33 protein-coding genes and 2 pseudogenes are annotated in these 41,733 nt (G+C 59.2%); 12 read left to right on the top strand and 23 right to left on the bottom strand.

What is annotated here, in order from left to right:
* Together dhaL and ACRXB1_RS02425 are read left to right on the top strand one after the other, a co-directional pair.
* Positions 1 to 656, top strand: a 656-nt coding sequence (dhaL, locus tag ACRXB1_RS02430; protein ID WP_449490981.1) for a dihydroxyacetone kinase subunit DhaL, incomplete at its 5' end; no start/stop codon positions are given.
* An 88-nt stretch (positions 657 to 744) separates the two neighbouring features.
* Entirely contained in the window at positions 745 to 1,506 is a 762-nt protein-coding gene (locus tag ACRXB1_RS02425; RefSeq protein WP_449490980.1) for an SDR family NAD(P)-dependent oxidoreductase, read from the top strand.
* A 292-nt stretch (positions 1,507 to 1,798) separates the two neighbouring features.
* On the opposite strand, the gene ACRXB1_RS02420 is transcribed toward ACRXB1_RS02425, so the two are convergent.
* The 9 genes from ACRXB1_RS02420 to manD form a co-directional block, all read right to left on the bottom strand.
* The gene (locus ACRXB1_RS02420; protein ID WP_449490979.1) at positions 1,799 to 3,094 is read right to left on the bottom strand and encodes a DUF3800 domain-containing protein; all 1,296 of its coding nucleotides are present in this window, start codon (positions 3,092 to 3,094) and stop codon (positions 1,799 to 1,801) included.
* A 23-nt stretch (positions 3,095 to 3,117) separates the two neighbouring features.
* Positions 3,118 to 3,972 (bottom strand): DUF6615 family protein, encoded by an 855-nt coding sequence (locus ACRXB1_RS02415; protein ID WP_449490978.1) that lies wholly within the window; start codon positions 3,970 to 3,972, stop codon positions 3,118 to 3,120.
* A 144-nt stretch (positions 3,973 to 4,116) separates the two neighbouring features.
* Positions 4,117 to 4,308 carry a hypothetical protein gene (locus tag ACRXB1_RS02410; protein ID WP_449490977.1) on the bottom strand — a complete coding sequence of 64 codons (192 nt, stop codon included), beginning with the start codon at positions 4,306 to 4,308 and terminating at the stop codon, positions 4,117 to 4,119.
* 257 nt (positions 4,309 to 4,565) lie between these two features.
* The gene (locus tag ACRXB1_RS02405) at positions 4,566 to 5,279 is read right to left on the bottom strand and encodes a hypothetical protein (protein ID WP_449490976.1); all 714 of its coding nucleotides are present in this window, start codon (positions 5,277 to 5,279) and stop codon (positions 4,566 to 4,568) included.
* Between the two features lie 778 nt (positions 5,280 to 6,057).
* Positions 6,058 to 8,295 carry an NADP-dependent isocitrate dehydrogenase gene (locus ACRXB1_RS02400; RefSeq protein WP_062002142.1) on the bottom strand — a complete coding sequence of 746 codons (2,238 nt, stop codon included), beginning with the start codon at positions 8,293 to 8,295 and terminating at the stop codon, positions 6,058 to 6,060.
* Between the two features lie 221 nt (positions 8,296 to 8,516).
* On the bottom strand, positions 8,517 to 9,329 hold the full coding sequence (locus ACRXB1_RS02395) for a GntR family transcriptional regulator (protein ID WP_449490975.1): 813 nt from the start codon (positions 9,327 to 9,329) through the stop codon (positions 8,517 to 8,519).
* A gap of 177 nt (positions 9,330 to 9,506) precedes the next feature.
* A complete protein-coding gene (locus ACRXB1_RS02390; RefSeq protein WP_449490974.1) occupies positions 9,507 to 10,805 on the bottom strand; it encodes an MFS transporter in 1,299 nt (432 codons plus the stop codon).
* 59 nt (positions 10,806 to 10,864) lie between these two features.
* On the bottom strand, positions 10,865 to 11,902 hold the full coding sequence (locus ACRXB1_RS02385) for an L-idonate 5-dehydrogenase (protein ID WP_449490973.1): 1,038 nt from the start codon (positions 11,900 to 11,902) through the stop codon (positions 10,865 to 10,867).
* 56 nt (positions 11,903 to 11,958) lie between these two features.
* Complete coding sequence (gene manD / locus ACRXB1_RS02380) at positions 11,959 to 13,167, bottom strand: D-mannonate dehydratase ManD (RefSeq protein WP_075358296.1); 1,209 nt, start codon at positions 13,165 to 13,167, stop codon at positions 11,959 to 11,961.
* Between the two features lie 94 nt (positions 13,168 to 13,261).
* Here manD and ACRXB1_RS02375 point away from each other — a divergent pair, with 94 nt between their 5' ends.
* Positions 13,262 to 14,749 (top strand): mannitol dehydrogenase family protein, encoded by a 1,488-nt coding sequence (locus ACRXB1_RS02375; protein ID WP_449490972.1) that lies wholly within the window; start codon positions 13,262 to 13,264, stop codon positions 14,747 to 14,749.
* 36 nt (positions 14,750 to 14,785) lie between these two features.
* Here the strand turns inward: ACRXB1_RS02375 and ACRXB1_RS02370 are convergent, their stop codons facing one another.
* From ACRXB1_RS02370 to ACRXB1_RS02350, 5 genes are all read right to left on the bottom strand, one after another.
* Positions 14,786 to 15,139, bottom strand: coding sequence for a copper resistance CopC family protein (locus ACRXB1_RS02370; protein ID WP_449490971.1), 354 nt, complete (start codon positions 15,137 to 15,139; stop codon positions 14,786 to 14,788).
* 14 nt (positions 15,140 to 15,153) lie between these two features.
* The gene (locus ACRXB1_RS02365; protein WP_449490970.1) at positions 15,154 to 16,050 is read right to left on the bottom strand and encodes a hypothetical protein; all 897 of its coding nucleotides are present in this window, start codon (positions 16,048 to 16,050) and stop codon (positions 15,154 to 15,156) included.
* A 92-nt stretch (positions 16,051 to 16,142) separates the two neighbouring features.
* Positions 16,143 to 16,529: a DUF2946 domain-containing protein gene (locus ACRXB1_RS02360; protein ID WP_075358293.1), complete on the bottom strand. Its 387-nt coding sequence runs from the start codon at positions 16,527 to 16,529 to the stop codon at positions 16,143 to 16,145.
* A gap of 55 nt (positions 16,530 to 16,584) precedes the next feature.
* A complete protein-coding gene (locus tag ACRXB1_RS02355) occupies positions 16,585 to 16,908 on the bottom strand; it encodes a putative hemolysin (protein WP_449490969.1) in 324 nt (107 codons plus the stop codon).
* Positions 16,909 to 17,032: 124 nt separating this feature from the next.
* Positions 17,033 to 20,857: a chemotaxis protein CheB gene (locus tag ACRXB1_RS02350; protein WP_449490968.1), complete on the bottom strand. Its 3,825-nt coding sequence runs from the start codon at positions 20,855 to 20,857 to the stop codon at positions 17,033 to 17,035.
* A 586-nt stretch (positions 20,858 to 21,443) separates the two neighbouring features.
* Between ACRXB1_RS02350 and ACRXB1_RS02345 the strand changes: the two genes are divergently transcribed.
* From ACRXB1_RS02345 to ACRXB1_RS02320, 6 genes are all read left to right on the top strand, one after another.
* Entirely contained in the window at positions 21,444 to 22,808 is a 1,365-nt protein-coding gene (locus ACRXB1_RS02345; RefSeq protein WP_075358290.1) for an LLM class flavin-dependent oxidoreductase, read from the top strand.
* A gap of 153 nt (positions 22,809 to 22,961) precedes the next feature.
* Entirely contained in the window at positions 22,962 to 23,879 is a 918-nt protein-coding gene (locus ACRXB1_RS02340) for a TauD/TfdA dioxygenase family protein (RefSeq protein WP_449490967.1), read from the top strand.
* 63 nt (positions 23,880 to 23,942) lie between these two features.
* Positions 23,943 to 25,010, top strand: coding sequence for an ABC transporter substrate-binding protein (locus ACRXB1_RS02335; protein WP_449490966.1), 1,068 nt, complete (start codon positions 23,943 to 23,945; stop codon positions 25,008 to 25,010).
* Positions 25,011 to 25,050: 40 nt separating this feature from the next.
* Complete coding sequence (locus ACRXB1_RS02330) at positions 25,051 to 25,887, top strand: ABC transporter permease (RefSeq protein WP_449490965.1); 837 nt, start codon at positions 25,051 to 25,053, stop codon at positions 25,885 to 25,887.
* A 12-nt stretch (positions 25,888 to 25,899) separates the two neighbouring features.
* On the top strand, positions 25,900 to 26,715 hold the full coding sequence (locus tag ACRXB1_RS02325) for an ABC transporter permease (RefSeq protein ID WP_449490964.1): 816 nt from the start codon (positions 25,900 to 25,902) through the stop codon (positions 26,713 to 26,715).
* A gap of 37 nt (positions 26,716 to 26,752) precedes the next feature.
* Complete coding sequence (locus tag ACRXB1_RS02320) at positions 26,753 to 27,535, top strand: ABC transporter ATP-binding protein (RefSeq protein ID WP_449490963.1); 783 nt, start codon at positions 26,753 to 26,755, stop codon at positions 27,533 to 27,535.
* Between the two features lie 57 nt (positions 27,536 to 27,592).
* On the opposite strand, the gene ACRXB1_RS02315 is transcribed toward ACRXB1_RS02320, so the two are convergent.
* The 3 genes and pseudogenes from ACRXB1_RS02315 to ACRXB1_RS02305 form a co-directional block, all read right to left on the bottom strand.
* Entirely contained in the window at positions 27,593 to 28,540 is a 948-nt protein-coding gene (locus tag ACRXB1_RS02315; RefSeq protein WP_449490962.1) for a TauD/TfdA dioxygenase family protein, read from the bottom strand.
* Positions 28,541 to 28,576: 36 nt separating this feature from the next.
* Positions 28,577 to 29,794 (bottom strand): annotated as a pseudogene (locus tag ACRXB1_RS02310) (acyl-CoA dehydrogenase family protein).
* An 89-nt stretch (positions 29,795 to 29,883) separates the two neighbouring features.
* Positions 29,884 to 30,174: pseudogene (locus tag ACRXB1_RS02305) on the bottom strand (hypothetical protein); the annotation flags it as partial.
* Between the two features lie 127 nt (positions 30,175 to 30,301).
* Between ACRXB1_RS02305 and ACRXB1_RS02300 the strand changes: the two are divergent.
* Entirely contained in the window at positions 30,302 to 31,111 is an 810-nt protein-coding gene (locus ACRXB1_RS02300) for an SDR family oxidoreductase (protein ID WP_449490961.1), read from the top strand.
* A gap of 30 nt (positions 31,112 to 31,141) precedes the next feature.
* Here the strand turns inward: ACRXB1_RS02300 and ACRXB1_RS02295 are convergent, their stop codons facing one another.
* Positions 31,142 to 31,534 (bottom strand): carboxymuconolactone decarboxylase family protein, encoded by a 393-nt coding sequence (locus ACRXB1_RS02295; protein WP_075358441.1) that lies wholly within the window; start codon positions 31,532 to 31,534, stop codon positions 31,142 to 31,144.
* Between the two features lie 208 nt (positions 31,535 to 31,742).
* Between ACRXB1_RS02295 and ACRXB1_RS02290 the strand changes: the two genes are divergently transcribed.
* Together ACRXB1_RS02290 and ACRXB1_RS02285 are read left to right on the top strand one after the other, a co-directional pair.
* Positions 31,743 to 32,918: a Gfo/Idh/MocA family protein gene (locus tag ACRXB1_RS02290; RefSeq protein ID WP_075358282.1), complete on the top strand. Its 1,176-nt coding sequence runs from the start codon at positions 31,743 to 31,745 to the stop codon at positions 32,916 to 32,918.
* A gap of 10 nt (positions 32,919 to 32,928) precedes the next feature.
* Positions 32,929 to 33,375, top strand: a complete 447-nt coding sequence (locus tag ACRXB1_RS02285; RefSeq protein ID WP_174364760.1) for a DMT family transporter — start codon at positions 32,929 to 32,931, stop codon at positions 33,373 to 33,375.
* A gap of 6 nt (positions 33,376 to 33,381) precedes the next feature.
* Here ACRXB1_RS02285 and ACRXB1_RS02280 read toward each other — a convergent pair whose 3' ends face one another.
* The 5 genes from ACRXB1_RS02280 to ACRXB1_RS02260 all read right to left on the bottom strand — a co-directional run.
* Positions 33,382 to 34,314, bottom strand: a complete 933-nt coding sequence (locus tag ACRXB1_RS02280) for a GNAT family N-acetyltransferase (RefSeq protein ID WP_449490982.1) — start codon at positions 34,312 to 34,314, stop codon at positions 33,382 to 33,384.
* A 91-nt stretch (positions 34,315 to 34,405) separates the two neighbouring features.
* Positions 34,406 to 35,248 (bottom strand): N(5)-hydroxyornithine transformylase PvdF, encoded by an 843-nt coding sequence (locus ACRXB1_RS02275; RefSeq protein ID WP_449490960.1) that lies wholly within the window; start codon positions 35,246 to 35,248, stop codon positions 34,406 to 34,408.
* A 91-nt stretch (positions 35,249 to 35,339) separates the two neighbouring features.
* A complete protein-coding gene (locus ACRXB1_RS02270) occupies positions 35,340 to 37,565 on the bottom strand; it encodes a TonB-dependent siderophore receptor (protein WP_449490959.1) in 2,226 nt (741 codons plus the stop codon).
* Positions 37,566 to 37,615: 50 nt separating this feature from the next.
* Entirely contained in the window at positions 37,616 to 38,989 is a 1,374-nt protein-coding gene (locus tag ACRXB1_RS02265) for a lysine N(6)-hydroxylase/L-ornithine N(5)-oxygenase family protein (RefSeq protein ID WP_449490958.1), read from the bottom strand.
* Positions 38,990 to 39,054: 65 nt separating this feature from the next.
* The coding region (locus ACRXB1_RS02260) for a condensation domain-containing protein (RefSeq protein WP_449490957.1) at positions 39,055 to 41,733 on the bottom strand (2,679 nt) is incomplete at its 5' end.

Here is a 41,733-nt window from a genome sequence, read left to right as displayed (position 1 = left end):
TCGGCGCGGCGAGTGGTGCGCGGCTTGCGCGAGAGTCGGCATTGAGGCGGGTCATCGAAGCCGTATGCGCTCGCCTGCTCGAAGCGGAGCCGGAGTTGACCGAGATGGACCAGCGCGTAGGCGACGGCGACCTTGGCATCAGCATGTCGCGTGCGGCGCACAGCATCCTTCAGGAAATCGATATTTATCCCGCCGAGAGCGCGCCCGCCGATGTGCTGCGGACCATGTCGGCGACGATACGACGCGTTGTCGGTGGAACATCCGGGCCGCTGTATGCCGTGATGCTGTTGCGCGCGGCTGCGGCGCTGGATGAGGCGCACGGGCCCGATGCGAAAGTCTGGTCGAAGGCGTTCACTGCCGCCGTTGCGGGCGTGATGGAACTGGGCGGTGCGCAACCAGGCAACCGGACGATGGTCGATGCGTTGCATCCCGCCGCCGTTGCGCTGAACGCAGCGCTCGATAAAGGCCTGAGTGCCGGCGATGCGTTGAACGCCGCCGTCGATGCCGCCACTCAAGGCGCCGCAGCTACCGCACAGATGCATCCGCGACTTGGACGATCGAGTTACGTTGGCGATCGCGCGTTAGGTTTCGCCGATCCGGGCGCGCATGCGGTTGCGCTTTGGCTTGGCGCTATCGAGTCGACTTTGCGGGGTTGATCGGTTTTAACTGGCTTAGATTCCTGGCTTGATTTATTTAATAACGGAGACAAAGAAAATGGATTTGAATTTGCGCGGGAAAGTGGCTGTGTTGACGGGCGCCAGCGTGGGTATCGGGCTCGCCGTGGCCGAGGCGTTCGCAGCGGAAGGAACGAATTTGTTGTTGGCCGCGCGCAATGAGGAACGGTTGACGCAAGCGGCTGAAGGCATCGCCAAGAAGTTCGGCGTCAAGGCTGTAGGGGTGTCTTGCGATGTGGCGACTGCTGCGGGCGTGGATAAGCTGGTCGCTGCGGTCAAGGACAATTTTGGTGGCGCGGATATTCTTTTCAATAACGCGGGCACGGGTAGCAACGAGACCATCATGGACGCGCCCGACGAAAAGTGGCTCGCTTATTGGGACCTGCATGTGATGGCGGCGGTGCGGCTGGCAAGAGGCCTGGTGCCGATGATGAAAGCGCGCGGCGGTGGCGCGATATTGAACAATGCGTCGATTTGCGCGAGCCAACCGCTTGGGTATGAGCCGATTTATAACGTGACGAAAGCGGCGTTGATGATGCTTTCAAAGAATATGGCGAATGAGTTTATTAAAGACAATATTCGCGTGAATACGATTAATCCCGGGCTTGTGCTGACGCCGGATTGGGTGAAGACGGCGAAGCAGTTGACGCAGGATTCTGGCGGGGATTGGGAGGGGCATCTGCAGCAAGTTGCGGATGAGCATGCGCCTATTCGAAGGTTCGCGTCAGCGGAGGAGCTGGCGGGGTTTGTTGTGTTTCTTTGTTCGGAGAAGGCGAGTTATAGCGTGGGGTCGACTTATTTTGTCGATGGGGGGATGTTGAGGGGGGTTTGAGGGTAAAAGTGGCTAAGACGTCCGAGGATCTTTAATCCCGGACGAGTCTGGATGGTTTTAGATTTTCGGATAGACCCAGTAGATTTCGGTCGGTTCGCAGGAATAAGAATTTCCCGAATATTTTAACGGACGCTTTTCGGCCATGACCGCCATTCATCGCCTGCGGACGAATATATGGCGCGCACGTCGGCTCTCGACGATAACGATCGACCGAACTCGACCCACAAGAGACCTTCGGCTTTCCCCGAAGCGGACATTAAAAACGGATGCTTTTATCTTGAATGAGTTAAGGTCAGTATCCAACTACACCAAATAGCTGCTGCGCCATGTTATGAGGACCTACCATGTTGATCCCTGTTCCTCTGTCTCTATGGCTGTGACGCAATAGTAGGTCAACCGCTTTGTCAAGAACCCTCGTATCGTCTTCTTCTTGCAGGTGTGCTTGATACCAGCGCATAGATAGGCCCGCTACTAAGTCGGATAGCTGAATTCGTGTGCTCTCTGGTGACGCTCTAAAGAACAAATCAGCCATTTTCTGGAAGTTGTAGTCCGAATATGGCAACCTAAACTTTGTGGGGTCTATCTTGGCACTTTCGGCTTGAAATTTAGCCTCACCAATGATTTCATCAAAGTGGGCTTGCTCATCATGAAAGATGCGGCATCCTTCCAACTTTCCCGATAAATAAAGATTCATTCGCGCATAGATGTTGGTGAAGGATGAGAAGTTTGGAAGCAACCAAACCTCTTGGTTACGCTTGCCTATGTCTGGAAGAGGCAAGAACCGTCGATGGGCTTTGTCCCCTTCTTGCTCAATCATGATACGGAAGTCGGCTTTACTTTCTTTAGCCTGCGAGGCAATAGCTTGAGCAACTTCGTGTGAATGTTGGCTTACACAGCTCTTGAGAAGATCGAAGTAGGCTCCAATCTTTTCATTTGATGGGTTGTTCATGCACTGGACGAACTCATAAATCACATCGTTGGGAACTCGGTAATAGATGTAGTCCGCAAAGATGTTTTTCATCCAAACCGTACTTTGTGATTCCTCGGTGTTGAAATATGGCGGCCAGATGAAGCCGTTAGTGATGCTCACGGCGAGCTGGTACTTCTTGTCCACAACTTCAACGAAGAACGGGAAATCGTTCTTCACCAGCAGATCAACAGCGTCAAGAGCAAAGTCGGGCTTGCGCTTCAGGATCTTGCTGAGTTTGAGTTCGGTGGCCTGAACCTTGTGCTTCTTCCTCAAAGCAGCAAGCTCTTCAGTAAGGCTGCTCTCGTTGGCAATCCCTACTGCAGCCAAACTGAAGACGGCTTGTCCGCCGAAGTCAAGATCTGCACTGGTTCGTGCGAGATCTCCGGTGTTGCCACTCTCGTCTATGTAAAAATCCATACTCTTCCCGTTATCGCGATCAATTACGAATAGATGCTCGGTGCACGAGCCACGGTCGGCATTCAGAATCGCAAGCACGGCGTCATCGGAAAGACCTGTATCGTTCGTCGCAGCGATTCGGTCTAACAGTTCGGGGTAACGTTGCATCCGTTCGGCGCTCGCGCGTTTGATGCGTTTCGCAATTTCCGCGACTCCGTCCAACCTTCGATAGTGAAGCCCGCCCACTATGACTTAGTATCAAGCCGATCAGCATCGCGAAGCTGGTCACGTCGCAGATCATATGCCGCAACTATTCGATAAGGACGCGGATTGTCACTGATCTGCCTATCCCCCCAATTGATCGCACCAATGTCCGGTGGTTCGCCTCGCAACAGCGATTGAATATGTGCAGGTATTTCCTGAGCGGGACGAGTAGCTTGCTCTAACAACCGCCGCTGGCTCAACTGGGGAAAGTAGTGCCGAAGATACTCGCCAACTCCTTGAACCGTCGACGGACCCGCGGAGTCTGTACGGTGGGCGAGTGGACAACAAAACAGACAGTGAAACGGGTTACACAAACCCAAAAGATTATTTTTTGACACGCGACTCCCCAACCGTCCTCTAGCGACATGGCTCACGGTGATAGCGTCGGTCATGAAGACGCCTCCCATCCTTGAACGTCGGCTGCAGAGCACTGCCGTTTCCGAATCGGCGGAGGCATAGAACGCGTAAAAAGGGAGTTGACGGGTAGCTTGCGCGTATGTCAATAGACGATTTAACTGACCGCATGTGTCATCGGGGTACGCTAATGCACTTCTGTATGCATTGAAAGCTTTCTTAAGTATTTTTGCCTGAAATAACAGCGGAACCCCAACAGTGTTATCGACAAACCAGACTTGCAACTGAAAATCGGCACCGGTTATTTTGCTTTCCTCATGGCGATCAAACAAATCGACATTTATGTAATGAAATCGCTTGTCTAGCTCGCGCCACTTCCATGCAAGGAAATCCGTCACCGATTCCTCTTTTACCTCCGACACATTCTTGATAAATCCCTGGACTTCTACAGACAACTGACGATTTGCTACGCACAGATCCATAAAATCCCCGATGCAATGGTTTTATTGTTAGCCCCTATCTTAGCGGAAAATGGCCATCGATTCGCCTATCTCATCTATCTAACGTTTCACTCTTCCAGAATCCATTCTACTAATGCCACGTGCAAATGCAGATACTTTCCTGTCTCACAGGATGTCCGCGCTGATCTGCTTCAAGTGCACAGGATTGTCTTCGACGTCGCGAGCCGTCATCGCAATAGACGCGTGGACCATGCGCGTTGATACAGCCTTAATATCTAAGCCTTTCAACATCGCTTTTCCTCTCGACCAAATTCCTTCGTACACCTCGGTAAGGCTTTGCTCTTTGCTGACTTCCATGCAATTCCTCTGTTGGGTGGAATATCTTTTCGGGGCGGATCAGCAAGAATTGTCCTCGATCTAGGAGGCGGAGTGGAACGTTTCAAAATGGCCGACCACGGTCCAATGCCAATTGCATAGACTGCTTGCCGAGGCCGGCTTGCGTCGGGCCGTGGTCGACCCATAGCCGACGGTCGATGGTTCTGATAGCGGACATCGACGGAGTTGCTAACTGGGACAGTAGCCGATTTCAAATCTGTTAACGTGTTTCGGTGTGTTTAGACGCCGCCGTAAATCTTGAAATACTCTTGCGCGTGGGTCATGTTTAGGTCGGTGTAGAGGTTGTAAATCTCAAACCACTGCAAACCGCGAATCGGCCCAGTCTCCGCCTTCGTCGAAAGAAAAAAGTCGATTGCCTGCGGATGGGATGGCTTGTTCAGATAAGACCAAATTACCGTTAGCGTGAAGTTCTCAAAGTTCACCTCCTTCAGGTTCGACGGGTGTTCTTCGTCTTTCGGAAACGAAGTTCCGCGCCGACTGCACACAGCCATGAATCTCAGTTGCCCTTGACTTGGTTCGTAAGCTCCCAATGTCTCAAGTCGGTCAGCACATTTTACAGGCAATTGGTATCTGTCGCGGGATAGGTCGCCACAAACACGAAACAGAACAGGAACGAACAAATCATCTTGCTTGATGCCGGTCGTCACTTGGCACAAGTCTTCTGTCCTATCCGGGAATGTTTGGGTTCGCTTGATGACATTGACTGCTGTGCTTTTCTTGCTGGCATGAACGGAAATGTGCTTTTCGCACTCCTCGAATGCCGACTCGTCGCAGATTGCCACCAGTTCGCCAAACGTAGGAGCGGAGTAAGCGCGGCCTCCGCTTGTAATGTGAATATTCAAATCAGCGCCCCGTGTTTCATGCGTAGCAAATACAGTTCGGGGCAAACCTCCCACATTTATCACAAGCGAGTTTTCATCTTGTGTTTCCACTCAATAGTTGTTTTTGTTTCAGGATGCCTGGAAGCCCATCTTGGGCCTAGCAGCGTCAATAAACCGTCTGCTTTGAGCTGCCCATGTCCATGACTGCTTCTGGCCGACTACTGTCCGATGTCCACGCGCAACATCATCCAAGGCGCATCCAGACCAGACGACATAAGCCGCTGGGACGTGATCTCAATGGAAACAGGACACGCCACTATTTCTTACCGCCTACCTTTCCACCCAGATGGGTCCGTCAGGGTGATGCTCTCGAATGACTTCGGTTGCGAGTGCAAATGCTTCTGTATTCTCAGGTTTCACTTCATGTGTGAATTCGGTCACCTTCAATCCGGTTGCGCGAAGGGTTGTAAGGTGATCATCGGCTAGGATCCCACCACTCACCCACAACGCGTAATCGAGATTACTGCAGCTCAGTTTTTCAAAGCCGGCGACGCCGGCCATAGACCACGCGAAAAAGATCATATTTCCTCTGCAACGACATGATGATTGTCAGACCACGAATCTCACGAGGACTCTAAGCGCGCAAAGATTGTCGAACATCTAGGTATCAGAGCCGACGGTCCGTTGTTGGCCGATCGGCGCCACATGGCGGAGCGCCCCAAAGGGGTCATTCGCCCGCGTTGATGCAGTGTGGTCAGTGTCCTCTCAGGCCGAAAAACAAACACACTACAGTTAAAAAATTAGGGGCTCCTTCCTGCTATCGCCGGAAGGAGCCCCTAAATCGCTAGCTGAGTGAGAACCGCCCTAATCCAAAGAGCGGCTCAAAGCCTCAACCCTTCACCGTCCCCAACGCCGCATTCAACGTCTTACTAGGCCGCATAACCGCCCCGAGCTTCTCAACATCAGGCCAGTAATACCCACCGATATCAGCCGCATGTCCCTGCACAGCAGCCAGCTCGGCAACGATCGTAGCTTCATCCTCGGTCAAACGCTTTGCCAGCGGAGCGAACAACCCCGCTAACTCAGCATCATCCGTCTGCTTAGCCAGTTCCTGCGCCCAATACATAGCCAGATAAAACTGACTACCGCGGTTATCCAGTTGCCCGGTCTTCGGCGAAGGATTCTTGTTGTTCTCAAGCAGCAACCCGGTCGCGGCATCGAGCGTCTTTGCAAGAACCTTGGCCTTCGCGTTCCCCGTCTTGATACCCAGATCTTCAAGCGACACAGCCAGCGCCAAAAACTCCCCCAACGAATCCCAACGCAGATGGTTCTCCTCAACCAACTGCTTGACATGCTTAGGCGCCGACCCACCCGCGCCCGTTTCATACATCCCGCCACCAGCCATCAGCGGAACGATAGAAAGCATCTTCGCGCTGGTTCCCAATTCCATGATCGGGAACAAGTCCGTCAGGTAATCGCGCAGGATATTGCCCGTCACCGAAATCGTATCCAGACCGCGAATCACGCGCTCAAGCGTGTAACGCATCGCACGAACCTGCGACATGATCTGAATGTCCAGACCGGTCGTATCGTGATCCTTCAAATACGTTTCGACCTTCTTGATCATCTCGGCTTCGTGCGGACGATACGGGTCCAGCCAGAAAATCGCCGGCATGCCCGAGTTACGCGCACGCGTCACGGCGAGCTTCACCCAGTCGCGAATCGGCGCGTCCTTCACCTGGCACATGCGCCAGATATCGCCCTCTTCCACGTTCTGCGTCAACAGCACTTCGCCCGTGGCGATATCGACAATGCGCGCTTCACCCGCTTCCGGCACTTCGAACGTCTTGTCGTGCGAACCGTATTCCTCAGCCTGCTGCGCCATCAAGCCGACGTTGGGCACGGTGCCCATCGTGACCGGATCAAAGTTGCCGTTGGTCTTGCAGAAGTTGATGATCTCCTGATAGATACGCGCAAACGTGCTTTCCGGAATCACGGCCTTGGTGTCTTTCGGACGGCCATCGGCGCCCCACATCTTGCCGCCGATGCGGATCATCGCGGGCATGGATGCATCCACGATCACGTCGTTCGGTGCATGCAGGTTGGAGATGCCCTTGGCGGAATCGACCATTGCGAGTTCCGGACGATGCTCATGGCAAGCATGCATGTCACGGATGATTTCTTCGCGCTTGGAGCTCGGCAGGCTTTCAATCTTGTCGTACAGATTGACGAGGCCGTTGTTGACGTTGACGCCGAGTTCATCGAAGAGCTTGCCGTGCTTGGCAAACGCATCCTTGTAGAAAATCTTCACGGCGTGACCGAACACGATGGGGTGCGAGACCTTCATCATGGTGGCCTTCACGTGCAGCGACAGCATCACGCCGGTTTCACGCGCATCTTCCATCTGTTCTTCGTAGAAGTCGCACAGCGCCTTCTTGCTCATGAACATGCTGTCGATGATCTCACCTTCCAGCAGCGACACCTTCGGCTTGAGCACAATGGTCTTGCCGCTCTTGCTGACGAGTTCCATCTTGACGTCGCGCGCATGGTCGATCGTCATGGACTTTTCGCCATGATAGAAATCGCCGTGCTTCATGTGCGCCACGTGGGTGCGCGAAGCCATGCTCCACTTGGCCATGCTGTGCGGATTCTTGCGCGCATAGTTCTTGACGGCGGCAGGCGCGCGGCGGTCGGAGTTGCCTTCGCGCAGCACAGGGTTCACGGCGCTGCCGAGGCACTTGGAGTAACGCTGGCGAATCGACTTTTCTGCGTCGGTCTTCGGGTCTTCGGGGAAGTCGGGAATCTTGTAGCCCTTGCCCTGCAGTTCCTTGATCGCACCAATCAACTGATGCTGCGACGCGCTGATGTTCGGCAACTTGATGATGTTGGTTTCAGGCAGCAGCGTCAGGCGGCCGAGTTCGGCGAGGTTGTCGGGAACGCGTTGTTCTTCGGTCAGGAACTCGGGGAACTCACCCAGGATACGGCCGGCGACCGAGATGTCGCTGGTGGTAACGTTGATTCCTGCCGGCGCGGTGAACGTGCGGATGATGGGCAGAAAGGCGTTGGTCGCCAGCAGCGGAGCCTCGTCAGTCAGGGTGTAGATGATCGTGGGTTGTTGGGTGCTCATCGCTAATCCGAGAAAAGGGAAAGAGGTTGAAACGCCGCCGGCCGCGTCACAAACCGGCGTTAACCATTGAATTTTGCCTCATTTTTCTTTCGAAGGGATTTAACCGCTCTTTTTAGGTCTGGTTTTACGGCCGGGAATTAACTTTCGCGTCCCGACGAGACCGGCTTGAGTACTTTCTATTTCGGGATGTGGAATGCCTGCGGACGTTTTTCGGCACGCCGCTATATGGTGAGTTGAACCCGCTCGGGCTCGTCCGGGTCGAACCAGTCGGGATTGCGCTCGGCAACGGGCTTCAGGGAGGTCAAGATCTCCCGCAGGTGGGCACGCATGGCTTCCTCGGCTCCATCGGCGTCATGCGCCTTCAGCGCGCTCACAATCCGCGCGTGCTGCCTGATGATGAGCTCCAGTGGCGAGACATCGGGCAAGCTCAGGTACCGCACGCGGTCCATCTGCGCCTTGATGTCCTGGATGGTGTCCCACGCGGCCACGCAGTCTATGGATTGCGCGATCAGGAAATGAAAGCGCTCGTCGAGCGCGAGGAAGGCGGAGGTGTCGTTGACCTTGGCCGCGACTTTCTGGTCGCGCAGGTTATCGGCGAGATCTGACAGTTGCGGGTCAGTGATCGCCATTGCGGCTTTGCGCGCGACGGCGGCCTCGATGGCTTCGCGGATGAACCGGCCTTCGCGGACTCGCCTCGGCGATATCTTTTTGACGAAGGTCCCGCGCTGAGGCAAAACCTGCAGCACGCCGGATTCGACAAGTTTGATGAACGCCTCGCGAACGGGTTGCCGCGATACATCGAACATCTCCGATACTTCTGTTTCGGACAGCGGCGTGCCGGGAACGAGCAAGCCGGAAAAGATCGCTTCCCGCAACGCGCGAAATATCTGCTTGCCGATAGGCTCGTGCGAATCCACTTGAAGCTGGCTGCGCAAATTGGGCAGCGCGGTTCGTGGTTCAGAAGCTCGGCCGCGACCTCGGGAAGATGCAACCGGTGCAATCAACGAAGACGCGGCGCCTGCGCTTTTGTTCACGCCGTTTGCCGAGGACGCGTTTGGTCGTGTGGGAGCCGACAGGACCTTTTTCATCACCATGACCCGCACCTGAATGAGGAAGTAAATAGACAACGCGCCAAACAAAAAAGCTCGGCTTGTCATCTACCATACTACCACGCGGCTGTTGCCGGATCGGACCCTCCGGCATGCACGAACCTACGATACAACCACCCGCCGCGTGCCGACACCTTTGCCGCGCGGCTCGCGGATCCATATGAGCGAACACAGCGCGCCGAGCACCGCAACGGCGCCCGCAAGCACGAACGCACTACCGTAAGCACCATGTGTGGCCTGCACGATGAACCCCGTCACCGCCGGCCCGATCACGCCGGCAAGATTCGCGAGCAGATGCACGAACCCGCCCACGCCGCCGACGTTCTCGCGGCGAACCGTATCCTGGATCACGGCCCAATAGACCGCGCCGGTCACGTACAGGAAGAAGATGGACACGGACATCAACGCAACCGCGCCCTGCATGCTTTCCACGCGTCCGGCAAAGCCCACGCACACGGCCGCTGCGCCGAGGCACACGGACAGGACCATGCGGCGCGCGAGCAAGGGCTTGCCGGTGATGCGCAGGATCATGTCGGTGATAAAACCGCCTGCGGCGAGACCAATGCTTCCGAGCACCCAAGGAATCACGGTCGCAATGCTCATGTCATGCAGCGACAGATGATGGGCTTCCATGAGGTAAGTCGGGAACCACGACAGGAAGAAGAAGAGCACGTAGTTGTAGGAGAAAAACGCGAATGCCGTCGCAAGGATGATCGGCTGCTTCAGGTAGAAACGCAGGCCGAGTTTCTCGCCCGCGGGTGCGCTTTCCATCGATGAAGCCTGCTGTTGTCCCTCGACAATCAACGCAAGTTCACTGGCCGAAACGCGCTTGTTCTGCTGCGGCCTTTCAGTGGTTGTCAACGACCACAGCACGAGCCACATGAGTCCCAGCACCATGATTGCGACGAACGCCCAGCGCCAGCCAAACCGTATTGCCAGATAACCGACTACAGGTCCCGCGAGCGCGCCGCCAAGCGGCGTTCCGGAACTGATCACGCCGATCGCGCTCGCCACTTCTCGGCGCGGAAACCAGTTGTTGACCATCTTGCTGTTGGACGAACTGAACGGCCCTTCGCCCATGCCGAACAACACGCGCAACACGATCAGCGATCCCAGGCTGCTCGCCAGCGCAGTGGCGCCGCAGAATACTGACCAGATGCCCATGGACGCGCCGAACACTTTCTTCGCGCCGATCCTGTCCGACGCCACGCCGCCAATGAAGTTGAACAGCGCATAGCCGATAAAAAAGCTGCTGAACACAATACCCATTTGCGCATGCGAGAAGTTCAGGTCCTTCTGAATGAGCGGCGCGGCAATGGAGAGCGCGGCGCGATCGAGATAATTGATCACTCCCGCAAGAAACAGCAAACCGACTACGAACCAGCGTTGGCTCTTGAACATGGACGTCTCCTGATTTACGCCTCTATGCAATCGGGCGCTTGGCGATGCGTAGATGGGTTTCAGTCGAATTGCAGATGGACTTTCATCGACTGGTTTCGGTCATGTGCGACTTCGAACGCGCGGTTCGCGTCCGCAAGTGGGAAGACATGCGTCATCAACGGGCTCAGGTCGATCTTGCCCGTGGCGATCTCTTCGGCGGCGACCGCGTATTCATCGGTGAAACGGAACGACCCCTGATAGCGCAACTCCTTCGCCATCACGAGATTGGCCGCAACCGGCGATTGCCCCGCAGGCAGATTCCCCACCTGGATCACCGTGCCGCCGGCGCGCGCTGCACGCAGGGCTGTATCGAGTCCCGCGGGGCTGCCCGATGCCTCGATGACGACATCGAACGTGCCGCGCGACTGCGACCATGCATCGACTTGCTTTTGATCAGTGGCGAGCACGGTCTGATCCGCGCCGAGCGTCGTGGCCATCTGCAACGCCTTCTCGGCCAGATCCAGTGCAACCAGACGATGCGCCCCAGCACGCCGCGCAACCGACAACAAAATGCAGCCGATCGGCCCGCATCCGACCACGAGCACATGTGCGCCGACGAGCGAGCCCGCATGCCTCAGCGCATGCAAGGCGACGGCGAGCGGTTCGGCCATGGACGCCTGGGCGAAGCCAAGTGTGTCGGGCACGAGCACGCATTGCCGCGCGGCAACGGCAATGTACTGACGAAACATGCCTTGCATATGCGGGAACGTTGAAGCACTGCCCATGAAGCGCATGTTGACGCAATGATTGGTCATGCCCTTCACGCAGAACCGGCACTCGCCGCAGTTGAGCCCCGGGTTCGCCGCAACGCGTTGGCCGACGCGCAGGCCTGTGACGCCGGCGCCAAGCGCCGCGATCTCGCCCGCAACTTCGTGACCCAGCACGAACGGCTCACGCACCGCGAAGTCGCCGCTTTTGCCCTTGAAGTAATACGACAGATCCGACCCGCAGATACCGCCCGCGCGCACGCGAATCTGGACCTGGCCGGGTTGGGGTTGAGGGGCATTGACTTCATCGATACGCAAGCGTTTCGGTTCGTGAAGGACGGCTGCAAGCATGAGAGACTCCGTTGATATTGATGTTCGACGCGATGATTCTGCTCAGGCGATGCGGATCACCAGTTCCAGAGCGTGCCGTCCTCAAGACGTGCAACCGGCAGGTACGCCGGGTCATATGGATAGCGTGCGGCGAGTTCTTCGTCTATGTCGACGCCGTGGCCGGGTGCATCGCCGGGATGCATCGTGCCGCGCTCGAACGTCCATGCGTGCGGGAAAACATCGAGCGCTTCCGCCGGAAAACCCATGTATTCCTGCACGCCGAAGTTCGGCACCCACAAGTCGAAATGCAACGCGGCGCCCATGCAGACAGGCGACAGATCTGAAGGCCCATGACAACCCGTGCGCACCTGATAAAGCGAAGCGAAATCCGCGATGCGCTTCAGGTGGGTAATACCGCCGGCATGTGTGAGCGTCGCGCGGATGTAATCGATGAGTTGTTCTTCAATGAGCTGCTTGCAGTCCCAGATGCTGTTGAACACTTCGCCCACGGCAATCGGCGTCACGGTGTGCTCACGGATCAGGCGGAAACCGGCCTGGTTCTCGGCGGGCGTGGGGTCCTCCATCCAGAAGAGCCGATACGGCTCGACCGATTTGCCGAGACGCGCGGCTTCGATGGGTGTGAGACGGTGATGTACATCGTGGAGCAGATGGGTATCGAAGCCGAACTTGTCGCGCACTGCCTCGAAGAGTTTCGGCACGAAGTCGAGATACTTCTCCGATGACCACGTCTGCTCTTCCACCACGCCTTTGGTCGCGGGTTCGTACATGCCCGAGCCTTTCGATACGCCGTAAACCGACCGCATGTTCGGCACGCCGCACTGAATGCGGATCGCCTGGTAGCCCTGCTCTACATGGTCCGCATAGCGGTCGAGCGCTTCGGGAATATCGCGGCCTGTTGCGTGTCCGTACACCATCACGCTTTCACGCGATGCGCCGCCGAGCAGCTTGTACAGCGGCAGGTTCGCGACCTTGCCGAGAATGTCCCACAGCGCCACATCCACCGCCGCGATGGCGGTCATGGTCACCGGACCGCGCCGCCAGTAAGCGCCCTTGTATAAAAGCTGCCACATATCTTCGATACGACCCGGATCACGCCCGATCAGCATCGGGCAAACGTGATCCTTCAGGTAAGACGCCACGGCCAGTTCGCGGCCATTCAACGTGGCGTCGCCAATGCCGTAGACCCCTTCGTCCGTCACTACTTTCAATGTGACGAAATTGCGGCCCGGACATGTGACGATGACGTCGGCACGGACAATTTTCATGGGGCTTTCCTTGAGATTCTATCGTTGGAAATGATGCTACCATACAAGTAGACGCGGACGTCAATCAAGGGTTTTCCCGGCTTGGGGTTATCAAATGAACGCTAAATCAAGGCTTTGTCGCGATGCGCTGGCATCGCTCAAGGAGAGTCATGTGCTTGGACAGGGGTGGCGGGAGCCATCCATTGGCATTGTGCATCTGGGCATCGGCAATTTTCATCGGGCGCACGAGGCCGTCTATACGGAAGAAGCCATGCTCGCCGCCGGTGGCGACTGGGGGATATGCGGCGTCACTTTGCAGGGCGACGTCACCAAGCGCGACGCATTGATGGCGCAAGACGGTTTGTATAGCGTGGTGGAACGCGGACCTGATGGTGTGAAAACGACCGTCGTGCGTGCGCTGCGTGAAGTGCTTGCCATGCCGCACGATCGCATTCGCCTGTTCGAATTGCTCGCCAATACCAACGTTCGCATCGTCTCGCTGACCGTGACGGAGAAGGGATATTGCCGCGATCCGACATCCGGCGACGTAGACCTGGCGCACCCCGGCGTCGCGCATGATCTTCACAACCCCGACGAGCCAGGCACCGTCCCGGGTATCCTGGTCGCCGCTCTGCGCGCGCGGCGTGACGCGGGCGCAGCACCGTTCACCGTGCTTTCGTGCGACAACCTCTCGCACAACGGCGCAGCCTTGCGGCAAGTCGTCTGCTCATATGCAAGCGCACTCGACACAAACCTCGCCGCATGGATCGTACGCGAGGTGGCGTTTCCATCCACGATGGTGGACCGCATCGTCCCTTCCACAACGGATGCTGATCGCGATGCCGCATTGAGCGCACTGGGCTTGCGCGACGACGCGCCGGTCCCGTGCGAACCGTTCCGCCAATGGGTGATCGAAGATCGCTTTCCAGCTGGGCGGCCCGCTTGGGACCGCGTTGGCGCGCAGTTGGTAAATGACGTCATGCCTTTCGAGCTCGCCAAGCTGCGCATGCTGAACGCCACGCATTCCACGCTCGCTTATCTCTCCATGCTTGGCGGTTTTGCGACTATCGATGAAGCCATGTCTTTCCCGCCTGTGCGAACGCTGATTCACGCGATGATGACGCATGAGATCGCACCCACGCTAACCGTTCCGCGCACTTTCGATCTGATGGCGTATCGCGATGCGTTGATAGAACGTTATTCGAATCCGGCGCTCAAGCATCGCTGTGCGCAGATCGCGATGGATGGAAGTCAGAAGATCCCGCCGCGCTTGCTCGGGACGATTTCAGCGCGATTGGCACGAGGTGAATCGATCGCGCGACTCGCCCTTGGCGTGGCAGCGTGGTTCGTATTCTTGCGCGGCCGCGCCGACGATGGTTCCACGTTTTCGATCAATGATCCGATGGCTGCAAAGCTCACATCGCTCGTGGAAAGCGCTGGCAATACGCCGGAAGAACTTGTCGATGCCGTGCTTGGATGCCGCGAAGTATTCGACGCCGAGCTGGCATCGAGTAAAACCTTTCGCCATGAGCTGATTGCGGCGGTCGTGCAATTGAACAAGGGGGCAAGAGCCGCGATTGAGCACGCGGCCCTGCAGCCATAAAGCCGCTCAAGGCTGGCGATGAACCCCGAACGGGTCTTATTTCACATCGAACGGGTAATCGCCATGCGTTCTATGTCCATCGTCCGCTACCGCCGCCCAATGAACGATGTAGTGCCCCGGCGGCAGAACCGGCAGCGCGACGGTAGCGATCGTCGGCTCTTGGGCATCGACTATCGATTTGGCGGTATTGACCTGCTTGCCGGCGGCGTCGGTGACGGTGAGCACGGTGAACGCCGGTTCCAGCGGCCCATCAAACGTGATCTTCACCTGCGCGGGCGACTCCACTGAAGCCCCCGCTCCCGGCTCCTGCTTTTGCGGGAACACATGCGCGAATGCGTTGGCAGCAAACAGCAGTCCGGCGGCGAGCGTGATTGAAAATCTGGTTTTCATCGGGGATATCCTCGTTACTGGAACAGCGGCTTGCCGATGGTGTTCGGCGCGACGTCATCGAAGAAAATATGGGCCTGGACCAGAATGCCTATATGCGATCCGCTCGCCCGGTTGATCGGGATCTGCGCCTCCACGCCGAACTGTCCATAGCGGTTGATCCAGATGAAACCCGGGTTCACGGTGCCGGTGGTCTGCCCCTGGCTGCGGGACAACGGAACTTCAACCAGCGGGACGATATTCGACAGCGGTTGCGGCAAACCGAGGTCATGGACGTGCTGCTGCAAGTACGGCAGGCTGTATTGAACGGTGAAGCCGTAATTGAACGCATTCGGCTGGCCGGCGCCCGTGGTCAGCGCAGGACCGGCTTCGCCGGTGATGGCGATCGGTCGCAGATAGGCGAGCGAATCCGGGAGATCACCCATGCCCTTGCCCGCAAAGATGGTCGGCGAAAGCGTCGAGAAGCTGTCTGCTATGGCGTGGCTTCCTGTGCCGCCAATCTCGGCATCCAGGCCAACCGATGTCATGAACTCGTGTGCCTCGTTCACGTAGAGCAGGTACTTCACGCCGACATCGAGGTTGTCAAAACCGCGCGCCTTCGGATTGTTCTGCATCACATAGGTCTCGCCCACCGATACCGCCAACCGTGGCGTAATGAGCTTGTCGTATTCGGCATCGAAGGTATTGATGCTTTGATCGCCGTTGTCTCCCGGTACGCGTTGATGACCGTACTGGAAATTGGCTTCATCGCCGACACCGGGGTCGTCTACTGACAGGGTTGATGGAAAGACTCGGTCGCCCGCAACCGCATGTGCGTGGGCTAGAGATGGGATCAGGAAGCAGGCGGTAGCGGCAGTCGAAAGAATCGACGACGCAAGCAGCGGCGCCGCGCTGCGCGTTGAAAGGGTTCGCATGATGGTCCGTTTAGTCTGGTGACAGGTCGTCGTCAAGCCGTCGCCCGCCGTTGATACGGCGGGCGACCCGGCTATGTATTTGTGGAGTCAGATCAGGACAAAACGGGTGGCGCGCGAGGCTGGACGAAGGTGTAGGGCTCGACGCGCACGACACTTTCGAAGCGCGTGGCAACTTGATGTTGTGTCAGCCGGATCGTGGTGGCGAACAGTGCCTGCACAGTCGGCACGGCGGGCATGTGAGCGAGCAAGCTGCAGTATGCGCAGTCCTGGCCGTCGGACATTTGGGTGTGTTTATCGGCGTCCGGCTTGCCTTCGGCCGATGCACCCTGCATGGACGGCATTGAACAATGCTCGTCCTGCATGCCATCGCCTGGATGATTTGCCGCGAGGCTGTGAGAAACCGTCGGCGCGAGCGTTGCCATGAGGATCGCAAGCAATCCCAGCAGGCTGCCAATCTTTCGATAAAAACGGCTCAACATGTCGCGCCCGGTTATCCGCCGATGGTCTGCGCGGATTATGACATGCGGCTATGAGTCACGGCTGGGGATGATCCCGCCGAAAAAGCGCCCATTCATCGATGGTGGTGCCGTCGGGCAGCCGACAGACGCTAGATTGGTTGCCGGCGGCATCCTTGCGTGTTTCGCGTTTTCCGCCGAGGCTGATGCAGTATCGGGAGGCGGGGTTCGCCAGGCCGACGGGGTTAGGTCTTTGCGCGTTTTCCTGCGATGCGCACGCGCTCATGGCGGTGGTCAGCACCACTGCGGCTGCAGTGTTGAGTAAAAAGATTGACTGGGAATTCATGACGATAAAACCAAACTTGTGAAAGATCGCGGCGATTATAGTCGGCGCGAAGCACACCGATACATCCGATTGAAATCAATGCCTTGCCGCGTGTTCCCAGGACTTCTCCACAGCCTTGCCAACAGAATCTGTGGATAAGTCAGTGTGGGGCAGCGTAGTAGTTCACCGGGCATCCGCTCCTCTAATGATTCCCCAACGGAAAACCTCTTTCACGACAAACCGCGATGATCGCGCTCAGTTGACTGAGGTCGGCAGGCTTCACGAGATGGTGATCGAAGCCCGCCTCGCGGGCACGCTGAAGATGCTCTTCCTCGCCGTAACCACTATGCGCAATCAGCAAGGTGTCGTGCAGTTCCGGCAGCAAACGCAAGCGCCGTGCGACCTCATACCCGTCCATCTCCGGCAGGCCGATATCGAGCAGGACAACGTCGGGGCTGAACTCGACGGCACAGCGCAAGGCGGTGGCGCCATCCCGCGCGGTCTGCACCACGTGACCATCGATACGTAACAGCGCCGCGCTGCTCTCCAGCGCATCCACATTGTCATCGACAACAAGGATGCGCATGATCCCGAACTCCGGCGCAGCATGGATCGCCGCGTGCAGCGGTTCATCCGGAACGGTGCCGCGCGGCAACGCAGGCAGGCGCACCACGAACTTGCTGCCCCGGTTGAGCCCTTCGCTAAACGCATGCACGCTGCCGTGATGCAATTCGACCAGCCGATGCACCAGCGCCAGCCCAAGCCCCAGGCCCGCCGCCTTGCGGTCGAGAGAACGCTCCGCCTGGACAAAGATGTCGAAGATCGTGGGGATCACGTCGGCCGACATGCCAATGCCGTTGTCGGCCAGCGTCAAGAGGGCATCGTCGAAGCGCCGCTCGACGCAGATGCGGATATGGCCGCCCGGCGGCGTGTATTTGATTGCATTGCCGAGCAGGTTGATCACGACTTGCTCGATGCGCATTGCGTCCGCCGCGATCGGCAATACGTCCATAGGCAGCGCCAGCGTGACCTCGTGCCGGCAAGCCTCGAATTCCGTGCGCATGGCTTCCACCGCGCGATGCACGGTCTCGACCAGATCGATCTTCTCGGGCTTCAGAACGATGATGCCGCGCGTGATTCTAGATACATCCAGCAGATCCTCGACCAGCCGGATCTCGTGATCCAGTTGTCGCTGCGCAGCCTCACGAGCGATCTTCTGCCCCTCCATGTCCGCATTGCCACTTCCCCAAACCTGCAAGCCGTTGCGAATGGCGGCAAGCGGGTTCCTCAACTCATGCGCGAGCATGGCGAGGAATTCGTCCTTCTGCTGATCGGCGGATTGGAGCCGGTCGAACGCCTGATGTTGCCGGGTCACATCGGCGATGGTCAGCAAGATGAGCGCTTGCGCCGGCCATGCAACGCGCATTGCGTTGAGTTGCATCGTGCGCAAACCGATGCCGGGAAATTCATGCGTGATCTGAAAATCGCGGACGGTCGTTTTTTGCGGAAGCAGATCCTCGAGCAGTTCCCTTAACGCGGGGATGTTCCACTGCTCGTTGCCAAGGTCATACAGCTTCGTGCCGATGGTCTGGTCCGGCGAAGTCTGGAACGTTTGATAAAAGGCGCGATTGGCAAGCGTGATCTTGAGATCCGCCTCCAGCACGAGCAACGGTTCCGACATGGTCTCGACAATGGCCTGCGCGAAATCGCGGGCACGAGCGGCCTCGTCAATGGCGCTCTTCAGCTCATGATTGCGATAACGCAGTTCGTCGTTGGTGGTCGTCAGTTCTTCGTTGACCGATTGCAGTTCTTCCTTCGCGGTCTCCAGTTCCTCATTGGTACTCTGGAATTCCTCGTTGCTCGACAGCAGCTCTTCCTCGCTGGCCCGAAGATCCTCCCGCGCGGTCTCGTGTTCCTCGAGCATGGCAAGAAGATGCCGGTGGCTGCCTTCGAGCTCGGCATCCAGCCGCGCGATTTCAATATCCTTGTCGCCGTGGCCGGTCTGAGCCAAACGTCCTGTCGCATTCCGGAAGGCCTGCCCGGCCATTTTCACCAATGATTCACGGCTGGCCCAGCGCAGCGTGGCGGCCCGTTCTGCAGGCGCCTCGAAATAGATGAGGAAAAACCGGCCGGGGACGTCGGATATCTGAACCGGATGCACCTCGAGCGCAACAGTGCGCGCCCGTCCACCGCCTGCCGCATTGTTCAGGCGCAGCCCGTGTCTCGCAATGACCGTGGCTCCAAGGCGCGCCTGCCTGACAGCCTCGTCAACAGCAAGGAAGACCTCCGGTCGCGCCAGACGCTTCAGACTGCTGGTCGGCGGACCGCTTGGATTGACGAGGAAGGCTGCGGTATCGCCGCGAAATTCGAGAATGTTCAACTCTTCATCGCACAGCACGCTTGGCGGGGTGTATCGCGCGAGCGTCATGCGATCGACTTCGCGTCGCAGCAACTCGGCGCGCGAGGCATTTTCGCGGCCGCTGACCAGGGGCGTTGCAGCGATGTTCATTTGCGGCGTCGGCCTCGTTACAGGGAGGCCCATCCGTGGTCGTCCCGGGCGCGGCTTTTTGATGTAGAGCTTGCTCGCCACACTCGGAATGACGCTGAACAGCTCAGAAGATGCGCCAACCGATTCGGATGGTCCGAGCATCAGGACACCATCGGGCGCCAATGCGTAGTGAAACAACGGCATGACGTTGCGCTGAAGCATCGGGTCGAGGTAGATCAGCAAGTTGCGGCAACTGATCAGGTCGATCCTCGAGAACGGCGGGTCGGTTGCGACGTTGTGACGGGCAAACGTGCAGAGACTTCTGATCGACTTGTCTACGCAATAGTGATCGCCATCGCGAACAAAGAAACGCTCGAGGCGCTCGGGCGACACGTTGCGCGCAATGTTCTCGATGTAGCGGCCGGCGCGCGCGGTCTTCAGCGCATCGACGCTGACGTCGGTGCCGAAGAACTGGATTTGCATATTGGAACCGCGCCCGTCGAGATACTCCATCAGGCAGATTGCGATGGAATAGACCTCTTCGCCGCTTGCACATCCCGGCACCCAGATCCGGATGGGCGTGCGCGAGTCGGGCAGATCAGGTGATTGCAAAGCGCCGATCAATCGCGGAAACACGGTCCGGGCCAATTCATCGAACGTGTCAGGATCACGGAAAAATTCGGTCACACGAATCAGAAGGTCACGCCCTAGCGCCTGTGTTTCCACGGGATCGGAATCGAGCAACGTGACGTAGTCGTTCACCGAGGTCAGCTCGCGCAGCGCCATGCGGCGGGACAGGCGGCGCTGGACGGTACCGCGCTTGTAGTAGGTAAAGTCGATATTGCACGCGTTGCGCAGTAGCCGGAATAGAGGGCGCAAGCTCTGGTCGCCAGGATCGGTGGCAGGTCCCATCAATTCGAGCTGGTCGAGCGCGCGCTTCGGGTAGCGGCCAACGCGCCCGATTTCCCGGGCAATATCAGAAGGCGACAGCACGCTGTCGACACAGCCAAGGCCGATTGCCGCACGCGGCATGCTGCTGTGACGGGCCGAAGCCGGGTCCTGCGCGAAGGTGATGCCGCCTTCGCCCTGAATGGCTTGCAGCCCGAGCGCGCCGTCCGAGCCGTTGCCGGACAGGATCACGCCGATTGCATCGACGCCCAGATCGGCGGCAAGCGAATCGAACAGATCGTCGACCGGCATTGGCGGGCCGAGTGTCTCTCCGCGCGGCCGCAACCGGATCTGGCGCTCCGCGACCGACATGCTGGCGTTGGGCGGGATGACATAAACGTGGTCGATCTCGATGCTCATGCCGTCGCGCGCCTCGATAACCGGCATCGCAGTCTGTTTCGACAGGATGTCCGGGAGCAGGCTTGGCCGCAGCGGCGCCAGATGCTGGACCACGAGAAAGGCCATGCCGCTCGCCGGTGCAATGCCGGCGAGCAACTCGGAGATGGCTTCGAGGCCGCCGGCTGACGCGCCAATGCCCACTACAGTGAACGATGCCGGCTGTTCTTCGATTCTTGTGCCGATGGTTGTCACCGATGCCCCCGTGACGATGTGCAGCCTCTTACATTCGCCGGCTCGGGTCACGTGACGCGGAGCAAAAAACGAAATCAGCTCTCAAGCAGTTTCGATTGAAAGCAAGGGCGTCCGTTGGGCGCCGGTTCGGGTTGATCGAACGCCGATGCGCGATGACAGACTGACCGCGCCCCGATTATGCACTACTGGACAAATGTTCGAGATTCCAGCCCCGCTACCTTTCGCGCGAAAACCGGATCATGCGGGTCAGGGTGGCATCTGGAATACGAAATGATGTGCGAGCGCCGCGAACACATGCCAACCGATGAGCACCGTTACGATCAACTGGGTTCGACCATCGAGTTGAGACGAGCGTCGCGCCTGTAAGCCAGCATTCAGGCGTAAATCACCACGCATGGAAACGATCGAAGCAATGCTCGGTTCCACTGCGTTGCATCGCTCCTTATGATCGGACTCGCATGCAGCGGATCGATTGATGTAATCGCGGACGAATCGACGCTGCAGCTTCCATACTCGATGCCACCGTCCGTCGCAATCGTCGCGTGGCGAGAGACCCGCCTCAGCCCTAACGTCACCGCCACGCACAATGCCAAAACGAACCGGACACCTACGCCTCGGCGCTTTCCTTTATCCGTCGGGACATCACATTGCAGCGTGGCGTCATCCTGACAGTCAGGCGGACGCAGGCATCAACTTCCGGCATTACGTACAGCTTGCACAGGCCGCCGAAGCCGCGAAGTTCGACCTGATTTTTCTCGCCGACGGCGTGGGCACACGCGGCGACAATCTCGACTTCCTCAGCCGCACCGCTCACAGTTATATCGCGCAGTTCGAACCAATCACCCTGCTGTCAGCGCTCGCTGCCGTGACCACGCGGATCGGTTTTGTCGCAACGGCATCGACCAGTTTCAACGAGCCCTATCACGTGGCAAGGAAGTTCGCGTCGCTCGACCATATCAGCGGCGGACGCGCGGGCTGGAACCTGGTGACGTCATCGAGCGAATACGAAGCGAAGAATTTCAATCGCGATAAACATTTCGATCACGCCGAGCGTTATGAACGTGCGGACGAATTCGCTACCGTCGTGCGTGCGCTATGGGATAGCTGGGAAGACGACGCCTTCTCACGCAACAAAGATACCGGCCGCTTCTTCGATCCTGACAAGCGCCACGTGCTCGATCACAAGGGCCGCTTCTTCCAGGTCAAGGGACCGCTCAACGTAGCGCGATCGCCGCAGGGACAACCGGTCCTGGTGCAAGCGGGATCGTCCGAGTCCGGCCGCGCCCTCGCCGCGCGCACTGCGGAAGTGATCTTCACCGCCCAGCAAACGCTGCAGGATGCAATCGACTTCTATGCCGATGTGAAGGGCCGTCTTGCGGTACATGGCCGTCAGCCGGACGATCTCAAGATCATGCCCGGCGTGTTCCCGATCGTCGGGCGCACGCGATCCGAAGCGCAAGAAAAGTTCGAAGCGCTGCAGTCGCTGGTCGATCCCGTGGTCGGCCTCGCTCTTGTGTCGGGCCTGACCGGTGGTATCGATTTATCCGGTTATCCGCTCGACGGCCCGATTCCGGAGTTGCCCGAAACCAACGCAAGCAAGAGCCGTCAGGCCCTGACGATAGAACTCGCAAGGCGCGAGAACCTCACCATCAGGCAGCTTTACCTGCGTGTTGCCGGTGCACGCGGTCACTGGCAACTCGTCGGGACTGCGCAGGATATTGCCGACCAGCTCGAGGAGCGTTTCGTCAACTACGGTGCAGACGGCTATAACGTGATGCCGCCGACGTTACCCGGCGGACTCGACGACTTCATCGAGCTGGTGCTGCCGGAGCTGCGCCGTCGTGGATTGTTTCGCAGCGACTATGAAGGCCATACGCTGCGCGAAAATCTCGGGCTCAAGCGGCCCGTCAATCGTCATGAAACCGAACGGCAGGCGGCGTTGGCGGTTTAGACGCCGGTGCTATCGATTCCCGCATCCGAGCTGTAAAGCTTAGTCCAATCGCTTCGTTGCCGCGCACGTGTCCGGATGCTTCAATTTATCGGCGCCACAGCTTTTCGCCATCGTCGATGAGAAAAGCCATTCCACCTTTAAAAGGAACATCCGATGACACTCATTGCTACGCCTGCAGTGCAAGCTGAGCCCTCTCTCGAACTCGACATTCATGCGATCGGCGGCCGGATCGGCGCTGAAATCCGTGGCGTGCGTCTCGGCTCGGATCTGGACAGCTCCACGCACGCCGCAATCAACGCGGCGCTGCTCAAGCACAAGGTCATCTTCTTTCGCGGGCAATCGCATCTCGACGATGCCGAACAGGAAGCCTGCGCCAGGCTCTTTGGCGAGACGGTGGCGCATCCTACGGTGCCGTCGGTTGCGAACACCAGCCGCCTGCTCGAACTCGACTCGAAGAACGGCAATCGCGCGAACTCGTGGCATACCGACGTGACCTTCGTCGAAGCCTATCCGAAGATCTCGATCCTGCGCGGCGTGGTGATTCCGCCCGCTGGCGGCGACACGGTCTGGGCGAACACCGTGGAAGCATACGAACGGCTACCGGCGCCGCTGCGCGCGCTTGCCGATTCATTGCGGGCAATCCACACGAACACCTACGACTACGCGGCGAACCGCAGCGCGCCGAGCACCGACGCCGAGCTTGCGTATCGCGACCAATTCACCTCGACGGTGTATGAGACCGAGCATCCGGTAGTTCGCGTGCATCCGGAAACCGGCGAGCGCAGTCTCGTGCTCGGTCACTTCGTGCAGCGTTTCGTCGGCTTGTCGCAACGCGATTCTGACCGCCTGAAAGAACTGTTCCACGATCACATCACCCGCCTCGAAAACACGGTGCGCTGGCGCTGGAATCAGGGCGATGTCGCCATCTGGGACAACCGGGCAACGCAGCACTACGCAGTCGCCGACTACGATGAAGGCGCGCGCCGTGTCGTGCGCCGCGCGACGGTACACGGTGATGTTCCGGTCGGTATCGACGGCCAGCGCAGCCGTGCGATACGCGGCGCCCGGTAAGTCTGCTGCAGCCGTGCTGATTTTTATCCGGCGCGGCCTTCCCTCCACTTTCCATTCCAATAAATGACGACACGGCTATTTCTTCGTACTCTTCTGGTCACACTCGGTCTGGCCGCAGCCACCGGTGCGTTTGCTGCTGGACCGGCAATCGTGCGAATAGGCGTTGCCACCCAAGGCTATGGCGACCCGCCAGTCTTCGGCGGCTCGCCCGCGGCGACGGCGCAATTGCAGCATCGCGTTGAAGATGCGCTCGCGCCCGACGGCATCAAGGTCCAGTGGCTCTTTTTCAAGGGCGCCGGGCCCGCTGTCAACGAAGCGCTTGCAAACCATCAGATCGACTTCGCCTATCAGGGCGATCTGCCCGCCGTACTCGGGCGAGCGAACGGACTCAAGACCAAGTTGCTGATTGAATCGAATGTACGTACTGGTGTTTATCTCGCCGTGCCGCCCGATTCCGACATCAAGACTGTGAAGGACCTCAAGGGCAAGCGGGTCGCGATATTCAGAGGCACCAATCTTCAGCTCGTCGCCGACAACGTCCTGAAGGTCAACGGATTGTCCGAAAAGGACCTGCGTGTCATCAATCTCGACGATGCCGCTTCGCAAGCAGCGTTGGCATCGAAAGGCGTCGATGCCGTGTTCCTCGACTTCAAGCTCTTCAAGTTGCAACGCCAGGGACTCGCGAAAATCATCTATGCGTCACGTGATGGCGGCCTGCAGTACACACGTCAGGCGCATCTGCTCGTGCTCGATGACTTCGAGCGCGATCACCCGGACGTCGTTCAAAAAGTCGTGACGTCGGTGGTCCAGGCGGCGCAATGGTCATCGGAAGAACCGAATCGAGGTGCGCTGTTCACGCTCTGGGCGAAGAGCGGCGTGCCGGTCGAATCGTGGGAATCGGAGTACGCAAACCAGTCGCTGAAAGACCGCAGTTCGCCGTTGCTCGATCCTTTTATTGTGGCCCGCTATCAATCCGTTGCAGATGACGCCTTGCGCCTGAACCTGATCCGTCAACCTGTCACCGTGAACGGCTGGTTCGAACCGAAGTACCTAGACCAGGCGTTGAAGACCTTGAAGCTGGAGAACTACTGGCCACGCTTTGACGCCTCCGGCAAGCCGATCAAATCGTAAGCGCATTAGCTGCTGCACGCATTCCACGGAGAATCCGACCATGGCAAATAGCATTGCCCGCGCTTTATTGCCCGGCAGTCCATCTGAAACACTTCATGCAGACCGCCGTGCCGTGCTTGCCGCACGCTCGATCGGCTGGACTGCGCTGCCGTGGCTGCTGCCCGCTGCGGTCGCGTTGTCATGGGTACTTGGCTCGCATTACGGCTGGATCCCGGCGCAGATCCTGCCGTCGCCCGTGCTTGTCTTCGATACCCTCAGCGGTCTCGCCAGAACCGGTGACCTATGGATGCACGTGAGCGCAAGTCTCTCGCGCGTCGCGATCGGGTTTGCGGGTGGCGTTGTGCTGGGTTTGCTTTTGGGCGGTTTGCTCGGATTGTCGCGCACCGCTGAGGCGTACATTCTTCCGAGCTTCAACGCCGTGGTCCAGGTGCCGGTTCTCGGGTGGCTGCCCTTCCTGATGATCGTGGTCGGGATCGGCGAGCCGCTCAAGTATCTGTTGATTGGACATGCGGCACTGGTGCCCGTCACGCTCAGCACGCTGCAGGGATTTCGCAAGACGCCCCCCGCCTACCTCGACGTTGCGCGCGTCTTCAAGTACTCCCCCTTCCAGACGATATTCAGCGTGGTCCTGCCATCGGCCGTGCCTGTGATCGGCACCGGAATTCGTCTTGCATTCACTAAGGCGTGGTTGACGCTTGTAGTCGTCGAACTGGTGGCTTCGTCGGAAGGACTGGGATATCTGATCGTGTACGGGCGCCAGTTGTTTCAACTGGATCTCGTGCTTGCCTCGGTGCTGATTGTCGGTGCGATCGGTTATGCGGCAGACCGGTTGCTCACGCTGCTCGAGAACAGGTTATCGCCGCCACGGCTGGCATGAAGGAGCTGGCTTATGTCTGCATTGTCTCTTGAACTCGAATCCGGCTCCGGCGCCATTACCGGCGCCGATGCTTCGGGCAACAACGGCCGTTGGCGCGGCTGGGTCATTCCAGTCGCGGCCTTCGCGGCCTGGTGGTATCTGTCGCGCAACACGGTGACGGGACACGGCATGATGACTTCGCCTGCGCAGGTCTGGCATACCGCGGTCGATCAGGTCAGAACCGGCGCATTGTGGCGCGCGCTTTCCGCATCGCTTGCGCGCGAATTGACGGGATTTACGCTCGGCGCAAGCCTTGGACTTGCGCTGGGCGCATTGCTTGGCGTGTCGCCTTTTGCCAACCGGCTTGTCGGGCCGAGCTTCAATACGTTCAAACAGGTTTCCCTGTTTGCGTGGATCCCGCTGATCTCGGTCTGGTTCGGTCTCGGCGATCTCGCCAAGGTCGTGTTCTTGTCGCTGGCAGCGCTTGTGCCCGTGGTGGCGCACACGAGCGATGGCATTCGCGCGGTCGCGCCCGAATTGCTCGATGTAGGGCGCGTGTTTCGCTATAACAAATGGCAAATGGTGACGCGCATCGTGATCCCCGCGGCTTTGCCGTCCATCTTCACAGGCGTCTATCTCGCGCTGATCTATTCGTGGCTCGCGACGCTCGGCGCCGAGTATCTGCTGGTTGCCGGCAGCGGCATTGGCAATACGCTGGTCGATGGCAGCGAACAATTCCGCATGGATCTCGTGGTCTTCGGCGTGATCGTGATCGGTATCACCGGGTGGGCGTTGAACTCTCTGGCGCGTGCCGTGCAGCGGCGCTGGTTCCGCGATCCGACCGCCTGATTCCCGCTGTTTCTTACTTCATATGGATTCCGAACTTATGGCGACTCTTGCCGCAACCCGGGCGAATGAGCTCAACCTGCATCGTGTAGCGAAGCGTTTTGCGGGCGATACCAACGTGCCGCCGGTACTGGATGGCATAGACCTGAACGTGAGCAGCGGCGAATTCGTCGCGATCGTCGGCGCGAGCGGTTGTGGCAAGTCCACATTGCTGCGCCTGATCGCGGGTCTCGACGACCAGTTCGACGGCAATATCGAATTCGGCGGGGAGCGCATACGCACCACGGACCTCGCGCGTGGCCTCGTGTTCCAGGATCATCGGCTGTTCCCATGGCTCAATGTCGAACAGAACATTGCCGTCGCGCTCAGGAACTCGGGACGCAGCAAAGAGGAAAAGCGCCGCGCCGTGGCCGAGCATATCGAACTGGTTGGACTGAAGGGGTATGAAGGACATCATCCGCATCAGTTGTCGGGCGGCATGGCGCAACGGGTATCGATTGCGCGCGGGCTCGTGAATCGTCCCAAGCTGTTGCTACTCGATGAACCCTTCGGCGCGCTCGATGCGCTTACCCGCAGCCGGATGCAAAACGAGCTGCAACGCATCTGGGAGAGCGAACGCATCACCATGGTTCTCGTGACGCACGATGTTGACGAGGCTGTGTTCCTGGCGGATCGCGTCGTGGTGATGCAGGCGCGGCCTGGAAGAATAAGCAAGGTGGTGCACGTGGGGCTGGAGCGGCCGCGCCGGAAGAGTGATCCCGCGTTCGTGCGACTGCGTGACGATATCCTGGCGGATTTCAATGCGCCGGTGGGCGCGGTGTAACGTTGCGGGTGGGGTCGGGATTGAAAGCCCGACGCCGCCCGCCATCTGTCAGATCTGTCAGTTGAGTTCAACCGCCGCAGCGGCATCGACCGGCGATCCTTCCAGCGCTACTGAAGCACGGCCATCCGGTCCGACCGGAACATCGCCAACGAGCGTCGTTCGATACAACTGCCGGTCAAATTCCAGATCGAAGATATCCGAAGGCGCGAGGTGCGCGGTCGAGCGGTTGTCCCAGAATGCGACACTGCCCTTCTCCCACTTGAAGCGCACCGTAAACTCCGGACGCGTCACGTGTTCCCAGAGCAATTCGAGAATCGCCTGGCTTTCGCGGGGCGTCACGCCAACAATGCTTTTCAGGAAGCTCGGACTCACGTAAAGCACACGCTCGCCCGTTTCCGGATGCACGCGCACGAGCGGATGTTCGCTTACCAGCGTGCGTTCTTTCACTGCCTGTTCGAACGCATTGGTTCCACTTGCACCCGCCGGCGCCGTGAACTTGTGAATCCCGCGCAAGCCATCGATAAAACCCCTCAGCGGCGCCGACAATTTTTCGTACGCGACCACGAGATTGGTCCATTGCGTATCGCCACCGTATGGAGGAATGGTCACGCCTCGAAGTATGGATGCAAACGGCGGATTCACCGCGGCAGTGACATCCGTATGCCAGCCCGTCCACGGACGCAGGAGCGACGGCCCTTCAAAGCGCGTTGCTTTCCTGAACTTCGAGATGGAATAGATTTCGCGATGACCATCGACATGCCCGAATACGGGATGCCCGAGCGTCAGCGCTCCAAACTGCGCTGAAAACGCCACGTGCTGTTCGTGCGTCAGGAATTGCTCGCGGAAGAACACGACACGCCACTTGAGCAACGCTGCACGAATCGCAGCAACCTGCCCGGAGCCGAGCGGCCGCGTCAGGTCGACGCCATGAATCTCCGCCCCGATATGCGCGGATAACGGTGTGACGGCAATATCATCGGTATTGGGAATCAGCGCTGCGCTCATCGTGCATCTCCTCGATGGATCCTTCGTGAAAATCGTTCAGAACACGCGCCCTTCCGTCAGATGGGTCGTGTCGCCGTTCAACTGATAATTGCCGATCACGCGCGCCTTGTGCAGCAGCGGGTTGTGGCTGAAGATCGTGCGCAGATTACGCCAGTGACGATCGAAGTTGTGCACGCGCTATGTGGCCGATGCGCCGCCCGCCTCGAACAGACGTTCTGCAGCGTGCAACGCCAGCTTGCTCACCACGATCTGCGTCTTCGCGGTGGCGAGCGCACCTTGCAGCACGCGTTCTTCGGCGTTACCGTCTTGATTGCGGATTGCACTTGCCGAGCGATCGAGCACGCGGGCGTTCTGTTGCACGAGTGCATCGATTGCGTGACTGTGCGCCCCGAGGTCGCCCACGACCTGCTGGATGAAGTGATCCGTGCGCGCTGATTCAGCCGGACTGTGCAGCACCGGCCGTCCATGATTGAGTACGTAGTTCTCGGCATCCGCTACAACATTGCGCACGATGCCGGCAGCCACCGCGACCAGGTGCAATTGCCGCAACGCCCCGCCGTGTCTTCCCGCAAGCGTGGTGTAACCGCGCTTCATGACTTCGTGTGCGAACACCTGGACGTTAATTAAAACGAGGCTGCCGCTCGCGGTCATCCGCTGGCCCATGCCGTCCCAGTCATCGAGCACTTGTACGCCTTCCCGATTGACCGGAATGACGATACTGACCGGTTCGTTCTCTTCGTTTTGCACATTGATGCGCGCGAAGTCGGAGAACGCGGTTCCCGTCGAATAGTATTTCTTGCCGCTCACCCGGAAGTGTTCACCATCGCGTTTCAGCACGGTGCCGATCTCGCCCGGGCGGGACGTGCCGCGCTCGGTTGAAGCGCCGCCGAAAATCGCGCCTTCGAGTACGCGGCCGATTTGTTTGTCGTTGAATTCCGATCTCGGCGCGAGCAACAGCGACTCGGTCAGGTCATAGTGAATGCGCAATGCGTGCGCAACGTTAGACTCTTTTGCGCCGATCGTGGCGATCACCTGGAACAAGTCCTCGAGCGACCCGCCAAGGCCGCCCCATTCGACCGGAATGCGCAGCAAGCCGAGCTCCGACTTGCGAAACACCGCGAAACCGTCGAATGGAAGCTCGCGCCGCAACTCTCGCGCAGCGCTGTCTTCGCCGATCTTTTCCGCCAGTGCCGGCAAGGCGGCCAATGCGGCATCGAGACGAGATGTCGAGGCAGCTCCCTGCGCTGAAGTCATGCTTTCATTCCTTGTCTGGTGTTTGGTGCGCGCGGGGTCCGGGAATCGGAATTGCCTGCAGCTCGAGCGTCAAAGTATAGAGACGCCTTTCACGGCGCAAAACGACCGATTCCGGATAATGTTATTTCCGATGCTGGATTGGAACCGGCACCGGGACCACTTTCGTGTGCGGTCGGGCAACTCCATTGCTCATGGATGTGGCCGGCGGAACCGTTTGCTTCGCGGTTCTTGAGCGTGTCGCTGACAAAGCGGCGAAGCCTCGGCACACCGATGCCTTCATAGTCGTTCGAGATGGTGAACGCTGTGATTTCGTACTTGTTGCGGTCCAGCACGTTGGCAAGCAGGCCAACGCGTTTCGGCCCATCCTGTGTGATCGCCTGAAATATTCGAAACAGGACACGCACTGAATACTTCTTCATTCCGATATTTGGAATATCGTTTCCACTGAGCAAGCCTGGGGGCGAACCCGACGCAACGCAGGATCTACCAACAACGGAGACGAAATCGATGGGACAGTTCAATGGCAAGGTGGCCGTGGTTACGGGCGGCACGCAGGGACTCGGCGCGGCGGTCGCTGCGTTGTTCGTTGAGCACGGTGCGGCGGGCGTGGTGATCTGCGGGCGCTCGCATGACAAGGGCGAGCTCAAGGCCCGCGAGTTGAGCGCGGCTAGTGGCGCGGATGTGCATTACGTGCAGGCGGATTTATCGCAGGTTGAAGATTGCCGCGCGGTGATCGGGGCAGCAGACGCGCGCTTTGGACGTATCGATATCCTGGTCAACGCGGCGGCGTTGACTGATCGCGGCACGATCCTCGATACCGATCCCGCACTCTTCGACCGGATGTTCGCGACCAACGTTCGCGCGCCGTTCTTCCTGATGCAGGAGACAGTCAAGGTCATGCGGCGCGAGCATATCCAAGGGGCGATAGTGAACATCGGCTCCATGTCGGCCATGGCGGGACAACCGTTCATTGCGGCGTATTGCGCATCGAAGGGCGCGCTCGCCACGCTCACGCAAAACACCGCGTATGCGTTGTTGCGCAACCGCATTCGCGTGAACGGCCTGAACCTCGGATGGATGGCGTCGGACGGCGAGGACCGGATTCAGCGGGACTATCACGGCGCCGCCGATGACTGGCTTGAACAGGCCGCGGCCAGGCAACCTTTCGGAAGGCTGATTGCGCCGGAGGAAGCTGCGCGGGCCGTTGCATTCCTGGCGAGCGATGACTCAGGGATGATGACCGGGTCGATGGTGAATTTCGATCAGTCGGTGTGGGGCGCATTCGACGACGCGCCGCATCCTCGCTCCGAAGCGTAGGACATACGCCATCCGGTGGTCATCGGAATCTCACTCGAACGCAGGATCAACAGGCACGCGGTATCCCACCGCAAGCCTGTTGGTCTCGTTGGCCATGCCGACCACGGCGATCAGCTCGCCGAACATCTCATCGGTCATGCCTGCGCGACGCGCGGCGGCCGTGTGGCTCGCGACGCAATAGCCGCAATTGTTCGTTACGCTCACCGCGACGTACAGCAACTCCTTCACGAGCGGATCGAGCGCGCCCGGCGCCATCACGTCCTTGATGCTGTCCCAGGTCCGCGCAAGCGTTGGCGGATGCTGCGCGATGAACTTCCAGAAGTTGTTGACGTCCGGGACGCCCCGTTTCTCCTTGATATCGTCGTAGACGGCCTTCACTTCCGGCGCGGCATCTGCGTATTCGATGGGTTTCATCTGGCTCATGGATTCCTCTTTTCTGACAGTGGTCGTTCGATCGGATGTGAAGCAACGCCTGCCATTCTCCTGCATTCGCTGCCGGATTCAAATACCTGTTCAAGTTTCGTCGATCGACATTCGTCACGCGAATTCGCGGGAATGCTCCGTGCTGCACGAAATCATTGATGCCTGGCCACGCCGGGCCACAACCTGAATATCGACTTGTGGAGCACACATGTCCGTACCGAATCAGGATCACCCGGAAGCGCGCCCACCGTTCGTTGCCGCAAGCGAGCGGCGTGCATCGCCCGAAGACCCACCGCTTGCACCCGGACAACGCGTGGGATTTGCCGTCATTGGGCTAGGCCGTCTCAGTCTGGACTCCATCCTGCCGGCGCTTGCGTCGTGCAAGCTATGCAAGCTTGCCGCCGTCATGACCGGCGATAAGGAAAAAGGCCGGCGCATTGCAGCGCAATACGGGGTGCTGGCGGACGCGGTCTACGCATACGACGAGTGGGACAAGCTTGCGCACAATGCAGATGTGCAGGCGGTTTATATCGTGACGCCGAACGGCATGCATCATGAGCAAGTCATCCAGGCCGCGCGGATCGGCAAACACGTGCTGTGCGAGAAGCCTCTCAGCAACACGTCGGCCGAGGCACTCGAAATGGTTGAAGCTTGCGCTGATGCCGGCGTCAAGTTGATGGTCGCTTACCGGTTGCAATATGAACCGCACAATCGCGACGTCGCGAAAATGGTGCGCTCGGGTGAATTCGGCAAGCTCAAGATCATTGAGGCGCACAACGGTCAGGTACAGGATGACGCAAGCCAGTGGCGTCACGAAGCGAAGCTCGCGGGCGGCGGTTCACTGCCTGACATCGGACTTTACTGCCTGAACTTCGCGCGCTTCGTGACGGGTGAGGAACCCGTCGAAGTGATGGCGTGGGTGTGGAGCACGCCGGGTGATGTACGTTTCACCGAGATTGAAGAGAATGTCGCGTGGCAGATGCGGTTTCCATCAGGCGTCGTCGGGCGTTTTTCAGCGGCCTACGACGCACATGAATCGCGGCACGCGAGGCTTCACTTCCAGACCGCGACGGTCAAGCTCGACCCGGCGTTCTCGTACAAAGGCATCCGGCTTTACGTGAATCACAGGTCTGCCGCACGCGAGGATGTCGAGGTATCGGAAGAACGTGTGTCGGAGGAGAAAAACCAGTTCGGCGCGGAAATGGACCACATGGCCGAATGCGTGCTGACTGGACGCACGCCGGGAACACCCGGCGAAGAAGGTCTGCAGGACCAGCGCATCATGGAAGCGATCTACCGGTCGGCGGCAGAGAACCGGCCGATCATGCTCGAACCCATATCGGGCCCGGACGCCTTCCGCGATGCCCGTCTCTCAGACAAGTGAGCGTGCGTCCATGCAATGGCTTCCTGCGTTCTTTGCGATCCTTGCCGGCATCTCCAATCCGCTGCAGTCGGGCAGCAACTCGGCGCTGCTCAAGACGATCCAGGCGCCGATAGTCGCGGCTTTCATTGTTTATGCAATCGGTGCGGCCTGCCTGCTTGCCGCCATGCCCTTTCTCGGCTTCCCGCTGAAGACAAGCATTTCGAAACTCGCCGATGTCCCTTGGTGGGCGTACATCGGCGGCCTGTGCAACGTGTTGTTCCTGATGTGCACGCTGCTCATCACGAAAAAACTCGGCTCGGCAACGTTCACGACCATCGTGGTGATTTCTGCGGTTATCACGTCGGTGTTGCTGGATCACTTCGGCTTGCTCGGATTCGAAGTGCGGCCGGCCACGTGGTTGCGCATTGGCGGCGCGGCGCTCGCGGCGATCGGTGTGGTGATGATCGCCGTGTTCTAGCCGTGCTCAGAACTTGAACGTATCGAAGAAGGTCTGCCGCTCCAGCACCGTGAGCGCGGCGCGCTTGTGCGGGAAGTCGAATTCCTTGAGCGTATAAAACCCCATCCTGTGCATGTACGCGATATGCCGCACATGATCGATACGCGGTTCGCCAACCAGGCGCTGCGTGCGAGGTTCATCTATAAACATGTAGTGCAGCACCCCGCTCCACCAAGCCTTGAGCTTGCCCGAGCTTTGGAACTGCGCATCGCCTATAAGCAAATGCAGGCCGCGGTCGAAATCGCCGGCATCGTAGAACGGCCCCAGGCGATCTTCCTTCGCCCAGTAGAACTCGAAATACCCGAAAGGTTTGTCGTCGAAATAACCGATCATCGGATGCACGTGCGGGTCCGCCAGCCGCTCTTCCAGATACGCAGCATGTTCCGCACGCGTGCCTTTCTGATCCCAGAAGTAGGCAACGCGATCGAGGTTCATCCATTCGCTGAAGACGTCGGCGTCGGCTTGCGGGTCGACCGTGCGCAAGCTCAACGTCATGCCTATCAACGGAAAATAACGCTCGTATATTGTCCCTTTCGCATTCGGCGGGCGCACCGGATGACGACGATCCTGCGTTACGGTGTAGGTCGATGGCATGGCGCCCGAGGCAGTTGCCTTCAGCCACGGGCGCGGTTGCTGCCAGAAAGTCCAGCGTGATGTCGTGAGCAGGACATGGTCATCGAAGGATTGGACGCTATCGATCACGCCTTCGGCAATCGCGCGGGCGGTGAACGCGTCGAGCGCCCGGGCGTCTGCCTTGGCTACGAACAGTGCGATAGTCGCGCCTTGACGCGAAGGCTCCCCGCAGAAGAGTTCTCCAAGCGCCGGTAATAACGCTTCAGGCGCAAGCTCCGCGTGCCATCCGGTGAATGTGCAATCGGCAATGGCGCTTTCGGCGTCCATCACTTCAGGATGATAAGGAACGTTCATCGTCGTATCTCCGGCGTTTGGCGTGTCAGGTGCAGAGGGTGGCGCGGATGCACGGGTCGCGCGGTCAAAGCGCCACCTTCGTGAAGCGATCCGCCATCGCGGAAAGGCCGCCTTCCAGCGCGGGGAAAAGGCTCAGGTTGAAATTGTTCCAGCGCAGCTCAAGGATGGTGTCGTCTGCATGAATGGGGGTCTTCAGCACGTCGAAGATCACTTCGCCGGAGTCGATGCCGTTATCGACGTAATGAAACGACGCCCCCGTCACGTTCACCGGTGCGACGGGTTGGGTCTGCATCGTGTTCCAGTCGATCACCTTTTCGCCGCGGGCGCCATGCAGCGCGTCGAGCGTCGCGTAAGCACCACGACGTTCATAAGGCGAATCGAGGCGCGTCACGCCCGGATGAATGTTCGCAATCCGCCGGTGAAACACCGCACCGGGACGCACGAGTTCATCGAGGATCACGAGCAGTCCGTCGAGCACGACACAATCCGCTTCGAGTTCGAGCAGCTTTTCAAGCAAGCGATGCTCGAACGCGCTTTTTTGCGGCACGCGTTCAGGCGCGTTCCGCGCGAGTCGCCTGTAAGTGGATGGAATTGCGTGCAGCAGGTTGTTGACCTCTTTTCCATGCACACGTAAATCGGCTGGATGAATCCACTGCTTGCCCGGCTGGCACGAAAAGCCGTAGTGCCTGAGCTTTTCGCGATCCGCGGGCGAGCCTTCATCGTCGTCGTAGATCACGCCCTCCAGCGAGTAGTCATCGCCGAGCGGGGTAGTGTTCAGGCGGTCAACCAGGAATTCGAGCGGCGACTTCATGTATCGAAGACCGCCCTTGTATTCGATCTGCTGCCCCGCACGGTCTGCGGCAGCGTTCCTCAGCGACAGGATATAAACGAGTTTCTTCTTCGACATGACGTTGGATTGAAGATCGGGAGATTAGCTGCAAACGCGCGGTCCGGATGCACCGCGCGCTCCTGCTCAACACGTGAAGATCGAACCTTGCTTACCAGTCGTATCTCGCGGTCGCCACCACGGTGCGCGGGTTGCCGTAGAAGCACGTCGATGTCGACTGGCAACCGCTGACGAACGTGCGGTTGAAGATGTTCTGCGCATTGACCGCGAAGCGCCAGTTACGCGTGTCGTAGTGGATCGCGGCGTCGTACACGGTGTAGCTCGGCACGTAGAGCGAGTTGTCGTAGGCGCCCGCCAGTCCGCTTTGATACCTGATACCCGCGCCAAGACCGAGACCCGCGAGCGGACCCGTATGCCAAGTCCAGTCGCCCCAGAGCGAAGCCATCTGGCGCGGCAACGGAATCGACACCGGCCACTTGTTGAGCGAGTCGTCGTTGGCCTTGATGTTCTTCACATCCTGATACACGTATGCCGCGATCACCGATACATTGCGCGTCACCTTGCCGACTGCGCTCAACTCGATACCGCGCGAACGCACTTCGCCCGTCTGAATCGAAAACGTATTGGTCGGATCGGTTGGATCAGGCGTGAGGACGTTGGTCTGGTTGATCTGGTAGACCGCTGCGTTGAGCATCAGGTTTTTGCTCGGCGGCTGCCAGCGCAGACCCGCTTCGATCTGCTTGCCCTTCGTGGGTTCAGCCAGGCCGCCGCCGGCCAACTTCACGCCAACCGTAGGATTGAACGATGTCGCGTAATTGACGTAAGGCGACAGTCCGTAGTCGCCGAGGAACACCAGCCCCGCGCGTCCCGAGAACGCATGATCGTCCTGCTTGAACTGCGTACCTGCGACCAGGTCGTCCTGCTTCGTGTTGCTCCAGTCCTGACGGCCGCCGAGCGTCAGCACCCAGCGCTGCCACTTGATCTGGTCCTGCGCATAGACGCCGAAGCTGTCCATCGATGAACGCGTATTGGTTTGCCCGTACGAATCGGGACCGGCGAAGATCGCGGTCGATACCGGCGTATAAACCGGGTTGTACATGTTCAGGCTTGGCCCTTGCGCAAGCCATTCGCTGTCTGTGGTGTTCTGGCGGTTGTATTCAAAACCGAGCAGAAGCGTGTGCTCGACCGGACCGGTGCCAAAACGCGCTTGCGCCTGATTGTCGACATCGAAGCGGCTGTAGTTCGGCTGGAACAAGCCGGCGTAACGCGACATGGTCTGCTGCGTCGGGTCGCTGGCATCGAGTCCGGCGCCCCATACCGCGCCCTGATCGAGCGACAGGTGCATCCAGCGCACGTTCTGGCGGAACGTCCAGATGGGATCGAACTTGTGCTCGAACTGATAACCCACCGACCATTCTTTCTTGCGGTAGTACGAATACTTTGGATCGCCCGTGTACAGGTCCGGTGAGATCTTGCCGTTGGGATTGGGCAGGACGGTGCCTTCGGCGGGCAGGAAGTTGTTCGATGCGTCGCCCCAATCCTGCAAATAGCTCGCCGCAATCGTGAGCGATGTACTTGCGGTCGGCTGCCATTTGATTGAAGGCGCGAACGATACGCGTTGTTCCGCATGCGGACCCGTCAGCGAGTTGCCGTCACGTCCTACACCAACGAACCGATACGACAAGGTTCCGTCCTTGTCGATCTTGTCTCCAATGTCGAACGCAATCTGCTTGCGTGCGTAGTCGCCGAGTTGCATCTCGACCTGACGCACGCGTTCGCCGTTCGCGAGCTTGCTCTGAATGTCCACGATCGCACCCGGATCGCCCTGCCCGTACAGCACCGATGTCGGCCCGCGCAGGATCGTGATGCTGTCGATCATGTAGGGATCGACGCGCCAGCTCGCCAGGTTGAGCGTGTTGGGAACCTGCAGCCCATCCTGGAACACGCTTGGCGTGAAGCCCCGCAACGCCGAGTACCAGTCCGATCGAACATCCGCTCCATACGATGAAAACCCAGGCGTATAACGCAAGGCTTCATTGATGCTGGTCGCGCCGGTCTGCTCCATCTGCGCGGCCGTGATCACGTTGATGGTCTGCGGGATCTCGTTGATCGGCGTATCGGTCTTCGTGCCCGTCGCGCTGCGTTTTGCCACGAGCCCGACCGTGCCGTCTCCTTCTGATCCCGCATTGACCGTTATCGCAGGCAAGGTGTTGCCCGGCGTTGCGCCTTGTTGTGTCTTGCTATCCGGCTGTGCGCCCTGGGTCTGCGTACCCTGGGCTGCTGCCTGGGCGTGCGCATATCCGGCCGCCGCTGCGTAGAATGCGATGCCCGTCGCTGCCGCGATCGCACTCCGACGCGTCCCTGTTGCCCACTCCATTTCCGTCGCTCCAAATCACAATGCGGCCTTTTCTCGTGGCCGCGGTTTTATCAAAGAGCGATAGCCATGCGGCCGTCGCTCATCCCGTTTTTTTGTTGGGCTGGAATCCGGCTGGCCGGCCGGTCCCGTGCCGCGTGCTCGGCGAGCGACGCGACAATCTCATCCGAACGCAGTGCCAGAACTGACAACAGCGTGTCGGACAATCCGTGGCTGTCTTCACAGCAGCCTTGCAAATAAATACGTGGTTTGAAATGCTCCGGCGTGGCAAGCCGGTAGTCGCGTTTGACGTCGCCTTTCACGAGTGCATCGCCGAGATGCGGTGCAAGACCATCAAGTAATGCGATATGCGTGTCGCGCCTGTAGCCCGTCGCGAGTACGAGCGCATCGAAGCGTTCGGCGCGCGCAAGTCCTGTCAGGTTGTCGCGTAACGTCAGTTCGATCTGGCCGTTCGTCGCGCGTACAGCCGCTTCGATCCCGGTGTTCGCAAGCAGGCGGTGACGGAGATCGTCGGAGACGTTTTGCAGGTAAAGCATCTCGTAGATCTGTTCGATCAAAGGCCGGTCGACGACCGCATAATTGGTATCGCGAAACCGCTCGATCAGCGAACGGCGGCCATCTTTCGACTGCCCGTAAACCACGTCCGTGTAGGCAGGGTTGAAGATCTCGTTGACGAAGGGGGTATCGTCGGCGGGCTTGAGCGCGCCCGAGCGGATCACCAGGCTCGCATCGACATGCCGAAAACGCCGCGACATATCCACGAATACTTCGGCGGCGCTCTGTCCGCCGCCGATCACCGCGACGCGTTTGCGGGGCGCATCGGTGGCCTTGCCGACCACGCGGTCGATCGATGTCAGATAAGTCGATGAATGGATCACGTTGTGGCTGCCGAGCGCCGCGAACGCCTCGGGAAGCTGCGCCGCTCCGCCGATACCCACGGACAACGCCCGCGTGACGCGCTGCCATTCGCGGCCTTCCCGATCGCACGACGAAACGCGCAGCACGCCGATTTCCTTGCTGCTTCCCGGGCTATGAACCGGTTCGATCGATGTAACGGTTTCGCCGTAATGCAGCCGCTCTTCGAAGGCATCGGCGACCCAGCGCAGATAGTCGTGAAACTCCACGCGAGTCGGATAGAAGCTCTTGAGGTTCACGAAGTCGTTGAGACGGCCGCGTTCGAACAGATAGTTGATGAATGTGAAGCGGCTTTTTGGATCGCGTTGCGTGACGAGATCCTTGAGGAAGGAAATCTGCATGCGGCAGTCGTCGAGCAGCATGCCTCGATGCCAGCCGAACTCGGGCTGCCGTTCAATAAAACAATGCGCAAGCCGTGACGTGGCGGCCTCTTCGGCAAGACGCACGGCCAGTGAAAGATTCGACGGTCCGAAGCCGACGCCGATCAGATCGAATACGGTGTCTCTCTGCATGTCTCAGGTCCCTTATCGGTTTGCGGTGGCGCGTTGAAAAGGCGCGCGGCGGTTGAGTTGATCGGTCACGGTTCGCGCAATTCCACGTTCGACGCCACCTTCGAAGCAAGGCCTGCAATGCTGAGCGCTTCGAAGACATCGCGAATGGTCAGTGCGAAACCGGCTGCACGGGTTGCATCGATAAACCGCACGACATCGAACGAGGTCGCTCCGGCTTCGAAGAGGTTGTCGTCGTGGGACAGCGGCGGCCCGTTGAAAACGTCGCGCCAGAGATGTTCGAGCGTGTGTGCTGTCGAAGCGGCCTCGGCATCCAGCGTGAATGGTTCGGGTACGCTCGATGTCGCTTTGAATCGCGGGTTCGCCGCGTCCAGGGCAACGCTCGGAGCGTCGACGAACTTCGTCACCACGTCGAGATACTCTTGCGCCAGCGCCTTGGCGAATGTTGCATCGACCAGTTCATTTGCGTATGAGAACGCACCCGTCACGCGTCCATCGCGATGTTCGACAATATCCAGCTCCAGCTCGAAGACCACATGGTGCCGGACGTCGTTGAACCCCTCGAGCGAAAGGCCCGCCCAGCTCCGCGCGATCGTTGCAGCCGGGCGCAAGTAGTTGAACATCACCTGGAAGAGCGGATTCGTCAGACCTTCGCGCGGTGCGCGCAACGCCGCGACGACGTCGGCGAAAGGCGTATCTGCATGCGCGTAAGCCGCAAGCGCTGCGTCGCGCACTGCATTGAGGATGGTCGCCGGCGTATCGCGTTCCGCGAGTTGCGTGCGAACGACCACCGCGTTGATGAAGAGGCCAAGCGCGTGACGCGCGGCATCGCCGGAATGCTCGCGGGTTGAAGAAAGCACGCCGATGGGTTGATCGGACACGCCCGTCAGCCGGTATAACGCCACATTGAGCGCGGCGTGCAGCAGCATGGGCAGCGTCGCGTGTGCTTCCACGGACATCGCGCGGGCTCGGCGTATGAGCGTTTCATTGAATTCGAACGCGATACGGCTCGCTGTCCAGCGCGGTTGCATCGCGCGGCCTGATGGGGGCGCCGGCAGGATGCTTGATGAGCCGATGTCCAGCGTTCCGAGCGCATCGCGCCAGAACGCAATGCGTGATTGCGGCGCAGACAGGGGAAGAATTGGCTGCATCGGCAAGGCGCGCGCAACAGGCGAACCCGATATCACCCCGACGTACGTTGAGCGGACTTCCTCGAGCCAGAGGTCGATCGATTGTCCGTCCGAGACAATGTGATGAATCACGAGCGACAGGACATGATCATCTTCGGCAAGTCGCAGAAGCCGGACACGCCAAAGCGGCGATGATTCAAGCAGGTCAAACGGCGTCAATGCGTCCTCGTCCGTGAGCTCGTTCGCACGCGCAACACGCGACGGTTCGTTCGAGAGATCGATCACACGGAGTTCAACCGGACAGGACCCTTCGATACGCTGACCCGGATGCCCGCCCGTTCGTTCCACAAGACGCGTGCGCAGCGCAGGATGCCGCGCCGCAGCTTGCGCAAACGCTTCACGCAGTGCATTGGCGGAAAGCGTGCCGCGCAGGCGCAACGCGATGGGGATGTTGTAAGCGGCGCTGTCCGGCTGCGAACGCCACAGGAACCACAATCCGAGCTGCGCGGCTGACAGTGGCAAGATGCCGTTGGCATCGGGGGTCGGTTGTTGTCCAACCGATCCGTCGAGCATCGCGTCCACACGTCTGGAAAGCGCGACACGTTGGGCGTATTGCGACAAAACCGGCGCCTCGAAAAGCGTGCGCACCGGCACGTCCCGTCCAAGCTGCTCGGCGACGCAAGTCGCAACCCGCACGGCCGCGAGCGAATGACCACCGAGTTCGAAGAAATGATCTGCGCGACCAACACGTTTTACCGTTTCCGCGCCAAGCACTTCGCGCCATATCCTCGCCAGCGCGACTTCCAAAGCATCCGAAGGCGCTTCATAGGCGCGCTGCACACGCTGTGGTTCGGGCAACGCGGCGCGATCGACCTTGCTGTTGGCATTACGCGGCAACGCATCGAGCACGACAATGAACGCCGGCACCATATAGTCCGGCAACGTGTGACGCAGATGCGCGTCGAGCTCGGCGGCATCGGCGCGTGTGGACCGTTTGCGCGCCTCGTCGGTCAGTTCGACGTATGCCACCAGCGCAGCCTGAGCGCCCTTGCCGTTCACTACCGCTACTGCCTCGCGCACATCATCATGCGCGGCAAGTTGCGCTTCGATCTCGCCAAGCTCGATACGCAAGCCACGAAGCTTCACCTGATGATCCACGCGGCCGATGAAATCGAACACGCCATCGGCACGTCGCTTCACCAGGTCCCCTGTTCTATACAACCGAGCGCCCGGAACACCGAACGGATCCGGCAGGAACCGCTCCGCCGTCATCGCAGGCCGGTCGAGATATCCGCGTGCAACTCCAACGCCCTCTCCCCCCAGATACAACTCGCCGATCACCCCAACCGGCAGCGGGTTCAGGCGTGCATCCAGGACATGGGCGGTGCGGGCGCCAACGAGCGTGCCGATCGGAAGGTATGCGCTGTCGGCGAGTTTCGCGGGATCATCGCCGGGATTGAACATCCAGAGCATCGGCGTGATGACGGTTTCGGTCGGGCCATAACCGTTCACGATGCGTGCGTTCGGAAACGCGCGGCGCATCAGTGCGAAGGCCTCGCGCGATGTGGCTTCGCCACCTACGGTCAGCGAACGCAACGTAGGCGGCGCCCCATGCGA

This window comes from Caballeronia sp. M23-90, from assembly GCF_053574605.1.
Note: the sequence above shows the minus strand (reverse complement) of the source record. Positions and strands in the feature narration are given on the sequence as shown.

Coding starts and splice junctions, on each gene's coding strand:
- ACRXB1_RS02365 (WP_449490970.1), bottom strand. CDS start 16,050: ATGCGAACCCTTTCAACGCGCAGCGCGGCGCCGCTGCTTGCGTCGTCG.
- ACRXB1_RS02320 (WP_449490963.1), top strand. CDS start 26,753: ATGGCGACTCTTGCCGCAACCCGGGCGAATGAGCTCAACCTGCATCGT.
- ACRXB1_RS02270 (WP_449490959.1), bottom strand. CDS start 37,565: ATGGAGTGGGCAACAGGGACGCGTCGGAGTGCGATCGCGGCAGCGACG.
- ACRXB1_RS02375 (WP_449490972.1), top strand. CDS start 13,262: ATGAACGCTAAATCAAGGCTTTGTCGCGATGCGCTGGCATCGCTCAAG.
- ACRXB1_RS02330 (WP_449490965.1), top strand. CDS start 25,051: ATGGCAAATAGCATTGCCCGCGCTTTATTGCCCGGCAGTCCATCTGAA.
- ACRXB1_RS02370 (WP_449490971.1), bottom strand. CDS start 15,139: ATGAAAACCAGATTTTCAATCACGCTCGCCGCCGGACTGCTGTTTGCT.
- ACRXB1_RS02400 (WP_062002142.1), bottom strand. CDS start 8,295: ATGAGCACCCAACAACCCACGATCATCTACACCCTGACTGACGAGGCT.
- ACRXB1_RS02315 (WP_449490962.1), bottom strand. CDS start 28,540: ATGAGCGCAGCGCTGATTCCCAATACCGATGATATTGCCGTCACACCG.
- ACRXB1_RS02390 (WP_449490974.1), bottom strand. CDS start 10,805: ATGTTCAAGAGCCAACGCTGGTTCGTAGTCGGTTTGCTGTTTCTTGCG.
- ACRXB1_RS02295 (WP_075358441.1), bottom strand. CDS start 31,534: ATGAGCCAGATGAAACCCATCGAATACGCAGATGCCGCGCCGGAAGTG.
- ACRXB1_RS02415 (WP_449490978.1), bottom strand. CDS start 3,972: ATGGATCTGTGCGTAGCAAATCGTCAGTTGTCTGTAGAAGTCCAGGGA.
- ACRXB1_RS02360 (WP_075358293.1), bottom strand. CDS start 16,529: ATGTTGAGCCGTTTTTATCGAAAGATTGGCAGCCTGCTGGGATTGCTT.
- ACRXB1_RS02275 (WP_449490960.1), bottom strand. CDS start 35,248: ATGTCGAAGAAGAAACTCGTTTATATCCTGTCGCTGAGGAACGCTGCC.
- ACRXB1_RS02265 (WP_449490958.1), bottom strand. CDS start 38,989: ATGCAGAGAGACACCGTATTCGATCTGATCGGCGTCGGCTTCGGACCG.
- ACRXB1_RS02335 (WP_449490966.1), top strand. CDS start 23,943: ATGACGACACGGCTATTTCTTCGTACTCTTCTGGTCACACTCGGTCTG.
- ACRXB1_RS02300 (WP_449490961.1), top strand. CDS start 30,302: ATGGGACAGTTCAATGGCAAGGTGGCCGTGGTTACGGGCGGCACGCAG.
- ACRXB1_RS02280 (WP_449490982.1), bottom strand. CDS start 34,314: ATGGACGCCGAAAGCGCCATTGCCGATTGCACATTCACCGGATGGCAC.
- ACRXB1_RS02385 (WP_449490973.1), bottom strand. CDS start 11,902: ATGCTTGCAGCCGTCCTTCACGAACCGAAACGCTTGCGTATCGATGAA.
- ACRXB1_RS02410 (WP_449490977.1), bottom strand. CDS start 4,308: ATGGAAGTCAGCAAAGAGCAAAGCCTTACCGAGGTGTACGAAGGAATT.
- ACRXB1_RS02345 (WP_075358290.1), top strand. CDS start 21,444: ATGCCAAAACGAACCGGACACCTACGCCTCGGCGCTTTCCTTTATCCG.
- ACRXB1_RS02285 (WP_174364760.1), top strand. CDS start 32,929: ATGCAATGGCTTCCTGCGTTCTTTGCGATCCTTGCCGGCATCTCCAAT.
- ACRXB1_RS02325 (WP_449490964.1), top strand. CDS start 25,900: ATGTCTGCATTGTCTCTTGAACTCGAATCCGGCTCCGGCGCCATTACC.
- ACRXB1_RS02340 (WP_449490967.1), top strand. CDS start 22,962: ATGACACTCATTGCTACGCCTGCAGTGCAAGCTGAGCCCTCTCTCGAA.
- ACRXB1_RS02290 (WP_075358282.1), top strand. CDS start 31,743: ATGTCCGTACCGAATCAGGATCACCCGGAAGCGCGCCCACCGTTCGTT.
- manD (WP_075358296.1), bottom strand. CDS start 13,167: ATGAAAATTGTCCGTGCCGACGTCATCGTCACATGTCCGGGCCGCAAT.